The organism is Ochrobactrum soli, assembly GCF_003664555.1.
GTDB classification, from domain to species: Bacteria; Pseudomonadota; Alphaproteobacteria; order Rhizobiales; family Rhizobiaceae; genus Brucella; species Brucella teleogrylli.
In genome coordinates this window covers 55,814-103,102 of record NZ_RCHH01000013.1, presented here as the reverse complement: position 1 = coordinate 103,102, position 47,289 = coordinate 55,814, and the positions used below count along the sequence as shown (strand labels likewise).

Below are 47,289 nucleotides of genomic sequence, written 5' to 3'. Positions count from 1 at the left end.
TTGCCCATGGTGCATCTCCTTCCATGAGACAAGTGAATCACAGATCAAGCCAAACGGGAATCCCGAATCCGGTTAACAGCGACATGCTTTAGTCTCAGCAAAAACCGACGATCATGGAACCCGGTTCATACTTTTGTTGATGCTCTGGTCCGCATTCTACGGGTTGCGGCTGTGCGGGGCACAGGCGAGGCGTTTCCAGGTCCCTCTTGTGGGGAACTTTCGGTAGACGGTTCTTGATCGGCAAAGGTGCGGATGTCGAGATTACTCAGGACACGGCGCAACAAACTGAAGAGTTGCGCCGTTTCTGCTTCGTCAAAATCCGCAGTGATGGCCTTCGCATGGCTAGCCGCTGCCGGAGCGAGCTGGTGGTAGATATGTCGTCCACCTTGGGTCAGTTCGACCTGGACCACGCGGCTGTCGTGATCAGAAATGCGACGGACAACGAGTCCATCCCTCTCCATCTGATCAATCAGCCGGCTGAGGGCCGATTGTGGAATCAAGGTCAGCTGCACAAGTTCGCCCATATTGCGAGCGCCTTTGTTCATGATGACCATCAACACTCGCCAGCGCTGAACGGTTACGCCGAAGGGGCGCAGTCGCTCCAAAAACTGTTGGTTGAGACCCGCCGTTATCAGATTAAAAAGTGAGGGAAGGAACTCTTCCAGTTCCAGCGTGCGCGATACTGGCCGGGCGGAAATCTTGGAGCCTTTCTCAACCATGGTGCCTTGCCTCACTTCCTACTTTCTATGTCTGTTCGTAGCGAAGCCGTCTTTCGTCCGCAACCGATGCATTGCTTCCACCGTCAACAATGGGGCGTCTGTTCCCACAACCAGGGTCTCATGCAAAACGGTCACAATTCCCCGGTCGGGTTTGGAACGCGACAATGTCTTATCTATAACGGTAGCGCGTATTCTCATCGTGTTGCCAGAAAGCAGAGGTTTGTGCCAGCGAATCTTGTCAAGGCCCGGTGAAGGCATGACTGCATCGTCCCAAAGGTGCAGATCGAAAAATATTTTAAAGCTTAGCGATAGGGTATGAAACCCCGATGCGATAACCGATGGAAGTCCCACCGAAAGTGCTGCAGCATCCTCAAGGTGGAACGGATTGGGATCGAAACGCTGAGCGAAGTCCACAATTTCCTCGCGGCTTACGGTATGAGGGCCTGCCTCGAAAATTTGCCCGACAGTGATGTCGTCAAAGAACAATCCCGACATATTTTCCTTTCCGCCGACGAGGCGATCCGCTGGGTAGCTGCGTCAAAATAAAGCTGACTACCGGACTCGACACATAAATATGATTTGTCATATAAATATGAAAAAGACAACTGCCTTACAACTTGAAGCTTAGCGGCACCAACAGCGGCCGTGCCGTACCGAACCGGTGCGAACTGCGCGATAAAATATGAATAATCATATATCGCATTGAGGGAGAAAAGAATAATGGCGGAACGCTCATTTGCCAAAGAAGTCGAGGACCTGCGCCTTGGTGAGGGGGAAATTTTCAGGGGTGAGGGCATTCTCGCTATCACCAAGGCTTTACTCCAGTCAGGCGTTTCCTATGTCGGTGGCTATCAAGGTTCGCCGATCTCACACCTCATGGATGTGCTGGCCGATGCCAAGGACGTCTTGAACGAACTGGACGTCCATTTCGAATCGTCGGCGTCGGAAGCGGCAGCGGCGGCTATGCTGTCGGCCTCGGTGATGTATCCGCTACGCGGCGCGGTCACATGGAAATCGACAGCGGGCACCAACGTCGCCTCGGACGCGCTTACTAACCTGGCCTCCGGTGGCGTCATGGGCGGGGCGCTGATCATTCTGGGTGAAGATTTTGGCGAAGGATCATCCATCCCCCAAGAGCGCAGCCATGCCTTCGCGATGAAGTCACAGATGTGGCTTCTGGATCCACGTCCCAATCTAGAATCAATCGTCAAGTCAGTGGAAGATGGCTTCGAACTTTCGGAGGCCTCCAACACGCCGGTCATGTTGCAGGTCCGCATCCGCGCCTGCCATGTGCATGGACAGTTCGTCACGAAAGCAAACAAGCGGCCCGCGTTCACCTTGAAGCAAGCGCTTGAAAATCCGCGACGCGATGTCAGCCGTGTGGTTCTGCCACCCGTCTCTATCTACCATGACAAGGAGAAGCTCGAGCAGCGTTGGCCGAACGCAGTGGACTTCATCCGAACGCGCAAGCTCAACGAGTTCCTGGGACCTGCCGACGGTGACGTCGGCATCATCCTGCAGGGAGGCATGTACAACAGTGTCATGCGCGCGCTGCAATTCCTTGGGCTCGCAGACGTTTATGGCGGATCGCTCATTCCGCTCTACGTTATGAATGTCACCTATCCGATGATCGATGACGAAGTGGCCGAATTCTGCGTCGATAAGAAGGCAGTCATCATGATCGAAGAAGGCCATCCCGCTTTCATCGAGCAGGCGCTCATCACCGCGCTCCATCGCAAGGACATCAACACCAAGGTCCACGGTAAGGATATACTGCCACTCGGCGGCGACTACACTGCGTCAGTGATTGAAAAAGGGCTGCGCAGATTCCTCAATACCCACGCGCATAAGCTTTTGGGTAACCGTTCTGAAGCGCCGGACGCAACTCTGATACTCGAAAACGAGAAGGTAAAGGCTCTCCAAGAGATCGTTCCGCCTCGCCCGGCTGGTTTCTGCACCGGTTGCCCCGAACGCCCAATCTTTGCCGCCATGAAGCTGACTGAGCGAGAGCTCGGCCAGCATCATGTGTCAGGCGACATAGGGTGCCATATCTTCTCCGTCCTGCCTCCGTTCAATATAGGCGGCAATACGATGGGTTACGGCCTATCCGGCGCGGGTGCTTCCGCCTTCAATGTTGAGGCGGACAAGCGTTCGATCGCTGTTATGGGTGACGGCGGCTTCTGGCACAACGGTCTCTCGACCAGTATCGGCAACGCCGTCTTCAATAAGCATGATGGCGTCATCCTAATAGTCGACAACCACTATTCAGCGGCCACCGGCGGCCAGGACATCCTGTCGTCGCGCGCTCAAAATCCCGATCGCTCTACCAACAACGCCATCACCGATGCCGTGAAGGGTGTGGGCGTGAAATGGGTGCGCCAGATTGATCGCACTTACGATGTTGCCAAGATGCGCGACACGTTGAAGGAAGCTCTGACGACTGACGAAAAGGGTCCGAAAGTTATTATCGCTTCTTCCGAATGCATGCTGAACAAGCAGCGCCGCGTGAAGCCGCAGTTCAATAAGGCGGTAAAAGACGGCAAGCGCATGGTCAAGGAGCGCTTCGGCGTCGACGAAGATGTGTGCACCGGCGATCACGCCTGTATCCGCCTTTCCGGCTGTCCCTCGCTCTCCGTCAAGCACACTGACGATCCATTGAAGGACGATCCGGTGGCAGCGATCGACAACAGCTGCGTCGGCTGTGGCAATTGCGGCGAGGTTTCCGAAGCCGCTGTGCTTTGCCCCTCCTTCTACCGCGCCGATGTCATTCACAACCCGACCCGTCGCGACCGGTTTATGGCTAAGATTCGGACTGCAGTGATCGGCTTCTTTCAACGTCGCGCCGACCGCCGGCGTGTAACCTTTGCGTGAGATCATCATGATTGACGTAACCTCTCCGAAACTTACTGGAGTTCCATTCAAGCGACCGATCTCGATCGCGATCCTTGCCATGGGCGGTCAAGGCGGGGGCGTACTCGCCGACTGGATCGTCAACATGGCAGAGACCCAAGGCTGGGCGGCGCAATCCACTTCGGTGCCAGGCGTAGCACAGCGCACTGGTGCGACGATCTACTACATCGAAATGCTTCCTGATTTTGAGGGAAAGCGGCCAATCTTCTCGCTGATGCCGACCCCCGGTGACGTCGACGTAGTGCTGGCGTCCGAGTTCATGGAGGCCGGGCGTGCCATGCTCCGTGGCATTGTCACGCCGGATCGCACGACGCTGATAGCTTCGAGCCATCGCTCTTACGCGGTTGTCGAGAAGCAAACTCCTGGCGATGGAACTGGCGATCCGGTCGCCGTCGTCGAAGCAGCCGGTATCGCGGCCAAGAAAATCATTGCGTTCGATATGCAAACACTTGCCGAAAAGAGCGGCAGCGTCGTTTCCTCGGCTATGCTCGGAGCGCTCGCAGCGGCCGAGGTCCTACCGTTTCCGCGCTCGGCTTTCGAAGATACAGTCCGCGCTGGTGGCAAAGGGGTTGAGCCGAGCCTTAAGGCGTTTTCAGCCGCCTACGATCGCGCGCGCGAAGATCGTCGTGATCCGATTACCCGTTCGCCCGAAAAGAGCTTCTTGCCGCTACCGGTAACAACCGCAAACACCGAGCTAGACGCTATCGTGGCGCGCATTCGCGGTAAATTCCCCCAGCATGCGCAGGGGATACTGTTTGCGGGCGTATGTCGGCTGGTAGACTATCAGGACCCTGCCTACGCGATGCAATATCTCGATCGGATGGAACGGATTCTTGGCGAGGATATCGTCAATAGCGGCTCAATACAGAATTTCGGCTTCACCTGTGAAGTGGCAAAATATCTCGCGGTCGCGATGGCCTATGACGACGTCGTGCGCGTTGCCGATCTTAAGACACGCAGCAGCCGTTTCGAGCGTGTGCGCAAGGAGATTGGCGCCAAGGATGACCAAATCCTTTATATGACGGAATACATGCATCCGCGCATGGAGGAAGTCGCGGGCACGCTGCCAGCCTGGCTCGGCGGGATGATTGAACGCCGACCGCGGCTTTATCAGGCGCTGGACCGCATAATCAACAAAGACCGTCGCGTGCAGACCGGCACCGTCTGGTGGTTCCTGACGCTTTACGCGGTGGCCGCGACGAAGCGCTTTCGTCGCGGCAGCCTGCGATATAAGCGGGAAATGGCGCACATTGATGCCTGGTTGGGTGTCGCTCTGCCGCTTCTGTCGATCAACTATCAACTTGCCTGTGAGGCTGTGACATGCCGCCGTCTGGTGAAGGGCTATTCCGACACGCATGCGCGCGGGAATTCCAAATTCGACCGGATTATGGCCTTGGTTCCGCAGCTTGTGCAGAAGCCCGACGGTGCCATTTGGCTTAGCCGCATTAGGCAGGCTGCGATGCTCGACGAAAATGGTGAGGCGCTTGAAGGCGCGATCAAGACTTTCGAGAGCGCCTACGCACCTTGAGAAATGGCGCTGGGCTCGCTTCGGCCTATTCCCAACGAATGGACCCGCACAGCAGACAGCTGGGGCGGGTCTTCCGTTGTGTTCGCGCTTTTCGCCGCGATCCAAATATTCGAGGCATATGCGAAGGAAAAGGGGCGCTGTTTCCACGCCCCTTTCAGGTCGGTCATCCAATTGTTCCCGGAGGACCACTCGCTTACATGTTGACCCCATATCGCTTCAGCGTTTTTGCCGCCACCGCGCGCAAGATGCGATCGAAAAGAAACCCGAGGCAGCCAAGGACGATGATGCCCACGAAAACCCAGTCCGTCCGTCCATAGTTTCGTGCGTTCCAGATTAGGGCGCCGAGCCCTTCCTGGGCCGCGACGATTTCAGCAGAGACGATGGTGAGGAACGAGTTGCCCATCGCGATCCGCGCGCCGGTGATCATAAAGGGCACCGTGGAGGGAACGACGACTGTTAGGAGCGTCTGAACCCTGGTCGCGCCGAGGCTGGCAGCCGCCTTGATGCGCAGATCGGAAACCGCCATAGAGCCTGCGAGCGCATTGAGCGTAACGGTGAAGACGGTCGTGTAGAAGATCAGCGCAATTTTTGAAGCTTCGCCCGGTCCGAGCCAGATTACGCTTAGAGTGACGAATGCAATCGGTGGAATGAAGCGGAAAAATTCGATGTAGGGATCGAATATTTGCCGAACAAGGCGAAAATAACCCATTGTCATACCGAGGGGAATGCCTACCGCAACGCCTGCCGCCCAGCCGCAGAAAATCCGGAAGCTGGAGGCGGTGATAGAGGTCCACAACGTTCCATCTTCAACCAGCTCCCAGAAGGCGATTGCTGTGAGGGCCGGTGAGGGAAAGAAAAGCGGCGACATCCTGAGACTCAGGATTTGCCACACAAGCAGGCCGCCCAGAATCGAAAGAGCGACGATTACTCCATGTGAAAGGCGCGCGCGCGCCGATTGCGCTCCGGGGACCTTGGGGGCCCTATCGGCGACAGAACGGGAGACTTCGTTCAATCTCATGCCGCTGCCTCCGTCAAAAGTCCTTGCGCGATCAATGTACGGTTGACCTCCGCTGCAATGTCCTGTCTCAAGCTCTCGATAAGTTCAGCCGCGCGGGGATGCGACAGGTCGCGAGGATGCGGGAGATCGATATTCAAGATCGTTTTCACCTTAGCCGCTGGTCCCGCCGTCATTGTCACTACCCGGTCGGCCAGAAGAATGGCCTCGCCAATGTCATGCGTGACAAAGATGATTGTCGCGCCTGTCTCACGCCAGATTTTATCCACTTCCCGTTGCAGCACCTCGCGTGTTTGGGCGTCGAGGGCGCCAAATGGTTCATCCATCAGGATCACCGACGGTTCGTTTGCAAGTACGCGCGCAATCTGGGCGCGTTGTCGCATTCCCCCTGAAAGTTCACTTGGGAATTTTTGTGCAGCATGCGAGAGCCCGACCATGCGGATATAAGCTTCAGCTTTGGCGGCTCGTTGGGTCTTTGATACGCCGCGCAGGCGCGCGCCATATTCGACGTTTTCCTGGACCGTGAGCCAGGGAAAGAGCGCTTCCGAACTCTGAAAGACGACACCCCGATCAATGCCGGGGCCGTGTACAGGTTGACTATCGACGACCAGCTGACCGGTGACAGGAACAAAGCCGGCGATAGCGTTCAGCAAGGTCGACTTACCGCAGCCGGAGGGGCCAAGCAGACAGACGAATTCGCCAGGCTTGATCATGAGGTCGACACCGCTAGTAACGACATGATCACCGATTTGAATGCCAACGCCCTCGATAGTGACTGAATTTCCTCTCGACATCGCGGTCATTCCTTAAAAAATCCCTTTTGAACGTAGTTCTCGATGTCGATGCGTTGCGGTGTGCGCTTCTGCTCATAAAGGAAATCGGCGATGCCAGCGAAGCTGACGAGGTCGGCTTCGGAGAAGTCTCGCGTCTGGAAGGACAGGCGTTCAATCAGAGGCACCGTGTCAGCTGCGCGCATTCTGGTTGCTTTCTGGAAGTCGATGGCAGCGGCGTTCCGATCAGTGGTGATATCGCGATTGACTTCGGCCACGACAGCCAGGAACTTCTTGGCTTCTTCTTGATGCGTCTTTAGCCACTCGCCCTGAGCACTAAGCCACATAGTATAGACGTATCCTACGTCGCCACTTGTCAGAAGCGTCTTGCCGCCTTGCTGCCTTCCCTGCTCGTTGAAGGGCGGCCAGCCGAAGAATGCGTCCACATCCCCGCGCTGGAGCAGGGCCGGAAGATCGGGAGCGCCGGCTGGCACAAGTATTACAGCGGAGTGATCGAGTTGATACTTCTTGAGTAACATGACGGCAGCATATTCGCTCACCGTCCCCTTGATCACGCCGAGCTTCTTAATCTGGCTGGGATCGCCAATGTCAGGACGGCTGATGAGTTCCAGATGGGTCCCTGACTCGCTGACGACAGCGAGCGGCTTGATGTCGGCACGGGCCAGCCGTATCATCACAGTCTGGTCGGCTGCGATCCCAAAGGTCGCCTGACCCGCGACGACGGCGTCCATTGCGTCGCCTCCTTGCGCCATGCGTAAGAGTTTGACGTCGAGACCGGCCTTTTCAAAGAGCCCTCGCTGTTCAGCGACATAAACCGAGATGAAAGCAGGATCCGTACCAAGCGCGACGGTCAGCGTTTCCGCCTTCGCCGCTGTTGCAGTCAAGGCAAGGCCGCAAAAGGCGGCGTTGATTAGATTTCGAATGATTGACATGCTGTTCCCTCAATTTTTTTGAATAGCGCACCGTGGCGGGCGCGTTTTACGGCGGCGGCTCCAGTTTGAGATCCACAACAACGACAATCAAACAGTAACGGTGGCCCGAAACAACGGAACGAAAAGGTATTAATTCATTAGAAAAATACATGATTGTCGACCTGAGCGGGAACAACCAAATTTGGGAGAGGAATTTGTAACGTCTTAGCGCTGTGCAAATGGCGATAGACCGGGCTATCAGATGTAAGGCTGTCTTTGTAACGGAGTTGGGTGTTTGGTTCCGTCATGTGATGGTGTGGTTTGACGATAAAGGCCTCTGGCTTTAAGTTGTTTGATAAAGTTTATGGGGTCAGCCAATCACGCACAGGCCGCCCGGAACGATTAAAACTTCGCCGGGACAGGAGCTTCAAAGCGATGTTGAATTTCCAGCTATTCAAATGGACTTTGCGATACTGCGGATGGCCATTGGTTTTCTTCTCCGGGCTGATTGGCGCGAAATTCGCCTTCGACAGCGAACACCCTATGGCATTGTTCACCATAGTGTACGCTGTCGCTGTCGCTATGCTGTTTATTATGGAACGCATTATTCCGTATGAAGGTAGCTGGCTTGAGGCGGATGGTGAGACCTGGAATGATATCGCTCATACGTTGTTGACCAAGGGACTTGTTCAACTCGCCGCACTTGCTGCGGCGCTGTTCCCTATGATAGCTGCCAGCTTCCTGCAGCCGCTGGCTACGCTTCAGTTCAGCTTTTGGCCGACCACATTGCCTTTTGTGCTACAGGTGGCATTAGCCGTGATAATTGCAGAGTTCGGCCTGTATTGGTCGCATCGCATCGCGCACGAGCGGCTGTTCTTCTGGCGCTTCCACGCACTGCACCACTCCGTGACCCGGCTTTGGGTCGTCAATACCGGTAGGTTTCATGTCATCGATTCCCTGTTCAAGGTCGGGCTAAGCCAAGCTCCGCTTTATTTCCTGGGTGCGCCAATACAGATATTTTGGTGGTTAGGTGCCGTCACCGCCTTTGCAGGCATTCTCACCCACTGCAATGTCGACATGAGGACGGGGATATTTGACTATGTCTTTAGTACGCCTCGCCTCCATCGTTGGCATCACTCGAAGGACATTCGCGAAGGAAACACCAATTACGGCGAGAACATTGTCTTGTTCGACCAAATATTCAGGACCTATCACAATCCGGATCGACCGTCATCCGCAGACATCGGCATCAAAGGACAGGTCGCAAAGGGATTTCTCGCTCAATTGGCACAACCTTTCTCGAAGGATGGTGTTCGTCAAATCCTTGGTTTGCCTTCAAAAAAATGATAGCGCGGCATTATTAATGCCGTTCAGGACGGAATATATGTCAGCGTTGCTTGCGGCACGCCAAACTGGCGGCAAATATTGCTTGAATCAACCCCGCCAAGTCAGGAAGCGCTTCTCGATCTGTCCGATGATGAAGTTGACGATAAGTCCCATCACAGAAAGGATTGTGACGCCGGCAAACAGCTTTTCAAGATCATAGAGCGATCCGGCTTCAAGGATATATGAACCGACGCCGAACTGGGCACCGAGCATTTCGGCTGCGACCAGCAGAATGATGGCGATGGAGATCGATACTCGCAATCCGGACAGGATTGCCGGAAAGGCAGCGGGCAGGATGATCTTGCGTACGATAGACCACCATCCAAGTCCGAAGCTTTGCCCCATACGCACAAGCGAACGATCCACATTATCGACTGCGCCGTACGTGGCAACCACGGTTGGCGTAAAGGTGCCAAATGCGATGAGCATATATTTCGACATTTCGTCGATGCCGAACCAGATTACGAAGAGCGGCAAAAGCGCGATCTTCGGGATCGGAAAAAGAGCGGCGACGAGCGGCACCAGACCTGCGCGGACATAGCTGAATAAGCCGATCATTACGCCCAGACTGACACCGATTGCGATGCCAAGGCTCGCACCGATGACAAGCCGCCGCAGCGATGGCAGCAGATGCTGCCATAGAAGGCCGGTCTGCCAGAGCTGGAAGAAGGTTTCCAGCACAGCAGATGGGTGCGGCAGTGTCAGATTGGATATGAAGCCGCTGCGAGTTCCGATTTCTGCCAGTGCGAGCAGCGTTATGAAGAGGATCAATGCCATATGGCGCACCGGCTGGGGTGCGAAGCCGCCACCCCGGAAGGGAACCGGGCGTACACTTTGGTCGGGCTGCTTTATCTTTGCGACTTCAACCATTGATCAACTCCTGATCCGCTGCCTGCGCTTCAGCCCGCATCAACTCCCAGAGCTGTTTCTGCTTTTCTTCAAGGACGGGATCACCAAGATGGCGCTCCGAAAGGGGGATATCGATATCGACAATCTCTCTGATCCGTCCTGGCCTTCGTGAAAGTACCACGACCCGATGGCCGAGCCGCACCGCCTCGTTAAGATTGTGCGTGACATAAACGGAGGTGAAAGGCTGGCGTGTCCAAAGCGCAACCAAGTCGTCCATCAACAGTTCCCGTGTCTGGCTGTCGAGCGCGGACAAAGGTTCATCCATCAACATGACGGCGGGGCGCACCGATAAGGCGCGTGCAATTGCCACGCGCTGACGCATACCACCCGACAATTGCTTCGGCAAAGCCTGCCGGAAATCTGAAAGCCGGGTGCGTTCCAGTACATTGGTTATGATCCAGTCCATCTCTGCTCGGCCAAGTCCATGGTCCTCCAGCACGAGTTTGATGTTTCCTTCCACGGTGCGCCATGGCAGAAGCGCAAAATGCTGGAAAACATAGGTGAGGGGATTGAGTGAATCCTTCGGCGGCGAACCGATCTGCAGCACCTCACCCGAAGATGGTCGTTCAAGACCGCCCAGAAAACGCAGAAGAGTGGACTTTCCGCAACCTGACGGGCCGATCAGGCAGACGATCTGTCCCTGCGGGATGGTGAGCGAGACATCTTTTAGAACTTCGACCGCACCATAAGAATGGCCGATGTTCTTAAGCTGCAAATCCATTTCAACTCCAGTCGGAAAGTCCGCCCTCCAACAATAGCATCCCGGTTTGAGATAAGGGACTTCAGGCTTGGTGCCCGACCAACCGCCGGCCACTGAATGTTCGGTCTTGCTCGATCTCAGATCGTCTTGACGTAGGATGTGTCGAACAGCTTCTCCTGCGTGACCGCTTCCTTCACCATGCCTTCAGACCGGAACCAGTCCAACTGCTCCACGCAGCTGTTGAGCGATAGGGCCAAACCTTTGTTGATGCGCATTGCGCCATCGATCAGGTTCTGTTTTGCGGTCTCGAACGGACTGTCGCTTTCGACATATTTGTGCACGATCTTCGCAATATCGTCGCGTGCTGCATCGTCTGCCGTATTGTCTACAAAGGCGGCATTATAATCATCGATTGCCTTGGAATAGGCTTTGACGAAGGCTTCCGTCATGGCGCGCTCATCACTCGCATTCTTGGTGGATGTAAATGCCGTTGTGACCTGATAATCCGGTGCATAATCGGAGACGAGGCCGATCTGCTTTGCCGCGCCTTCGCGGATGAGCTTTTTGGCGATGTTGGGCTGGATTGCCCAGGAATCGATCTGCCCGGTCGACAGAGCACCAACAACAGCGCCGAGCTTCTGCAAGGGGCGAAGCTGGATTTCAGAAAGCGGAATATTGTTGGCCTTGGCGATCTTGTGCGCCATGAAATGGAATGACGATCCCGCCGTCGTGATCCCGAAACTGTGTCCTGCCAGTTTGGACGGTTCAGTCAGTCCGCCTTCGTAGGCCTTGTTGGAGGCCAGAATGACGTTTACGGTGATGCCTTTTTCTTCTGCAAGCGCGCCGCCGATCACCTTGATCGCGCCTTTGTCGGCGAGACTGATCAGACCGCCACTCATCGCCGTCACACCGAAATCGGCATCGCCAGATGCGATGGCGACGGCCATCGGCTGCGCGGCTTCGAAGAACTTCAATTCGATATCGAGACCGGCATCTTTAAAATAGCCTCGCTCATACGCGATATAGCTCGGCGCGTGGCTCGCCAGATGGAGCACCGCCAGATTACGTGTCGCGGCGCGGGCAGGCGACCCGAAAGCCGTGCTGACGCCCAATGCACCAAATCCCATCAATGTCTGACGGCGTGTCAGGGTGAAATCCATTCTGGCTCTCCTCCAATGCGAATGTTAGCCCGGCACAATAGATTTCCCGCTAAGCCCGACAAACAAAATTTCATTACGTCTCTACCATGAAAAATATGGAAGATTGCTTCGCATAAAGCCACGTGGGGGGATTTTCAATAAGATTAACGACTAACTTCCTTCGCGATAATCGATGCACCGGCATCGATTTTAAGCAGAAATGGAGCTAATCGTGCCAATATGGAAGCCGATGCGGTCTCGGGCAGCAAATGACCGCCCGCTAGAGCTTCGCCGTCAACATCGCTGGCCCAATCCGCCCAGATATCGAACGGTTCACGCCCGCCGCCATAGCGTCGGCCCTCTTCCCAGAAGACCAGCGCCGGCACGTGAATACGCCGACCTGCTACCCGATCAGCAAGATCGTCGGTTTCATCCACGCCAGCGCCGGCACGGTAGTCCTCGCATATCCAATGCCGGACGTCAGCGTTGTCAAAGGCTTTTCGATAATCTTCAAGTGCAAGTGGATGCAGCTTGTCGAGACCGTGCGCCATTTTCTGTAGGGTGGTATCGATCATAAAGCGCGGATTGCCACACAATAGCATTTCAGGCAGTGGCTCGGGCTGGGCCAACATGAACCAATGCCAGGCACCCATACCGAATGCTTTGCTCGCACCTTCCCACATTTCGGGTGTCGGTACGACCGTGACAGATACGAGCCCAAGCACCTTGCCCGGATGGTCCAGTGCCATACGATAGGCGACCCGACCGCCGCGATCATGCCCGACCACAACAAACCGGTCGTGACCGAGCGTCTGCATCAACTCGACCAGACTTGCGGCCATGCGTCGCTTGGATCCTGCACCAGTTGGATTGGAAGTGATGCGACTGCGCCCATAGCCCGGCAAATCCGGGACAACGACAGTGTAGGATTGCGCCAATACCGGTGCGATCCGGTGCCATGCGGCCATGGTTTCCGGATAACCGTGCAGCAGCAGGATCGGCATACCTTGTCCGCCTGTCGTGACAGCAAAACAGACCCCGTCCGTTTCAACATATTGCATTTCGAAACCGGGGAAGAGTTGCTCGATTGCTGGTTTCATTACTCACCATCTTAAGCTTGCCTGAAGCGAATTCAGCCAATCTTATAGACACCTTGTCAGGCTCCGGACAATCAGGATCAAAATGAGGTACGTAAATCAAAAAATGCTTGCTATTCGTTTTTCTTCACGTATCAATTGTTCCTGAGGATAGGGCGGTATGTCTTTTGCATGCTGTCCGATGGGGTGATCTGGGCGCAAAATGCCTTTGGGACGATCAGTCATTCAAAGAATAAACAGCTCAAAAGGGGGCTGTTTTGTTGTGCCGAACTCCGGGGGGCAATGTGTTCGGGGGCGCGGTTTGGTATCAGCCGGTCGTAAGCCGGCGTTGTTTGGAGGAGGTTTGCATGAAACGTCGTAATTTTCTGACCGGCGCGCTGGTTGCCGCAGCTTTGGGCATAAGCGCGATGACATCCACGCCGGTTTATGCTTCGCCGGAAAATCCGGTCATCGGCTTTTCCATTGATGATCTTCGCGTCGAGCGCTGGGCGCGTGACCGCGACTATTTCATTGAGGCGGCAGAAAAGCTAGGCGCCAAGGTCAATGTGCAATCTGCTGACGGTAACGAAGAAAAGCAGGTCAAGCAGGTTGAAAACCTGATTGCGCAGGGCGTTGACGCCATCGTCATCGTGCCGATGAATTCGAAGGTTTTCGATGCGGTCGTTGCCGATGCGAAGGCATCCGGTATCAAGGTTCTTTCCTATGATCGCCTGATCCTCAATGCCGATATTGATGCCTACATCTCGTTCGACAATGAGCGCGTCGGCTTTATGCAGGCGGAAGCCGTCCTGAAGGCCAAGCCCGAAGGCAATTATTATCTCCTCGGCGGCTCGCCGACGGATAACAACGCCAAGCTCCTCCGCGCCGGTCAGGAAAAGGCTCTCAAGGAAGCCATCGATTCCGGCAAGGTGAAGGTGATTGGCTCGCAGTGGGTGAAGGAATGGAGCCCGACTGAAGCACTCTCCATCATGGAAAACGCTCTGACCGCCGCGCAGAACAAAATCGATGCGGTTGTTGCTTCAAACGACGGCACCGCAGGTGGCGCCATCCAGGCGCTCGCCGCGCAGGGGCTGGCCGGGAAGACTGCTGTTTCGGGACAGGACAGCGACCTTGCCGCCGTCAAGCGCCTGATCGACGGGACGCAGACCGTAACCGTCTATAAGCCGCTGAAACTCATTGCTTCGGAAGCAGCCAAGCTGACCGTCCAGATGGTCAAGGGCGAAAAGCCTGAGTTCAATTCCAAGCTCGATAATGGCGGCAAGCAGGTCGATACGCTTTTGTTGACGCCGACTGCCGTGACCAAGGACAATATCGACATTTACGTCCAGGATGGCTTCTACACCAAGGAGCAGATATCCGGGAAATAAGTCTTTGTGCTGATCGCTGGAGCCTACTCCGGCGATCAGCACAACAGAATAGTGCGATCAGAAGTTTTGAAACAATGTTCAGCTTCCGGTCCCGCCAATGTATCGATGCTGTCTGTGACAGCGTTGTCTGGAGTAATTCCGCCGTGGGAGATGGTGTCGGCGGTCTTCGGATGGCTTATTCTGCTGCAACACTGCAAGGTCGTATGCGATGTCCGAATATCTTCTAGAGATGCGCAATATCGGTAAGGACTTTAACGGCGTGAAAGCGCTTGACGGTATTTACCTGAAGGTGCGTCCGGGCGAGTGCGTCGGCCTTTGCGGCGAGAATGGCGCGGGTAAATCCACGCTGATGAAAGTGCTTTCTGGCGTCTATCCCTATGGCGCCTGGACCGGCGAGATTTTGTGGGAAGGCCAGGAGCTGAAGGCCACAGGTATTCGCGATACAGAAGCGGCTGGCATCGTAATCATCCATCAGGAACTCATGATGGTGCCGCATCTATCGGTTGCGGAGAACATCTTTCTGGGATCGGAGCCGACGAGCGGGGGCTTCATCGATTATGACCAGATGAATGCGCGTGCGACGGAACTTCTGGCGCGCCTCAAGATACACGACATCAATGTAGCACTTCCAGTCTATCATTATTCAGGTGGCAAGCAGCAACTGATCGAGATCGCAAAGGCGATCAACAAGAATGCGAAGCTTCTCATTCTGGATGAACCGACATCGGCGCTGACGGCAGCCGAAACGCGCGTTCTTCTCGATCTCATCAAGGACTTCAAGGCGCAAGGAATGGCCTGTGTCTACATTTCCCACAAGCTGGATGAAGTGGCTGAAATTTCCGATACGGTGACAGTCATCCGCGACGGCACGCATATCGCCACCAAGCCCATGGCGGAACTCACCACGCCAGCCATCATCACCATGATGGTGGGGCGCGAGATGAAAAACCTGTTCCCGCGCGAGCCGCACGATATTGGCGAAGTCATTTTCGAGGCCCGCAACATAAATTGCTGGGAGGTGACTAATCCCGATCGCAAGGTGGTCGACAATGTTTCGTTTGCGCTTAGGCGCGGGGAAATCCTCGGTATTGCCGGACTCGTGGGCGCGGGGCGGACTGAACTGGTGTCAAGCCTCTTCGGTGTCTGGCCCGGAGCGCATGAGGGGCAGGTCTTTCTGGAAGGCAGGGAGTTGAAAATCCGCACGCCGCGCGATGCTGTTCGACAGGGCATCTGCATGGTGCCGGAAGACCGCAAGAAGGACGGCATTCTGCCCATCATGCCGGTGGGCTATAATATGACTGTCTCGGTGCTGGATCGTTTTTCCTTGCGCGGATTGCTCGACAAGGAAGCGGAACTAGCGACGATCCAGCGTGAGATTTTGCGTCTCAAGGTGAAGACTGCCGATCCAATGTTGGAAATCGCGTCCCTGTCCGGTGGTAACCAGCAAAAGGCGGTGCTGTCGAAGATGATGTTGCCCGATCCCAAGGTGCTCATTCTGGATGAGCCGACACGGGGCGTCGATGTTGGCGCGAAATATGAAATCTACAAACTGATCTTCGCGCTCGCGAAACAGGGGGTTGCGGTGCTGATGGTCTCTTCGGAAATGCCGGAGGTTCTCGGCATTAGCGATCGCGTACTGGTGATCGGCGAGGGCAGGTTGCGCGGCGACTTCGCCAATGAAAATCTCACGCAGGAGCAGGTGCTTGCAGCCGCAATAGGCAACCCCATGAGCAATGTCGCCTGACCCTCGAATAACGATTGGTTATCCCGCATTCTTCGGGCGCCAGTTGTTCAACTCCTTTCTGGAATACTCAAATTTGACCGGTGCATGATATGACATTGACGGGCAAAGGCCTCCGAAAGTTTCTCGCGGAATATAAGATCGTAGCTCTCCTGATCGTGGTCGCGCTCATCTGGGCGTTGTTTGCAGTACTCACCTATGATCCGGAGATGGGGCGTTCGCAGTTTCTGACAGCGCGCAATTTTTCTAATCTCCTGCGCCAGATGGCGATCACGGGAATGCTGGCGTCCGCGATGGTTTTCGTCATCGTCGCCGGTGAAATTGATCTTTCGGTCGGGGCGCTTCTGGGGCTTCTAGGCGGCATCGCCGCCGTACTCGATGTCGTTTACGGATGGCCGCTATGGGCGACGATCAGCACCGTTCTGGTTCTGGGTGTGGCGCTTGGCGCTTTCAACGGCTGGCTGACCGCCTATCTTGGCATACCCTCCTTCATTGTTACACTTGGCGGACAGCTCGTCTTTCGCGGTATAGTGCTGGGTATCATGGGCGGCGTCACAATCGCGCCGATCTCGCCAGAATTCAAATATATCGGGCAGGGTTACCTGCCGGGTTGGCTTGGCAATCTCAGCGCAATTGCGCTGTTCGGCGTTCTTATCCTCATGACGCTACGTACGCGGGCCAGCAAGAGCAAACATAACCTCCAGACACTTTCTCCCGCTATGGAAGTCGCGAGGCTTCTCGGTATCGGTATCCTGATATTGGGCTTCATCCTTATCCTCAACAGCTATCAGGGCGTACCGGTCCCGGTGCTGATCCTGCTGGTGATCCTTGGCGTTTTCACTGTTATCGCAAAACAGACGGTGTTCGGTCGTCACATCTATGCGGTTGGCTCCAATACCGAAGCAACCCGCTTTTCAGGCGTGAATGTCAATTTCGTCAAGATGGCAGTCTTCGCCTTGATGGGACTGATGGCGGCGGTGGCTGGCCTGACGACAACCTCGCGCCTCGCGGCAGGCACGCCATCAGCAGGTATGGGGGGAGAGCTGGACGCCATTGCCTCCTGCTTCATCGGGGGCACTTCCATGCGCGGCGGCGTCGGTTCCGTGCTGGGTGCATTGGTGGGCGCGCTCATCATGTCGAGCCTTGACAACGGTATGTCCATGCTCGGCGTCGATACATTCTGGCAGCAGATCATCAAGGGCAGCATTCTTGTTTTGGCTGTATATCTCGACATCGTATCTTCCGGCACACGGCGCGGATGAGTGTAGTTCGATATACTGGGCGACCAAACATAGCGGGCCTTGCCGCTCGCTATGGTCCGGATTCAATACGGTGGTTTTGAGCACTACAGGACTATGAATTGTTGTCTCTTTGCGAAAGGATGTGATCCAGCATCTGATTTCGTTGAGTGCGCAATGGGCTTCCATTGGACTCTGCTAATAACTTTTGCGCGCGGCAAACCGTCGGGTGCCAAGCGGCATCGTCCATACCTGACGGACTGCATCAATCTTGCCCTTCTTCGAGTAGTGAAAAGTTGTTTCAGGCAAGCGGAATTCTGAATTCCAATCTGAACACGGGGAGTGCCGTTGCCCCAAGATGTCCGTAACCTTGGATCAGAAGAAACCCCTCAAAACGCTGCCCGTGTCCAGAATCTTTAAAATATTCGTATTGACCGTCTAAATACACCAGTTCGCTTAGCTACTCACTGTGCAAGCGGTACAGAGAATGAGTTCTAGCCACCGTTTATAGCGCTGTAATCGCTAACTTGATCTGATCGAAGCTTTCGGTATCGACCGTTCTTGCGGTCGATGAGTTCGGCATGGCTGCCCTGTTCGGCAATTCGTCCGTCTTCGATCACTATGATGCGATCAGCATTGACGATGGTTGCAAGCCTGTGCGCTATCACAAGCGTCGTGCGGCCCTGCGACAGTTCGGCAAGCGATTGCTGGATGGCCCGCTCCGTCTCGGTGTCGAGCGCGGAGGTCGCTTCATCAAGGATCAGAATCGGCGGGTTCTTCAGGAAAATGCGTGCGATGGCGAGACGCTGCTTCTGTCCGCCCGATAGTTTCACGCCACGCTCGCCAATGACTGTGTCCAGACCATTCGGAAGTGAGGCGATCATCGTGTCGAGCCTTGCACGGCTAGCCGCGTCCAGGATGTCGGCTTCGGTGGCGTCGAGGCGTCCATAGGCGATGTTCTCACGGATCGTGCCGGCGAACAGGAAGACATCCTATTGCACGATGCCAATGTTAGAGCGCAGGGACCTCAAGCTCATGTCGCGAATATCTGTGCCATCAATGCTGATCGCACCGCCCGTCACCTCATAGAAGCGAGGCAAAAGCGAGCATATCGTTGTCTTGCCCGCGCCCGACGAGCCGACGAAAGCGACAGTTTCTCCGGCGCGGATGGAGAGGTTTACTCCATCGAGTGTCAGTTTCTCCGGACTGTAGCCGAAGCGAACATTTTGATAGTCAATGTCACCAGTCAGCCTCTGGATGGAGCGCGCCTGTGGCCGGTCTGCGATATCCGGTATCGTATCCAGGAACTGCGTATATCGCTGAAAGCCGGCAATGCCCTTCGGGTATGTTTCAATGATCGCATTGATCTTGTCAATCGGTCGGAAGAATACTCCAACCAGAAGCAGGAAGCCGACGAAGCTGCCCGCCGACAGTTCGCCGCGCACCACGAACCATGCGCCTGCCAGCATCACAACGACCTGCACGAAGCGCGTTGACAGGTAGGACAGTGACATGGACGCCGCCAGAGCCTTGTAGGTTTCCAGCTTGGTCATCAGATAGTTTTGGTTGTTCTCAGCAAACAGTTTCCGTTCATGATCCGCATTGGTGAAGGCCTGCACTACCCGGATACCGCCGACGTTTTCCTCAATGCGGGCATTGAACTCTGCCACACGTCCGTAAAGCGCGCGCCAGGTTTTGGTCATACGCTTGCTGTAACGAGTGGAAAAGATCGCAGTCACGGGCACAATGGTTGCGGTGATCAGCGCTAGCGGCACATGCACCGACATCATCAAAATAAACGCGCCGATCAGCGTCATGAGCGCGATGAACAGATCTTCCGGCCCGTGACGGGCGACCTCGCCAATCTCCTCGAGATCCTTGGTCAGTTTTGCGACAAGGTGGCCGGTTTTCTGGTTGTCGAAGAAGCCGAAGGAAAGCTTTTGCAGATGGTCGAAGGCTTTCCTTCGCATTCCGGTTTCGATCTTGAGACCAAGCATATGGCCCCAATAGGTGACGATGACCTGAAGACCGGCATTGACCAGATAGATCAGGAACAGGCCGAGAGACGCCAGCGCAATCATGCCCAGTTGGTTGGTGGGAAGCAGGCGGTCGATGAATAGCGTTACTACGATCGGAAAGGCCAGTTCCAGTAGTCCGGCTACGACGGCGCTGGAAAAGTCCAGCACGAACAGCCCACGGTGTGGCCTATAATAGGATGCGAAGCGTTTTAACAGGCCAGCCAAACCGGATCCCTTTCGTTTGGTGTCTTGCAGTAAATGTTGCGAACAACGGTATGGTCCGACAAATTTTTCCGGTGGAAGCTGATTAAGAAGCCGTGTTTGGTGTGGCCGGAGATCGTGATGCGCTTGTCTTCATGTTCCCTCTCGGTACGATGAGCGGAGTACCAGCGACTGGATCGGGGATGACCATGGCTGGCAATCCGAAAACGCGTTCGACCAGTTCGGCATCGACGATGTCTGCCGGGGCGCCCTCTGCTAGGACTGCGCCGTCTTTTATGGCGATCAGGTGCGTGGCGTAGCGGCAAGCATGATTGAGATCATGCAGCACCGCGATGATTGTTCGCCCCCTCTCATTGAGAACGGCCAGAAGATCAAGCAGTTCGATCTGGTAGGCGATGTCAAGGAAAGTGGTCGGCTCGTCGAGCAGAAGGATCGGCGTTTCCTGCGCCAGGACTATTGCAACCCATACGCGTTGACGTTGGCCGCCGGAGAGTTCGTCCACCGGTCGACCAGAAAGTTCGGTGACACGGGTTGCCGCCAGTGCGGCGAGTACGGCTGCCTTGTCTGCTTACCTTGGGACACCGGCACTCCTTAGGGCCGGTCAGATCAAGAACTGCCGTTACCGCTGGCGGCGACCGCAACCTTGTCATTATTCAGGCTGAAGCTCTCGCGGGTGACAACCAGAATGATGGCCAGAATGATCGCTTCCATGATCGCGAAGGTCAGGAAAGCGCTGACAAAAGACCCACCAGAAACCTTGATGACCACGCCCATGACCCAGGGCGATATGAAGGTCGCAAGAATGGCGAAAATCTCGGCATAGCCAACCGCTGCCGTCGCCAGCTCTTCAGGATATTTTTCGCTGAGGAATGCAAAGATCGCACCGCCGCCGAAAAGGGCCACGCCGCTCAAAAGCGCCATCAGGATGAGCCAGCCGAAGCCAAGCGGTATCGCCATGCCGCCGGTGAACATTACCGCGACGAGGACGGCGAGCACGGTTCCGAACTTGATCATCCCTGTTTTGTTCAGGCGGTCGGCGGCGTAACCGCCGATGACGAGAAACACCACCTGCGACAGTCCCATCAAGGTGCCGATCAGTGCCGCATCTTCCACGGGCATCTGATGCACAGCAATATATCCGGGAATGACCCAGGTGGCGGTTCCGGCAATGGCCATCGTGCAGGCCGAAATGCCCAGGCTGCCGACGATAATCCATTTCGAGCGGAAGATGCTGGCCAGTGACGCCGTCGAGGTCTGCTGCTTTTCGGGTTCCCAGCGAAAATCCTTGAAGCCGATATGAGCCGGATTGTTGCGGGTGAAGAGCAGCACGGCAGCCGCCGTCACCAGCGTTCCGATGGCAAGAATGGCGAAGAAGGTGCGCCAGCCATAGGTGATGGAAAGCGGAATGCCAATCGCGAAGTCCAGCGTGATCGCAAGACTATAGGCCGCGAGGATCAAGCCGATCATGCTGCCGCGCCGCTTCTGGGGGAACCAGCCGATGATGAGTTTCATATTACCGAGGAAGATTGCTGCATCAAAGAAACCGATGAACAGGCGGAGGGCAATCAGCTGGGCGTAGGTCTGGACATAGACTTGCGCCACCATGCCGATGGCGGTGCAGAACAGGCCGATCAGCAACAGCGACCGCGCATTCATGCGACGGCTCAATTGCGACCAGACAATCATGCCGAGACCATAGGTCAGCGCGAATATCCCCTGCGCCAGACCGGCCTGCGCGGAATCGAGCTGAAGTGTTTCCGAAATGAACGGTATCACCGCCGCAAAGGCGTACCAGTCGGCGGCGAGAAACATCTCGCATAACAGCGCCAGCGCCAGCATGCCCCATTGCCAGCGCTTTATTCTGGATTGATCGAAGTCCGATAGGCTTTCCCATTGCATGGTCTGGTTCCCCTTATTTTTACCTGCAACTTCATGATGCTCCCAGGCGGGAGCGTGCGGTGCCCAATGCTTGAAGACGGACCTCAGACCGTCGACAGGAAATCGCGCACAAGTGTCGCCGCCGCTGGCGTCTCTTCAAACAGCAGATGGCCGGTCGCGTCGAGCGTCTCCAGACGTGCGCCACTGATCCCGCGCTTCCATTCTTCGGCATATTGCGCGGGGATAACCCGGTCTTCCTCGCCCCAGAGGATCAGGGTCGGCATATTCAGCCGGTGCAGCCACTGGCCAAGTTTTTTATTGCCGCGCCCATCGGTCGCGTGGACCCGCGCCAGCGCGCCCATTTCGCGGCCGAGCGCTGCATCGAACCGGCTATCGGGCGCAGATGGAAAATAGCGGAGCGCGACTGCCGGATCATGCGTGAGATGGGCAGGGATATCGGCTGGCGCGACTTGAAACAGATCAGGAAGAGGGATTGCCGGAAGATCGAGTCCGGCAGGTGCCGCGAGAAACAGCGCGGTGAGCCTGTCCGGCTGCCTGATCGCGTATTCGGCTGCGATCCAGCCCCCCAGCGAAAAGCCGCCAAGGCCGAACTGATCCAGCCCCAACGCATCGAAGAAATCCATGTAATGGAGCACATAATCGCCGATCTGCACGATATCGGCATCATCGTCGCTTTCACCGAAATTGGGATGAAACGGAATGATGAGCCGGTTTCGCGAAGCAATGTCGGTTAGACTGTTAAAGCCGGGAAATGTCCCGGTTCCGTGCAGAAAAACGATGTCCTTGCCTTCACCCTTCACAAGATAAGTGATGGTTTTGCCTCGGATTTCGACCGTGCGCTTTTCAAAACTGCTCGAGTAATTCAACATCTTTCCACCTTATGCCGCTGGCTTGGTGTGACTGGACCAATTGCTTTCTTATCTGGTCGACGGCGCTGTCGATCCGCTCTTCGAGGGCCGGAGGCAACAGCCCGTCCGGTTCCAGTTCCGCCGAACAGGCATAAATACCGGTTGCGACGGTTCCGGCTTCGAAAAAGCCGAATAGCGGACGCAGATGATGCTCGACGACCAATGCGTGACGATGCCCGCCGCCCACCGCGCACAGCACGGTCGGGCGACCGCGCAGCGCAAATGGATGCACGAGATCGAACACATGTTTGAAAAGACCGGGATAGCTTCCCTGATAGACCGGGCAGCCGACGATCAGAGCATCGCAATGCTCGATCTCCGAAATGAGGCTTTCGGACTGCCTGTCCAGTGCCTTGCGATTGACGGTAAACAGGTTCGGCCCGGCATGGGACAGGTCCAGATGCGTGACTGACACATCGTTTTCCGCTTCCAGCTTTGCGGCAATCGCCTGGGTTAGCCGGTGAACTTTCGTCGGGCGATCACACCCGACGAAGCTGACAATATTTCGCGTCATGGCTGGTCTCAGTTTTCGCTGATGCCGAAAACGGTCCATCGCGCATCGGGGCCGGGCAGGCCGAGCAGACCCTTGCCGCATTCCTCCACGATCTGGTCAGCGAGCAGAATATGCTGGGTGCCGGAATGGATATCGCGGTAAAAGCGCTGCATGGCCGTGTTGTGCAGCGATGCACCGCGCGCTGCACGATGCGCGAACGTCGCCACATCGGAAACGATATCATGCATATAGCGCAGCGAGAGCTTCACCATCGTCATCTGGTCGAGCGACGGAACACCGCCGGATGTGGTGGTCTGTGAGACATCTTCCCATGTTTCCATCGCAAGTGCTCGCGCCGCCCGATAGCGGGCTTCCGCATTGGCAAACTGAAACCGCAGACTGGCACTATCCGCACTCTTGCCGAATGGGTCCTGCCGCTGGCGGATGACCTTGGCGAGTTCGTCGAGTATCCGGCGACCAACACCAATAGCCCAGCTCGTATGGGTAAGGGCGCTGTAGCCCGCCAGCCCGAGATGGCCCTGCGTCTGACCGCGTTTCGGCGCGGATTGCGTGAAACTATAGACCATGGAATCCGGCACGAAGAGGTCTTCGTCGGTTGCCAGCGTGTAGTCGAAGCTGCCGGTAGCGCGCAGACCCAGCACATCCCAGTTGCCGAGCAGCTGGATTGTCGTGCGCGGGTGATGTGCGACGATGATCTGCGGTGCGCCGGTTTCGTCTTTCAGCAGCGCCTTGCCGCTCGGGTCCTTGGGATCGAGCAGGAAACAGCCGGAATGAATCCATTCCGCGTGAAAGATGGAGCTTCCATAGGCCCAGTTGCCGCGGATCATGTAGCCGCCATCAACCTTGCGGGCGAAGCCACGCGGCACGCCGTTGCCTGCAATGGTGACATCGACGCCGTCCTTGAATACATTGGCAATCCCCTCGTCGTCGAGGTAGATCGCCATGGTCGTGCCTTCCATATTGTTGACCATGGTGCACCAGCCAGACGATGCATGGGCATAGGAAAGCGCGGACATGATCTTCATGGCATCGATGGGTCGCAATTCTGCGCCGCCGACTTCCTTCGGAAACAGCATCGTGTAGAAGCCGCCCTTGCGCATTGCGTCCACGACGTCATCATGCATCCGCCCGAGTTGTTCCGCTTCTTCCGCCTTTTCTTCAATCAAAGGTAGAATGGCTTGCAGGCGATCGTTGAAGCCCTGAATGACTGCGGAATAGTTGTCGGCGGTGTGAGCCCGGTGCACGCTGGTATCCAAAACGGTTCCCCTTGATTTAGTCGTTGTAAGCGGGAATGATACGAACAAGAGCGGGAACAAACATTCCCCCCGAATGGGGGGCTTGGGAATTCGGGAGATAGAATGCCCAGGGAAATACTATCGATAGACCAACGGGTCTCTGCAGCGCTGTCTGTTGCGGAGAGCCGTAATTATGACGATTTTACAATAGCTTGCGATTATTTTGCCGCGCATGTGCTGCGCGTGCGTTCGCTTGGAATTTATTTGCTGGAGAATAATCGGCCGCGCCTTTTTCACAGCATCAACACGCCCACAGGCTTTCTTCTCGAATATCAGAACGGGCTGGCAGATTCAGATCCGATGATTGCAGCCGTGGTGCAAAATGCCAGCGCGGTTGCGGGCTCGCGATTGCCCCAGAATGCAGCAGGCAATGTGCCGCTGATGCGCACGCTGCTCTATCGATGGAATTACAATGATAACTTGTGCTGCCCGATTTATGTCGGCGGCAATATTCAGGCACTGATTTATGCCGCTGGTTTCGAGATGCATGCAACGCAGCTTGAAGAGCAGGTTTCATTGTTGTGCCGCTCGTCGGCGCTTGCCTTGCGCAACATTCAGGAAGGGCATCCGGCGAAGACGCCCGGCGCCAATCTGACCAGCCTTTCTCCGCGTCTTTCGACAGTCGCCCGGTTGCTGGCGGCTGGCAATACCAACAAGCAGATTGCACGGCATCTGGAACTTTCGCCCCATACGATAAAGGATTATGTCGATGATCTGATCAAACGTTTCGGTGTCCATAACAGAACCGAAGTGGCCGTGATGATCAACCGCATGAACGGCGGGACGAAAGCCGAGCAGGCCAGCTTTGCCTTGTCAGGACATGAACAGCGTGGCCTTCCGATAGAGCATTTCTGAGAACGCTTTTGGCGCTGTCACGGACAGAGAAATTGGAGGGCGCGCTTTAACCCTCCTCAACGAACACCTCGTCGCGTTTCTTGCGTATTGATGGAAGCAGCACGACCACGAGAACCGTTGCGGCTATGGCGAGCAGAATTGCGCTGATTGGCCGGGTGAAGAAGGTTGCCGGGTCGCCGCGTGACAGGATCATGGCGCGACGCAGATGTTCTTCCAGCAACGGTCCGAGCACGAAGCCAAGCAACAGGGGAGCCGGTTCGCAACGCAGTTTAGCCAGCAGATAGCCGATGAAGCCGAAGAAGGCGACCGCATAGAGGTCGTAGACATTAGAATTGACGCTATAAACTCCGATGGCACAGAAGGTCATGATAATGGGGAACAGCACATAATAGGGCACCGTCAAAAGCTTCACCCACAGCCCGATCAGCGGCAGATTGAGGATGATAAGCATGAGATTGCCGATCCACATCGACGCGATCACGCCCCAGAACAGGGCGGGCTGCTCTGTTGCAACATTCGGGCCCGGAACGATACCCTGAATGATCATGGCGCCGATCATCAATGCCATCACCGGATTGGCCGGAATGCCGAGCGTGAGCATGGGAATGAAGGATGTCTGTGCACCGGCATTGTTGGCGGATTCCGGTCCTGCAACGCCTGCAATCGCGCCTTTGCCGAATTCCTCTGGCGTCTTGGAGATGCGCTTTTCCACGGTGTAGGAAGAAAAGGAGGCGAGAATGGCGCCGCCGCCTGGCAAGATTCCAAGTGCCGAGCCGATGACCGTTCCACGCAGGATCGGGGCGGCCATGCGTTTGAAATCGTCTCGCGTCGGCATCAGCCCCGTGACCTTCGCCATCAGCACTTCGCGCGAATGTTCGCTTTCAAGGTTGCGCTAAATTTCGGCAATGCCGAACACGCCGACCGCAACGGCTACGAAATTAAGGCCGTCGGCATATTCCGTAATACCCCGCGTGAAACGCGGCGCGCCGGTGTAGATATATCCGTACCGACAAGGCCAAGCAGAAGTCCCAGAACGACCATGGCCAAAGCTTTGATGATCGAACCATGTGCCAGCGCTACGGACGATACCAGCCCTACGACCATCAGCGAGAAATATTCCGCCGAGCCGAATTTCAGTGCGATTTCAGTCAGCGGTGGAGCGAAGACCGCCACCAGAAAGGTAGAGACTGTACCGGCGAAGAATGACCCGATTGCCGCGATTGCAAGCGCTGCACCCGCGCGCCCACGGCGCGCCATCTGGTAGCCGTCGATGGCGGTCACGGCGGATGAGGATTCGATCCGGTCGGCACACCTTATGCCGCGCCCGAAGAAGCTGGTGTTGCGATTGAAGGCAATGGTGTATGGGGCCGTATCGAAGGCGCCCATAATAGCATCGAACCGCGTTTCTCGACCTCTGGCACCGATTACGACCAGAATGTCTTCAAACTTCAGGCCGGTATTGATGGGCTGTTGACTGAAACGGAAAGCGGCAAGCTGATTGGCGGCGTCACAGTCCATTACGCCCATGGCAAAACCGACACCAATTCTGTTTATGGCGATGGTGAGATCAAGACGGACGGGTATGGCTTTGGCGGCACGCTGACCTGGTATGGCGAGAATGGCTTCTATCTGGATGGTCAGGGCCAGGTGACCTGGTACACGAGCGATCTCGACTCTATTCTTGCCCGCAGGAATCTTGCCGATGGCAATGACGGCTTCGGTTATACGCTGTCGCTGGAAAGCGGCAAGCGCATAGCCATCGATCCCGCCTGGTCGGTCACGCCGCAGGCCCAGCTGGTTTATTCCAATGTCGACTTTGATGCATTCACCGATGCATTCGGCGCACGTGTCAGCCTCGACCGGGGCGAAAGCCTGCAGGGCCGTCTCGGCCTGACGCTTGACCATGAGAACTCATGGCAGAATGACAAGGGGCTTGCTCAATCGCACCCACGTCTACGGCATCGCCAATCTCTATTATGAGTTCCTTGAGGGAACCAGGGTCGATGTCCAGGGCGTGAGTTTCGCCAGCCGTAATGATCGCGTATGGGGCGGTCTGGGGATCGGCGGAACCTATAACTGGGATGATGATAAATATTCCATTTATGGCGAGGGTTTGGTCAACACCAGCCTGAATAACTTCGGCGACAGCTATTCTGTCGCGGGACAGGTGGGCCTGCGCGTGAAGTGGTAATAGGGTCGTTTTAGCCGGTCCTGAAAACCCGAACTCTGATAAAACCGCTGTCGATCCGCGATGTGATTGGCAGCGGCAACTTGTATTCGTTCAGCATCGCCAGCGCTATCAGACCGTCCCTCCGCTCATTGGATCACGGTTAGTCCGAACGTTCGCGGGTGCCCAGCGACAACTCTTTCAAGATGATTGCGCATGAGGTCGCTCCTGAATCTCACACCCCCAACGATCTTTCGCCAAGGGGTCTCGCTTTGCCAACTTTGGCCACGAGATTGCGGAAGCGCGGCCCCTTTCGGCCGCTTCAACGAGGGCCTCAATGGCCGGGACAAGTGTGTCCAGCCGAGTCTTGTCGCCGACTTTCGCCGAACCAATGGACTGAGCGCCCTCCAGACCTGCGTGCAGCATGCGGCTGAATCAGTTTGGGTCAATCTTATCGACGCCATCAGGCTTTTCCGCGAATTCGGTGAACATCACACCGTAAAGCGGTCTCATCGAGCCGAGACGATGTGGACCACCGTGAACAACGGGATTAAACTCTTGTAATTTTAAAAATACAGTTGTAAATGTGCCGAAGATCTTAATGTGCGGAGCGAAATTCATGGCGTTTCGCACATCGATTTGCGGGCAGGTGAGGTTGCCTGGCCTGATTTTGCTTAGGGAGGAATCTAATGAAAAAATTCGCTACTTTGCTGGCGCTTGCCGCCTTTGCATTGCCGACTGTCGCAATCGCGCAGGATGCGCCGGGAACGACGAAGAAGGATAGCTATCGCTTCGTCATCGTGCCGAAGGTCGTTCATCCCTGGTTCGACAAGGTTAATGATGGCGCGCAACAGGCCGCGGCAGCGCTCAAGGCGCAGACTGGCGCGAATGTTGAAATCGTTTATTCGGCTCCGCAGAGCGCGGATGTCGTACAGCAAAACCAGATCATCGACAGTGCGCTGGCAACCCGTCCTGACGGTCTGGCGCTGGATCTGCTCGACCCGTCCGGCAATCGCGCATCCCTCGAAGAAGCGCAGGGACAGAAGATTCCGCTCGTCCTGTTCGATTCCGTGCCGCCGGAAGGCATGGCTATTACCCATATCGGTTCCGACTTCTGCGAGCAGGCAAAGATCGCCGCGCGCCGTCTGGTCGAGGTGCTTGGCGGTGAAGGCGAAGTCGCGATCATGATGGGCGTGCCGACGGCGCCTAATCACTCCATCCGCGCCGATTGCCATCGTCAGGTATTCGCCGAGCATCCGGGCATCAAGGTTGTTGCTGAAGGCATCGACAATGACAGCATCGAAACCGCTCAGCAGCAGGCAGCCGCAATCATGCAGGCCAACCCAAATCTGAAGGGCTGGGTCGCATCGGATGCCGCAGGTCCGATCGGCATCGGTCAGGCTATTGTCGAAGCTGGCAAGCAGGGCAAGGTCACGCTCGTCGGTCTCGATAACCTGCCGGAAATGCTCGACATGATCCGCAACGGCGTTGCTGACAGTTCTTCGGCATCGCAGCCGGAATTGCAGGGCTACTGGTCGGTCATGGTGCTCTGGGCCCAGGCAACCGGCGCTCCGGTGCCGGGTTATATCGATACCGGCAACGCATTCCTGACCAAGGAAAACGTGGGTAACTAATCCCACCGATCACGCTACAGGAGCGCGGGGTTTCTCCGCGCTTCCTTTGTCCAATGCTGTCCAGGATGTCCCTCTATGGCTTATCTTGAAACGCGCGGCCTCGGCAGGGATTTTCCCGGTGTGACCGCTCTGGATGGGGTCGATCTCCAGGTTGAGCTCGGACGCACCCATATTCTTGCTGGCGAGAACGGCGCGGGTAAATCCACCCTCGTGAAAATTCTGACCGGGACCGATCACGCATCGCGCGGTCAGGTTCTGATCGATGGGCGCGATCCTGCGTCCGATCCGACGCTCTATAAGAATGTGGCCTATGTCCCGCAGGAACTGACTCTGTTTCCGCAGATGAGCGTAGCCGAAAACCTGTTCATGCCATTCAGCCGGACAGGTCATGGCGGTTTTTTGGTCAATCGCACGGCGTTGATGGAAGAGGCCAAGACATATCTCGACCGGTTCGGTATCGAAGCGCATCCGCATCAGCTGGTTGCCAATATATCGGTATCCGACCAGCAGCTTTTGCAAATTGCGCGGGCCTGCACCAATTCTCAAATGAAGGTTCTCATTCTGGACGAACCGACATCGTCACTGACGCGTGTCGAGGTGGAGCGCGTTTTCAAGGTTATTCGAAGCCTGCTCGATCGTGACCATGCGATTGTCTTCATCAGTCACAAGATGGATGAAGTCTTCCAGATCGGTGATGATTACACGGTCCTTCGCAATGGCACAAAGATTGAGAGCGGCAAGATCAGCGACGTGACGGAGGCGGATCTCATCCGCGCCATGTCTGGTCGCGATCTCGCGCTGGACGAGCATTTCCGACCGACGGGCGAGATCGCCGCGCCGATCATGGAAGTTCGTGGACTTTCGGGCCCGCGATTTGAAGACGTCAGCTTCGATCTGCGTAAGGGCGAAATTCTCGGTTTTGCCGGACTGGTCGGCGCTGGGCGTTCGGAAGTCATGCAAACCATCTTCGGATTTCTCAAGGCGCGCGCCGGAAGCGTGACGGTCGAAGGCAAGGATTGGGCATTGAACGACACGTCGCGTTCCGTGGCCGGTGGCATGCTCTATCTTTCGGAAGAGCGCAAGCATCACGGGATTTTCCCGCTGCTGTCGCTGCGCGAGAATATCGGTCTGTCCGTGCTTTCACTGACCAGCGGCTCGCTCGGCATCAATGACCGCCGCGAACGTAACATTGTTCAAAAAATCATCGACGATTACGGTATTCGCACCTCCGGCATGGGCAAGCGCATATCGCAACTTTCAGGCGGTAATCAGCAAAAGGCGATTATCGGGCGCGCCATGGCAACGCGGCCGCGCGTGCTGATCTTCGATGAACCGACCAAGGGCATCGATATCCGCACCAAAACCGAAATCTATCGCATCATGAAGAATCTGGCCGAGGAAGGCGTGGGCGTCATCCTGGTTTCCTCGGAACTGAACGAACTCAAGAAATGCGCAAGCCGTATCATCACGATGCACAACGGGCGCATTACCGGCGAGTACGACGCCACCGAAACCAACAACGAAACACTCGTAGGCGCGATCTTTGGAACAGAGGTAAAAGCCGATGCAAACTAAACCGCTTTCCAACTTGATACGCACGCCGCTTGCAGGCGTCTTCTTTGCCCTGCTGGTGATTTTCGTCCTGTCGGCGGTGATTTCACCTTACTTCCTCACGCCATATAACCTTTCCGTCGTGGCACGCGGATTGGCCTTTGTGGGGCTCATTACCATTGCCCAGTCCATGCTCATGGTGTTGGGAGAACTTGATCTGTCGCTTGGCGTCATTGGCGGCCTGTGCGGCGTCGTCTCCGGTATTCTGATGGTCAAATTGGGAATCGAACCATATACCGCCATGCTTTTGGCGCTGTGTTTGGGCGCTTGCCTCGGCCTGCTCAACGGCTTGCTGGTTACCGTTCTCGGCTTGCATTCGCTGGTTCTCACTATCGGTACGGCGGGTATTTTCGGCGGCGCTAATCTGGTGCTGACGCGTGGTGTCGCGATTACCGGCATACCGCGTGAGGTACAGTTTTTGGGACGTGGCGACCTCTTCGGCGTTCCGGTGCCGTTTCTGGTGATGATTGCCGCACTTCTGGTTGCAACCTTCGTAATGCTGAAAACGCCGTTCGGTCGCTATATGTATGCCATTGGCAACAACCGCGACGGTGCACGTATGCTGGGTATCCGCGTCAACAAGGTACGCCTTCTGGTGTTCGTCGTGGCGGGCGCCATCGCGGCACTGGCCGGCGTGTTGATGGTGGCGCGTCTGGGAACGGCGCAACCGTCCATCGGCGATAGCTGGGTTCTGGCCCCGATTGCAGCCTCTGTCATTGGTGGTGTCGCCACCACGGGTGGCATCGGCAGCCCGATTGGAGCGATCCTTGGCGCGGGTATCATCGCCATCATCGAAAACATCATCGTGCTGTTTGGCGTCTCGCCGTACTGGCAGGGGATTGTGTCCGGTGCGATTGTGGTTCTCGCTATTTCCTTTGATGCAATCTCGCGCCGCTATCTGCGACGCGATGCCAACTAAATCCGCCGCTGAAGTTTGATGAGAGATACGAAAATGAATGAACAGGTCAGAACCAAAAAGCTGATTAATGCGCCGGAAAACATCATTGCGGAATTGATTGAAGGCATGGTTGGCGCTCATCCGGATATGCTGCGTGTCGAAGGCGAGACCGGACGTGCCGTAGTGGCCGTTGATGGTCCCCGCGACGGCAAGGTTGGTATCGTTGTGGGTGGGGGCTCGGGACATGAGCCTGCCTTTGCCGGGTACGTCGGTCGCGGACTGGCCGATGCCGCGGCGGTTGGAAATATTTTTGCCTCGCCATCGCCATCGCATATTGCCGAAGCGGCGCGCGCGGCGGATGGTGGTGTCGGTGTTCTCATGCTGTACGGCAATTACACCGGCGATGTGCTCAACTTCACAATGGCAGCGGAAGAGCTGGCGCAAAGCGGAATGGATGTGCGCCATGTGGCTGTTGCCGACGATGTGGCCTCCGCACCGCTTGAACGGAAGACGGAACGGCGCGGCATTGCGGGTGATTTCTTCGTATTCAAGGTTGCAGGCGCTGCCGCGGATCTCGGTGAACCTCTGGCGCGCGTTGAAGCATTTGCGCAGGCGGCGAACGAAGCGACACGCTCGATGGGTGTTGCGCTGAGCCCATGTTCCTTGCCACAGACCGGCAAGCCGAATTTCACCATCGGCGACGAGGATATGGAAATCGGCATGGGGCTGCATGGCGAGCCGGGTATCCGTCGCGAAAAACTTGCGCCTGCCGATGCTGTTACTGACGAATTGATGGCGTCCATACTGGAGGAACTGGCTCTCAAGCGTGGTGACCGTGTTGCGGTTCTGGTCAACGGACTTGGTGCGACATCGCAGATCGAGCTCTATCTGGTTTTCCGCCGCGTCAAGCAGTTGCTGGATGGCAAGGGCGTGAGCATCCACGCGTCCTGGGTGGGCGAATATGCAACATCGCTCGAAATGGCTGGCGCTTCCATTACGCTGATGAAGCTCGACGATATATTGCAGGCGCTGCTCGACCATCCGTGTCATACGCCTGCGGTGACGGTCGGTGCCGTGCAGCCCAAGGAGCGTCTGGCCAGTCGCAGCCATAAGGTGGAGCATGCCGCAGAAACTCGCGATCCTGCCCAAGACGCGCCGCGTGAGTTGATCAAGGATGGTGATGTGACGCCAGCCATTTTCAAGATCATGATGGCCAATGTCGGCGAGCAAATCATCGCCGAGAAAAACTGGCTATCGGAGCTGGACGGCGTTATCGGCGACGGCGATCATGGCATCACGATGGAAATCGGCTGGAAGGCAGTGCAGCACGCGCTGGAAGACGCGCCGGAAGACGAAACCATCGACGCCATCTGCAAGCGCATGGCCAAGGCGTTTCTCGATGCAGTGGGCGCATCCTCGGGGCCGCTCTACGCGACGGCATTCCTGCGCGCTGGTACTGCGGTCAGCAACCGGTTGAATCTTGATGGTGCGGGCATGGCCGATTGGCTGGCAGCGGCGTGTCAGGGCATTCGCGATCGTGGTCGCGCGGAACCGGGCGACAAGACCATGATCGATGCATGGGTTCCGGCTGTCGCTGCCGCTGCGGAGGCCGTAAAGCAGGGCCGCTCGACGCTGGATGTCCTCCTTGCGGCCCGCAAGGGTGCAGAGGCTGGTATGCAATCGACGGCTGCCATGGAATCGCGTCGCGGTCGTTCCGCAAAACTCGGTGAGCGTTCCGTTGGCCATATCGACCCCGGCGCAGCATCGACATTTGTGACGCTGCGCGCCATGACGGAAGCCTTGCAGAGCACCGCGAAGAAATAAGCAATTGCTTGCAGGGGTTGCTTAACGCGGCCCCTGCAACAAAGCCCGGGCGACGCCTTCATTGGTGACGAGGCGATTGACATATCCGCCGCGCAATATGGCGCGGATGATTGGAATTTTATTGAGACCACCAGAAACAAGAACCGAGACGGGTTTGAGTTTCAGCTTGTCCGGCGGCAGAGCGATAATTGAATCATTGAGAAAATGTTCGATCGGTCGTCCCCGAGCGTCGAGAAAGCAGCCCATGAATTCTCCGACTGCGCCAAGTTTCAGCACCGTATCGAGATTATCTTTGACAACCCGGATATGTGTCAGCGACGTTTCTTGCGTCAGCGGGCCGCACGAAACAAGCCCGATATCGGCAATCTCAGTTCTGGCCAGAACATCGGTCAGCTCATCATTGAGCAGCAGCGCATTGCGGCTTTCCGGGTTTGCGCAATAGATCGGCGCGGTCAGGTAGTGACATTCCACGCCCAATGCGCGGGCAAAATCCGTTGCCACTTCGAACGTGTTTGTCGCTGAACCGCTGGTGACGCCGCCTGTTAATCCGACAACCCAGCTCTCGGGCTTGGGACGCAGATGGAGCCTGCGAACCGCAAAGCTCAAGGTTCTGCCAGAGCCGATCCCGACGCCCATGTCGCGCCCTTCAATCAGTTCCGACGCCATTGTGCCTGCGGCTTCGCCGATAACCCGCTTCTGCTCGATATAATCGTTGAGATCGGGCACGACGACCGCCTCGACCAGATCGTATCGCGCCGCAACCTTCTCAGCCAGTTCAATGCAGTCGGTCAATGGCAGGTTGACGTTGACCTGCACCTGTCCCGACTCGCGCACATGCCCGATGATCTTGTTGACCTTGAGCCGGGTGATGTTCATCCGCTGTGCAATTTCTTGCTGGGTCTGCCCACCGATAAAATAGAGCCAGGCAACGCGCGCGCGCTCCAGCTCGTCATCCAGCGATCCGAAATCCTCGTTCATTTCCGTGCCTTGCACATTGCGCGCGCCTTCAGCTGCAATCTATCTCGAAACAGTATCTCCACTCATAGCAGGCATATCAATGCTGGCAACCGGCCAGTTTCGCAAAGGCAGGACGCTTGTTCAGGCATGGAATGGAACATGACTTCTTTCAAAGGCGGTATCGGGCGCAATGAGGCGGCGAATCGCTTTGCAACATGATGCGGCCCGGAATCTCCGGAAAGGAGCGGTGTCGCCGAAACATAATGATTACAAGGAGATGGCTAATTGCCAACGATCACGAAATAAAAAAATTGAACACAAAATCACATTTAAATCGTTATAATGTTATAGCCACGTTGTTAATATCTCAGGATGATGTTAGTGGGCTCAGGCCTGCTGACCTTTCTCACGAATATGCGTGCGGCAGGCAAAAAATCAGTGATTGGCAAGGAGGTTGCCGCCATGAATTTCGGCTCGCCCTTATCCGACATGCTGCAACTGGCAAACTGCATCGGAGAGAAAGTGATTGGCACGAACTGCTTCGGCGCTTCCGCGTCGATGCTCGGCGAAATTTCTTCTGGAGCAAGGTGAATAATAATGGCTGGCAATTTTGCGCCGCTGGTTCTGGCTGGCGATAATGACCGCGTCGAGGCTGATACCGTTGGACACTATCTCGATGGCTGGGCAGGGCAAGACGTTCTGCGACTGGCGACAGCCAATGCGATCAAGGCCATTCTCGCGGGGTCGAGCAGGCTCGCTGGGCGCATTGCACGCGGTTCGTTGCCGGGTGATCCGGGAAAGCTTGTTGGCGTCAACAGCGATCAGGATCAGCAGAAAAGCATCGATGTCGGTTCGCACAATCTGTTTGTTGATTTGCTGATCGAAGCGGGTGCGGCCTCCGTTTTATCGGAAGAAGCCGATCTGCCCGTGGCAGGCAAGGCTGATGGTCTGATTGCGGTTGCCATCGACCCGCTGGACGGTTCCGGCAATGTTGGTCTCGGCGCGCCGCTTGGCACGATTTTCTCGTTCTTCCCCGCTGATACGGACGAACCCTTCCTGCAGCCGGGCAACAGGCAGATTGCAGCAGGATATGTATCCTACGGCAATTCTGTCGATCTCTGCTTTTCGGTTGGCGATGGCGTGATTTTCGCCACCTTCGATCCGGCGAGCGAACTATTCCAGATTACGCGCCGCAACGTGACTCTGCCGGAACGCGCGTCGGATATTGCGTTCAATGCATCCGTTCAGCGGCATCTTTCTGCGGGCATGCAGGCCTATGTGAATGACGTCTTCCTCGGTAAGGACGGGCCGCGCGGTCGCAATTTCAACATGCGCTGGCTCGGCGCGGCCGTTGGCGACATGCATCGCATCATGCAGCGCGGTGGCCTCTTCTTCTATGTGGATGATCGCCGTGCGGGCTACGAAAAGGGCCGCCTGCGGCTCGTTTATGAAGCAAATCCGATCGCTTTCCTTTGCCGGGAAGCAGGCGGAAAAGCAACCAACGGTTCGACCGCTATTCTTGATATTCTGCCGCAATCCTACCATGAGCGAAGCGCGCTCGTGTTTGGCGTTGCTGAAGAGGTGGATGTTCTGGGTGAATATTACGCGCGTGAGCGCATCTGACCGCGACTGGTAGGGAGACTGAAAAATGGCACGCATCACACTGCGTCAATTGCTCGATCATGCAGCCGAAAAAGGCTATGGCGTTCCGGCATTCAACATCAACAATATGGAGCAGGCGCTGGCGATCATGGAAGCGGCAAATGCCGTCGATGCGCCGGTTATCTTGCAGGCATCCCGCGGTGCGCGTTCTTATGCCAATGATATCATGCTCCGCCACATGATGGATGCAGTGACGGAAATCTATCCGCATATTCCGGTTTGCGTCCATCTCGATCACGGCAATGAAGCTGCTACCTGCATGACGGCCATCCAGGCCGGGTTCACCTCGGTGATGATGGACGGCTCGCTTAAAGCTGACGGCAAGACGCCTGCCGATTGGGACTATAACGTCTCGGTCACCCGCCGCGTCAGCGAAATGTCGCATCTCGGCGGTATTTCGGTGGAAGGTGAACTGGGTGTTCTCGGTTCGCTGGAAACCGGCATGGGTGATGCGGAAGACGGCCACGGCGCGGAAGGCAAGCTCTCGCACGATCAGCTTCTGACCGATCCGGATGAAGCGGTGAAATTCGTCCGCGAAACCAAGGTCGATGCACTGGCAATTGCCATGGGCACCTCGCACGGCGCATATAAGTTCAGCCGCAAGCCGGACGGTTCCGTGCTGGCCATGAATGTGATCGAAGAAATTCATCGCAAGCTGCCGAACACGCATCTTGTCATGCATGGTTCGTCGTCTGTGCCGGAAGACCTTCAGGAAATCATCAACAAGTTCGGCGGCAAGATGAAGCCGACCTGGGGTGTGCCGGTCGAGGAAATCCAGCGCGGCATCAAGCACGGTGTGCGCAAGATCAATATCGACACGGATAACCGCATGGCAATGACCGGCCAGATCCGCCGCATCCTGCAGGAAGACCCAAGCGAGTTCGACCCGCGCAAATATCTGAAGCCAGCGATGGCCGCGATGACCAAGCTTTGCAAGGATCGTTTCGAGCAGTTCGGCACCGCCGGACATGCATCTTCGATCCGTCCGATCCCGCTAGCCGATATGGCGAAGCGCTATCTTGATGGTTCTCTCGATCCGAAATTCAGCTAAGCTTTTAGCTTGCTGTAAAAATAAAAGCGGACGGTTTCCCGTCCGCTTTTTTTGTCATGTTCTGACGAATAAATCAGCACTTGTTGTACTTGGCGTCGACATCGTTGATGGCGTTCACGTTTCCAGCCGAGCGACCGTTTTCGTCAAAGGTCTGGGCGAGGAATGCATCGGCGATGGTCTTGGCGACTTCCGATCCGATCACGCGCGCGCCCATGGTGATGATCTGGGCGTTGTTCGACAAGGCGGCGCGTTCAGCCGAATAGGTGTCATGCGTCAGCGCTGCGCGAATGCCGGGAACCTTGTTGGCCGCGATGCAGACGCCGATACCGGTGCCACAGACGAGAATGGCGCGGTCATAGGTGCCGTTCAGAACAGCCGATGCAACGCGGTCGGAAAGATTGGCGTAGAATGCGTCGGCGCCAGCCTCGGTGCGCGAGATTTCCGAAACCTCGAAACGGTCCTTGAGGTGGTCGGCGAGAACCTTGGCCAGACCTTCGCCAGCGCTGTCTCCTGCTACTGCAATTTTCATGATCTCACTCCTTAACTAGTCTGAATTCTCAATTCACTTGAATCTTGGCTGCGCATTTGGCCAGAATGTCGAGATAGCCCTCGACGTTCCAGGCGGAGCGTCCGATGAAGAGGCCATCAATATGCGGGCAGGCGATCAGTTCTTCGCAGTTGCCGGGATTGACTGAGCCGCCGTAAAGGCAGGGAACGCGGCGACCGACAATGCCTTCAGCGACGGCGATAATTTCTGCCTGTCGGGCATCGGCATAGTCGGCGGAAGCGGGAATGCCGTTTTCGCCGATGGCCCAGACGGGCTCATAAGCGAACAGGATTTCGGCCTGCTTTTGCTCGTCCGACAATTTGGACAGCGCGCCGCGCACTTCTTCCGCGAGAACCTCTGCCGCCCGACCGCTTTCACGGTCCTCCAAGGTCTCGCCGATGCAGATCAGCGGGATCAGCCCGTGGCGCACCGCAGCTTCAACCTTGAGGCCAACAGTCTCGTTGGTTTCGCCGAAATGCTCGCGCCGCTCGGAATGGCCGAGTTCCACAATGTCGAGATTGCAGTCTTTGAGCATCAGCGGAGAAATTTCACCGGTCCATGCGCCTTTATCAGCCCAATGCATGTTTTGTGCGCCGACCTTTACGGATGTGTCGGACAGGATTTCCTTCACTTTGCGCACAGCCGTGAACGGTGGAATGATGAAACGCTGAATATCAGCAGATCGTTCGCCGTCAGCGGCCTTCAGCGCGTCGGCAAAGGCCCGCGCTTCCGCCAGCGTCTTGTTCATTTTCCAGCTCGTTCCAACCCAAAATCTGGCCATGCCCAAATGCTCTTTCCTAGTCTGCTATTGTCAGTTTGATCCCAGCCTGTTCCAGCTCGGCTGTGATTTCGCGGCCAGGGGATGTATCGGTGATGATGGCATCGAAATCGGCGAGGTCGGCCATGACATGTAACGCGGGACGCCCGAAGCGCTGATGATTGACCAGAAGGCAGGTGCGTGTCGCCGAAGCGGTCATTGCGCGTTTGGTGCGCACAACATTTTCGTCCATATGGTAGACGAGCCTGCCATTGACGGCGGGTGTCGAAATGAACGCGATGTCGGCACTCAGATGCGACAGTGCCTCTTCCGTCAGCAGGCCGAAAAAAGCGTTGAACTTGGGCGAGAAAACACCGCCGAGAGCAATGAGATTGATCCCGCTTTCGCCTTTCAGCTCATCGATGATGACCGCGTTATTGGTGATGACGGTCAGCGGCCGCTTTTCGGGAAAAAGCCCGCCCAGAACCGCAGCCGTGGAACCGTCATTGATCATGACGGTCATGCCCGGCTCGATCAGTTCCAGTGCCGCTCTGGCCATCTGAAGCTTGGCTTCATTGTCCTGGCGCACGCGAAATCGAAAATCGCTTTCGAATTGCGAGCCTGCATCCATTGTCGCGCCGCCACGAACCTTGCGCAAAACACCAGATTCTTCCAGCGAATCCAGATCGCGATGGATTGTCATTTTGGACACGGCAAAGCGATCCGACAGATCGTCAAGATCGACGGACTGATTTTCAATCAGTAAATTTATGATCGCCTGTCTTCTGTCGTCGCGCTTCACGCTTGTGTCCGATCTGTCTCGCGAAACATTCAACGACGATAAATCACAAAATCACAAAAAAATCTACAATAAATGTGATTTTGTGACATTTTCACGTTCGCTATTCGACGAGGAATTTGGCTGTGCGCTCATCGGTGATCAGGCCGTAAAGACGCCCGCTTTTCAGGACTGCTCGAATGGCTTCGGCTTTCGGCAAGCCGCCCGCAAGGGCGATAATGCGGCTCATATCCGCGTTTTCAACCGACGCGGCGATGGTGCGTGCGGTGAGACCGGTTTCCAGTCGCTTGCCATTAGCATCGAAGAAATGTCCGAGCATTTCGCCGACGCCACCGAGATAGGCGATTTCTTCGACTTCGGCGAGTTCGATCATGCCGGATGTCACGAGTTGCGCCTGCGAATCCACAGTGCCGATCCCGACTATTTTCAATTCTGCCCGGCATCCCATATCGAAAACAGTGGTGACGCCGCGCTGGGCAAGCAGCACTTCGCGATCTTCAGCCGTGTTGGCGAAGAACGGCACCGGCATCACATAAGCGGGCATGCCGGTTTTTTCCGCGATGCGATGCATCACGTCATGGGGATTGGCGGCGAAATTGCGTGTAAGGCCGCCGAGAAGCGAGACAAAGCGCAAATCATTTGCCACAACGCGCGGCATATAGTTGACCGCAGCCGACAGGGTGCGGCCATGGCCGATACCGATTACCTCATGGTCGCCATGTTCGATTTCGCGGCGAAGAAAATCCGCGCCCGCGTGGCCAAGCGCGGTGAGGGGCAGGCCTTCCTCACCGATATCGGGTACGACTTCGCAATAATCGAGATCGTATCGATCTGCGAGACGGTTCTCCAGATCGATACACTCGGTAATGTCGCCGTCGATGGTGACCTTGACGGCACCATCCGCAACCGCCTTGGCGATGAGACGATGCGCCTTCACGGAAGGTAGCCCGAGGCGCTTGGCAACAGCCGACTGGGTCATGCCTGCAACAAAGTGGAGCCAGGCTGCACGAAGGGCGAGGGAATCGTCTGCATCTGCCATTTCGAGCTGTCCGGTCCCTTCGCAGGTCAGGCGCGTTTTAATCTGATCTTATCAGAGGCGCGCGCCTTAAGGTTTTTCACTTGAAGCATTATCCTGTCGAACGTCGTGGTGCTTCGGTCGGATTCTGCCGTTCTTTATATCTTCAAATCCTTGACGCCGGTGTCAATGTGCGGGGCCCAGAAAGCCACACTTTCCGCAATCTGCGGAATGACTTCGCGGTCGTTCGGTTCGCGTTCCTTGAATGAAAGTTCAAGGCAGATTTCATTGTCTTGGGCACCGCCCTCGGCGAAAGCCTTCAGCAAAGGTTCCGGCTGAATGCGACCCTTGGCGTTGAAGGCCGCGGTGAACGGACGATGGCCGCCCTTATCCATCAGGCTCTGCTTGATGTGGATGATCGGCGAAACTTTTGGCACCGCGCGTGCCCAGGCATAGGGGTCAAAGTCGTCCGGATTGGCCGATGTGACATCGCCGTGGTCGATATCCGCCATCATCCACATCGGGATCGTCATATGTGCAGCGGTCAGGCGATCCTGAAGTTTCATGCATTCGGCGATGGTTTCGCCGAATTCCCGACCGATACTCATCGGCTCCCAGAACACATAATCCAAACCGGCACCGGCTGCATGGTCGGCCACTTCCGCCCAGCAGTCGATTGCAATGTCTATAAGCTCCTCGCGACGCGCGGGATTGTCAAAGTCTTTATAGGTGAAGATCGCAAACTGTGTGCCGACCGATTTGCCGCCAAGGTCGCCGATAATATCGGCAAAGGTCTTGAACCAATCGACATAATAGCGACGCACTTCGCTGTCGGGATGGCCGAAGTGATTGAGGCGACCATAGGGCCCTGTCATGCCCGATGTTACGCGAACGCCTGTTCGCTGCAGGGCTTTGTCCATCGTGCGCGTCAGGCGACGGATCGTGGAGGCCTGCCAGCTGGGATTGATGAATTCATGGGTCAGCTGAAGATCGCGCAGGCGGAGATCGCGGGCCACTGTTTCGATTAGATCATCAGGCTCGGCAAAGCGATTGACCAGCGGGTTGGTGTTCAAAGAGAGCGTAAGGGCCATGTCGTCCTCAGGCAGCAATATGTTTGTTGTCGAACCACTCCGTGACGGCAGCGCGTTCGGCTTCAGTCAGATGCAGGTAGTGCTTGGTGCGGCGGTAGAGAATATCTTGTGCCGTCTTCGCCCATTCTTTTGCGACCAGATAGCGAATTTCGGCCTCGTAAAGATTGCCGCCAAAATGGCGGCCAAGACCTGAAAGTCCAACCGCACCGGCGACGACATCCTTGGTTCGCGCGCCATAAAGGCGACCGTAATGGTGCACAAGCTGACGTGGCATCCAGGGATAGCTGTCGCGCAAGCTATTGGCGAAGGTTTCGTAATCGGCGTTGGGTATTTCACCGCCGGGTAGCGGCGCGTCATGGGTCCAGTCGCCCCCCATATTGGGGAAAATATGCTTCAGGCGGTGCATGCCGCGCTCGGCCAATTCTCGGAATGTCGTGATTTTACCGCCGAACACATTCAGAAGGGGCGCGTCGTCGGTTTCATCCAGATCGAAGACATAGTCGCGCGTGACAGCCGAAGGGTTGCCCTTGCCGTCATCGAACAATGGGCGCACGCCTGAGAATGCGTGCAACACATCTTCCCGGCGCAGCTTTTCCTTGAAATAACGATTGACCGCAGCGAGCAGATAATCGATTTCCTTTTCCTCTGCGGCAACGTCTTCCGCGCGGCCCTCATAGGCAATGTCTGTGGTGCCGATCAGCGCCTTGTCGCCTTCATAAGGGTTGATGAAAATCACGCGCTTGTCGTGGTTCTGAACGAGATAGGCATTCGAACCGGCCCAGAATTTGGGCACGATGATATGGCTACCCTTGACCAGACGCACATTCCGGCTTGAGTTCGATCCGGCCACATTGTGGATAACATCCGTTACCCAGGGGCCTGCGCAATTGACGATGCAGCGGGCGCGGAAGCTGCGGTTTTTGCCTGTATCGCGGTTGCGCGTTTCAACGATCCAGCCGCCTTTTTCGCGGCGCGCCGACACAACCGGCGTGCGGGTGAGGATGGTCGCTCCTTTTTCAGCGGCGCCCAGCGCATTGAGCGCGACAAGCCGGGCGTCATCGACCCAACAGTCTGAATATTCGAAGCCCTTGGTATATTGGTCGAGGATCGGTGTGCCTTCCGGGTCGCGCCTGAGATCGAGCGTGCGGGTGCCGGGAAGTTTCTTGCGTCCGCCGAGATGATCGTAGAGAAACAAGCCAAGCCGCACGAGCCATGCCGGACGGTCCTGCGGGCTGTGGGGCAAAACGAAACGCATCGGCCAGATGATATGCGGTGCTGCATTGAGCAGCACCTCGCGTTCGATCAGCGCTTCCCGAACAAGACGGAATTCGTAATATTCCAGATAGCGCAGGCCGCCATGGACAAGTTTACCGGAACGTGACGAAGTGCCTTCCGCCAGATCGTCCTTTTCGGCCAGAACGACCTTGAGACCGCGCCCGGCAGCATCGCGCGCAACGCCTGCGCCATTGATGCCGCCGCCAATCACAAACAGGTCACAAGTTTCCGTCTCAGCCATTGCATGCTCCTTGGAATGCCGATGTTTCGGCACGTCTCATCATATTGCGCCAATCCGCCCGGCCTTACCTGTCGGCGGCCAGTTGGTCCCAAACCGGCGCCAGCGCCAGCCGGGATTCCCGATAGGCGAGATAAAGCTCTTCATAATGCCGTGCGCGGGAAGCGTCGGGTGCTTCCGGGGTTCCAAGCAGAGGCTCCACCCATTCGGCGATACAGTCATCCATCGTCGCATAGGCCCCAATGGCGACAGCCGCCATCATCGCCGCACCGGCGGCGCCAGCTTCCTCGCGGGAGGAAACGCGAACCGGCGCATTGACGGCAGCGCTGAGTGTGCTGCGCAAAGCGCGTGATCGCGCGGCGCCGCCCGTGACGCGCAGTTCGGCTGGCATGTCGCCCATGGCGGCATAACAATCGCGCGTTGCCATGCCCAGTCCTTCGACCACGGATCGCACCAGTTCGGGGAAACGATCACGGCTCGAAAGACCGATGAGGCTTGCGCGCGCGCTGGCATTGACGAAAGGTCCGCGTTCTCCTGCCTCTGAAATATACGGATGATAGAGGATTGCACCCGGGCGGCTTGCATTGAACCATACGTCGAGGCGCGGGATAAGGTCATTCAGCGAAACAGGCTTGTCCGGTGTGGACATGAGGTCGGCGGCCACCTGCAATATCCAGTCGATATTGATCGTCGCGCCCATATTGGTCTGAACTTGCGTCACAATGCCGGGAATTGGCAATGCGATAACATAGCCGGTGCCTTCCCGATTGAGGTGAATGTCTGCGACCCGCTTTGCGCGCATATGCACGCCTGTGGAGCCAATGGTGGAGCAGCCAGCATCGGAGGCTCCGCCACGAACGCCAGCACCGAGTGCAGTCATGGCCATGTCCACATAGCCGAGGCTGACGGGCGTTCCGGCCAGCAAGCCGGTTGCGGCTGCCGCCTCTGCACTCAACGGATGCATGGTCTGTGTGCCGTCGATGATTTCAGGCAGAAGCTTGCGGCGTTTTTGCAGGCCCAGTGCTTCAATGACGACATCGTCATATTGGCGGTTGCGAAAATTGCCGAAGGTGAAGCTTGCTTCCGATGGGTCGGTGGCCCGAATGCCGGTGAGGTTCAGATAGAGCCAGTCCTTGCAGTGAAGCGCGACCTCGGTCTGGTCGAGCAGTTCTGGCGCAACGCTATCCATATGCGCCATCTGCGAGCCTTGTTGGCATGTATTGAGTCCCGTGCCTGTCGCTTCGAAGCGCGCACGGTTCATGGGGCCAGCGGCAAGCCGCGTCACAGTTGTGGCGGCGCGTGCGTCGAGCCAGATCCAGGCGTCAGTTACGGGCTGGTTGTTCTTTCCGACCAGCCAAGTGCCGTCACCCTGACCAGTGACGGCGATCGCCGCCGCGCGCTCGCGCAGGTTTGGAACTTTTTCTGCAAGGCCGAGCAGGGCGCTGGCGCAATCTTTCCAGGTTTGTGACAGGGACTGGGTCACGGCACCGTGATCGCCGGTATCGTATTTGTTGCGTACGGCCGCAGACTCGATCTGGCGTCCGCTGAAATCAAACGCGACTGCTTTGAGAACGGACGTGCCAGCATCGATTCCGATGATGAGATCACCTTTATGACGCATGGCCGCTACACGTAATTATCGACATCTGGATTCCTCCCGCGACTGAAATGCGTCGCCGCAACCCTGTTTTTAATGAAATCGGGCATTCGCGTGTAACTGAGATAACATAGCGGCTCGGCAATGTCTGTAAAATTTTTATGTGTACGAATTATTTTTCACAAACTTGTTAGCCGAGAGGAAGCCACTTCAAGAAGTGAGGCGATTTTTGACCCTTTGGCAGCGGGAAATCGTTCGCGCTTTATGATATAATATATTGAAATAGCATGTTTTTTATTGAATCTCTCTACGAGAGAGCTAAGCCTCAATCCGGTCGTCAACAGCCGCGATGGCTTTTAAATATGTGGATTGAAACAGTCGTTTCTGGTGCCATAACGGGCGGATTTCTCGCCGAAAAACGAACTTCCCCCGTCTGTTCCAAAACATCGGATTGACAGTTATCTATGTTTATAACATCATAATTGGAATTAATAACACGTCGCTATCATAATGCATGGGGCGATGCCTGTTTCCAGTAGGCACGGAGGAGCGGAGCCCTGGGACCGCGTGGAGGATGTCATGATTTTGTCCGTTGTCCCGGTTGCCGCGCGAGTGGAGAATTTCGCTGGCCCGATCTGACGGCAGGGCTATTCGCAAACAGGTGAGTGTTCACGGCGGCCAGTACTGGGCGCGATCCGTTCCGACAATTCGGCAGGTTTGAATAATGAGTGCACAGACTAATCAAGTTTCGCGAGCTTCGCCCAAGCAAAACCGCGCCATTCTTTGGAGTGTGATTGCGGCTGTGGTCGTTATAGGCGCGATTGGCTTCGATACGAAGATCGTCAAGATCGGTTCTGATTCCGATGTGCGTCAGCAAGCATTTTCGCCTGAGGCTTATGGCGCTTCAGAGTTTCCGAAGGTGAAGTCGAGCATTATCGAACGTGCCGCCGATGCAGCCGAAGTTGGAACGGCGCTTGCAGCCGACAAGGCTGCGGCAGGCAAGAAATATGGTGTTGGCAGCGTCAATCCAGTCATTCCTGTGAAGTTCATCGGCGTCGTTGAAGAGCGCAAATCGAACTATAATGTGATCAAGGTCGATGGCTTGCCTGAAGGCATGTCGATCCGGGTCCAGACAGGTCCCGCCGTCAATGGCACGGATTTGCGCGATGCGACCGGCACAATTGAATTTGGTCAGTTCAAGAACCAGATCGAATTTCAAAATGCAGGTTCTGCGCTCAACAACGAAATGAAGAAGCAGGTTCTGCAAGGCGTGGATGCCGACAATCTCGTCGGCAAGACGGTTTCGGTGACCGGCGTGTTCAAGCTCGTCAATCCAAAGAACTGGCTCGTCACGCCGGTGGAGTTCGCAGTCAAATGAGCGCCGCCGCAACAATCGAAAATCCCAGAATTGAAGGCAAGAACGGTGATGTCGTTCTCGCCGCGCAGAATGTCGCCAAATCTTATGGTCGCATTCACGCTCTCAAGGGTGTGAATTTCGAGATACGTCGCGGCCAGGTCACCACGCTTTTCGGCGAAAACGGCGCCGGCAAGTCGACTTTGATGAAGGTGCTGTCGGGAGTTATTCAGCCGACATCCGGCACGATTGTGCTGGACGGCGAACCGGTGACATTCAATTCGTCGACGGAAGCGCGTGACCGAGGCATCTCGATCATCCATCAGGAACTGAGCCTCGCACCCAACATGAATGTGCGTGACAATATCTTCATGGGGCGTGAAATCCGCACGCCGACTGGCGTAAATTTCGCCGAAGAAGAACGCCTCACGCGCGAACTCATGAAGGAACTGGAAGAGGATATCGACCCGCTGACGCCGGTTGAAGAGTTGCGTCTCGGCCAGCAGCAGATTGTGGAAATTGCACGCGCGCTTTCGGTCAATTCCCGCATTCTCATCATGGATGAACCGACCTCCGCATTGAGTGCATCGGAAGTCGAGGTGCTGTTCAAGGTCATCCGCGATCTGACATCGCGTGGCGTTGCGATTGTCTATATCTCGCACCATCTCGAAGAAGCACTGCAGATCACCAATCATGCCGTCGTGCTGCGCGATGGAACGATGACGGCCTATGCGCCTCGCAACGAAATCGATCTGGAATGGATCGTTCGTAACATGGTGGGTGAGAACTTCGATCTTGGGTCTCCTCCAAACGGCTATGAATTGGGCGACGTTGCCCTTTCCGTAGAGAACCTGACGGTTCCAGATCCTGCTGGCGCGGATTTCGCGCTGGTCGACCGGCTGTCGCTCGATGTGCGGGCAGGCGAAATCGTTTGCATCTATGGGCTGATGGGTGCGGGCCGCACCGAGCTTCTGGAAACGGTTGCCGGTCGTTTGAAGGCCAGTGACGGTCGTGTGCTTCTCAAGGGCACCGACGTCTCGGGTCTTTCCATCGCCCAACGCATCGAAAAGGGGCTGGTTCTGGTTCCGGAAGATCGCCAGCGTGATGGTCTGGTCCAGACGATGACTGTCGGAAAGAACCTGTCACTGGCCAGCATAGCCGAGATCACCAAAGGCCTCTTCACGTCCCGAAAGAGCGAGAAGAACATCATCGATCAGTCGATCAAGAATGTTCATATCAAGACCGATGGCGGTGATGCGGCGATTGGCTCGCTGTCCGGCGGCAATCAGCAGAAGGTCGTGATCGGCAAGATGCTGGCCACCGAGCCCGAAGTAATCCTGCTGGATGAACCGAGCCGGGGCATCGACATCGGCGCGAAGGCCGAGGTGTTCAAGTTGCTGGCCGAGAAAGCCAAGCAGGGGCTGGCGGTCATTTATACGACTTCCGAAGTTGGTGAATGCCTCAGCATTGCTCATCGCATCATGGTCATGCATCGCGGGCGCATCTCAGCCGAATTTGGTTCGGATGTCTCCAAGGAGAAGATCATGGCCGCCTCGGGCGAAGCCATGGTTGGTCATTGAGAAACTGCTGCATGTCTTCGGTTTTCGAGCGGGCATGCGCAAGTCGAAAAGTTCGAGCACCTGATCTGAT

General features: G+C 56.3%; 37 protein-coding genes and 5 pseudogenes. 17 read left to right on the top strand and 25 right to left on the bottom strand.

Annotation, left to right across the window (positions count from 1 at the left end; all coding sequences use genetic code 11):
- Nucleotides 1–125: 125 nt before the first annotated feature.
- Nucleotides 126–719 carry a MarR family winged helix-turn-helix transcriptional regulator gene (locus D8666_RS18715; RefSeq protein ID WP_121538986.1) on the bottom strand — a complete coding sequence of 198 codons (594 nt, stop codon included), beginning with the start codon at nucleotides 717–719 and terminating at the stop codon, nucleotides 126–128.
- A gap of 18 nt (nucleotides 720–737) precedes the next feature.
- Entirely contained in the window at nucleotides 738–1,214 is a 477-nt protein-coding gene (locus D8666_RS18710; protein ID WP_121538985.1) for a MaoC/PaaZ C-terminal domain-containing protein, read from the bottom strand.
- Between the two features lie 225 nt (nucleotides 1,215–1,439).
- On the opposite strand from D8666_RS18710, the gene D8666_RS18705 reads away from it, so the two are divergent.
- Both D8666_RS18705 and D8666_RS18700 read left to right on the top strand, forming a co-directional pair.
- Nucleotides 1,440–3,590 (top strand): ferredoxin family protein, encoded by a 2,151-nt coding sequence (locus D8666_RS18705; RefSeq protein ID WP_121538984.1) that lies wholly within the window; start codon nucleotides 1,440–1,442, stop codon nucleotides 3,588–3,590.
- A gap of 7 nt (nucleotides 3,591–3,597) precedes the next feature.
- Nucleotides 3,598–5,157 (top strand): indolepyruvate oxidoreductase subunit beta family protein, encoded by a 1,560-nt coding sequence (locus D8666_RS18700; protein ID WP_121538983.1) that lies wholly within the window; start codon nucleotides 3,598–3,600, stop codon nucleotides 5,155–5,157.
- Between the two features lie 193 nt (nucleotides 5,158–5,350).
- Here the strand turns inward: D8666_RS18700 and D8666_RS18690 are convergent, their stop codons facing one another.
- The 3 genes from D8666_RS18690 to D8666_RS18680 are packed head-to-tail and all read right to left on the bottom strand — an operon-like array spanning nucleotide 5,351 to nucleotide 7,895.
- The gene (locus D8666_RS18690) at nucleotides 5,351–6,175 is read right to left on the bottom strand and encodes an ABC transporter permease (RefSeq protein ID WP_121538981.1); all 825 of its coding nucleotides are present in this window, start codon (nucleotides 6,173–6,175) and stop codon (nucleotides 5,351–5,353) included.
- The gene (locus tag D8666_RS18685) at nucleotides 6,172–6,975 is read right to left on the bottom strand and encodes an ABC transporter ATP-binding protein (protein ID WP_121538980.1); all 804 of its coding nucleotides are present in this window, start codon (nucleotides 6,973–6,975) and stop codon (nucleotides 6,172–6,174) included. Before D8666_RS18685 ends, D8666_RS18690 begins: the two co-directional genes overlap by 4 nt.
- Nucleotides 6,972–7,895, bottom strand: a complete 924-nt coding sequence (locus D8666_RS18680; protein WP_121538979.1) for an ABC transporter substrate-binding protein — start codon at nucleotides 7,893–7,895, stop codon at nucleotides 6,972–6,974. The genes D8666_RS18685 and D8666_RS18680 overlap by 4 nt, the downstream gene beginning before the upstream one ends.
- A gap of 414 nt (nucleotides 7,896–8,309) precedes the next feature.
- Between D8666_RS18680 and olsE the strand changes: the two genes are divergently transcribed.
- Nucleotides 8,310–9,221: an ornithine lipid hydroxylase OlsE gene (gene olsE, locus D8666_RS18675; RefSeq protein WP_121538978.1), complete on the top strand. Its 912-nt coding sequence runs from the start codon at nucleotides 8,310–8,312 to the stop codon at nucleotides 9,219–9,221.
- Between the two features lie 87 nt (nucleotides 9,222–9,308).
- On the opposite strand, the gene D8666_RS18670 is transcribed toward olsE, so the two are convergent.
- The 4 genes from D8666_RS18670 to D8666_RS18655 all read right to left on the bottom strand — a co-directional run bounded on the left by D8666_RS18670 (nucleotide 9,309) and on the right by D8666_RS18655 (nucleotide 13,108).
- Nucleotides 9,309–10,130: an ABC transporter permease gene (locus D8666_RS18670; RefSeq protein WP_121538977.1), complete on the bottom strand. Its 822-nt coding sequence runs from the start codon at nucleotides 10,128–10,130 to the stop codon at nucleotides 9,309–9,311.
- On the bottom strand, nucleotides 10,123–10,890 hold the full coding sequence (locus tag D8666_RS18665) for an ABC transporter ATP-binding protein (protein WP_121538976.1): 768 nt from the start codon (nucleotides 10,888–10,890) through the stop codon (nucleotides 10,123–10,125). The genes D8666_RS18670 and D8666_RS18665 overlap by 8 nt, the downstream gene beginning before the upstream one ends.
- Nucleotides 10,891–11,006: 116 nt before the next feature.
- Nucleotides 11,007–12,029 carry an ABC transporter substrate-binding protein gene (locus tag D8666_RS18660; RefSeq protein WP_121538975.1) on the bottom strand — a complete coding sequence of 341 codons (1,023 nt, stop codon included), beginning with the start codon at nucleotides 12,027–12,029 and terminating at the stop codon, nucleotides 11,007–11,009.
- Nucleotides 12,030–12,172: 143 nt separating this feature from the next.
- Complete coding sequence (locus D8666_RS18655; RefSeq protein ID WP_121538974.1) at nucleotides 12,173–13,108, bottom strand: alpha/beta fold hydrolase; 936 nt, start codon at nucleotides 13,106–13,108, stop codon at nucleotides 12,173–12,175.
- 344 nt (nucleotides 13,109–13,452) lie between these two features.
- On the opposite strand from D8666_RS18655, the gene xylF reads away from it, so the two are divergent.
- The 3 genes from xylF to D8666_RS18640 all read left to right on the top strand — a co-directional run bounded on the left by xylF (nucleotide 13,453) and on the right by D8666_RS18640 (nucleotide 17,475).
- Entirely contained in the window at nucleotides 13,453–14,472 is a 1,020-nt protein-coding gene (gene xylF, locus D8666_RS18650; RefSeq protein WP_121538973.1) for a D-xylose ABC transporter substrate-binding protein, read from the top strand.
- A 208-nt stretch (nucleotides 14,473–14,680) separates the two neighbouring features.
- On the top strand, nucleotides 14,681–16,216 hold the full coding sequence (locus D8666_RS18645) for a xylose ABC transporter ATP-binding protein (RefSeq protein WP_121538972.1): 1,536 nt from the start codon (nucleotides 14,681–14,683) through the stop codon (nucleotides 16,214–16,216).
- Between the two features lie 89 nt (nucleotides 16,217–16,305).
- The gene (locus tag D8666_RS18640; RefSeq protein ID WP_109365820.1) at nucleotides 16,306–17,475 is read left to right on the top strand and encodes a sugar ABC transporter permease; all 1,170 of its coding nucleotides are present in this window, start codon (nucleotides 16,306–16,308) and stop codon (nucleotides 17,473–17,475) included.
- A gap of 470 nt (nucleotides 17,476–17,945) precedes the next feature.
- Here D8666_RS18640 and D8666_RS18635 read toward each other — a convergent pair.
- The 6 genes and pseudogenes from D8666_RS18635 to D8666_RS18610 form a co-directional block, all read right to left on the bottom strand.
- Nucleotides 17,946–19,694 (bottom strand): annotated as a pseudogene (locus D8666_RS18635) (ABC transporter ATP-binding protein).
- Between the two features lie 82 nt (nucleotides 19,695–19,776).
- Nucleotides 19,777–20,256 (bottom strand): annotated as a pseudogene (locus tag D8666_RS18630) (ABC transporter ATP-binding protein); the annotation flags it as partial.
- Nucleotides 20,257–20,297: 41 nt separating this feature from the next.
- Entirely contained in the window at nucleotides 20,298–21,590 is a 1,293-nt protein-coding gene (locus D8666_RS18625) for an MFS transporter (protein ID WP_121538970.1), read from the bottom strand.
- An 83-nt stretch (nucleotides 21,591–21,673) separates the two neighbouring features.
- Entirely contained in the window at nucleotides 21,674–22,459 is a 786-nt protein-coding gene (locus D8666_RS18620; protein ID WP_121538969.1) for an alpha/beta fold hydrolase, read from the bottom strand.
- Complete coding sequence (locus tag D8666_RS18615; RefSeq protein WP_121538994.1) at nucleotides 22,434–23,012, bottom strand: NAD(P)H-dependent oxidoreductase; 579 nt, start codon at nucleotides 23,010–23,012, stop codon at nucleotides 22,434–22,436. Before D8666_RS18615 ends, D8666_RS18620 begins: the two co-directional genes overlap by 26 nt.
- A gap of 8 nt (nucleotides 23,013–23,020) precedes the next feature.
- On the bottom strand, nucleotides 23,021–24,256 hold the full coding sequence (locus tag D8666_RS18610) for an acyl-CoA dehydrogenase family protein (protein ID WP_235859010.1): 1,236 nt from the start codon (nucleotides 24,254–24,256) through the stop codon (nucleotides 23,021–23,023).
- A 114-nt stretch (nucleotides 24,257–24,370) separates the two neighbouring features.
- Between D8666_RS18610 and D8666_RS18605 the strand changes: the two genes are divergently transcribed.
- A complete protein-coding gene (locus D8666_RS18605; RefSeq protein ID WP_210261492.1) occupies nucleotides 24,371–25,162 on the top strand; it encodes a LuxR family transcriptional regulator in 792 nt (263 codons plus the stop codon).
- 46 nt (nucleotides 25,163–25,208) lie between these two features.
- Here the strand turns inward: D8666_RS18605 and D8666_RS18600 are convergent.
- Nucleotides 25,209–26,458: pseudogene (locus D8666_RS18600) on the bottom strand (tripartite tricarboxylate transporter permease); the annotation flags it as partial.
- On the opposite strand from D8666_RS18600, the pseudogene D8666_RS18595 reads away from it, so the two are divergent.
- Nucleotides 26,453–27,353: pseudogene (locus D8666_RS18595) on the top strand (autotransporter family protein); the annotation flags it as partial. The pseudogenes D8666_RS18600 and D8666_RS18595 overlap by 6 nt on opposite strands.
- A 139-nt stretch (nucleotides 27,354–27,492) precedes the next feature.
- On the opposite strand, the pseudogene D8666_RS18590 reads toward D8666_RS18595, so the two are convergent.
- Nucleotides 27,493–27,848, bottom strand: a pseudogene (locus D8666_RS18590) (dihydroxyacetone kinase subunit L); the annotation flags it as partial.
- A 170-nt stretch (nucleotides 27,849–28,018) separates the two neighbouring features.
- Between D8666_RS18590 and D8666_RS18585 the strand changes: the two are divergent.
- The 4 genes from D8666_RS18585 to dhaL all read left to right on the top strand — a co-directional run bounded on the left by D8666_RS18585 (nucleotide 28,019) and on the right by dhaL (nucleotide 33,296).
- Nucleotides 28,019–28,963, top strand: coding sequence for a substrate-binding domain-containing protein (locus D8666_RS18585; RefSeq protein ID WP_109365855.1), 945 nt, complete (start codon nucleotides 28,019–28,021; stop codon nucleotides 28,961–28,963).
- Between the two features lie 75 nt (nucleotides 28,964–29,038).
- Nucleotides 29,039–30,538, top strand: coding sequence for a sugar ABC transporter ATP-binding protein (locus D8666_RS18580; protein ID WP_121538967.1), 1,500 nt, complete (start codon nucleotides 29,039–29,041; stop codon nucleotides 30,536–30,538).
- Entirely contained in the window at nucleotides 30,528–31,493 is a 966-nt protein-coding gene (locus D8666_RS18575) for an ABC transporter permease (RefSeq protein ID WP_121538966.1), read from the top strand. Before D8666_RS18580 ends, D8666_RS18575 begins: the two co-directional genes overlap by 11 nt.
- Nucleotides 31,494–31,526: 33 nt before the next feature.
- Entirely contained in the window at nucleotides 31,527–33,296 is a 1,770-nt protein-coding gene (gene dhaL / locus D8666_RS18570) for a dihydroxyacetone kinase subunit DhaL (protein WP_121538965.1), read from the top strand.
- 21 nt (nucleotides 33,297–33,317) lie between these two features.
- On the opposite strand, the gene D8666_RS18565 is transcribed toward dhaL, so the two are convergent.
- Nucleotides 33,318–34,274, bottom strand: coding sequence for a sugar-binding transcriptional regulator (locus tag D8666_RS18565; RefSeq protein WP_109366406.1), 957 nt, complete (start codon nucleotides 34,272–34,274; stop codon nucleotides 33,318–33,320).
- A gap of 393 nt (nucleotides 34,275–34,667) precedes the next feature.
- Here D8666_RS18565 and D8666_RS24370 point away from each other — a divergent pair, with 393 nt between their 5' ends.
- Genes D8666_RS24370 through fba form a run of 3 tightly spaced genes read left to right on the top strand, consistent with a single transcriptional unit; the run spans nucleotide 34,668 to nucleotide 36,966 of the window.
- Complete coding sequence (locus D8666_RS24370; RefSeq protein ID WP_209445995.1) at nucleotides 34,668–34,844, top strand: hypothetical protein; 177 nt, start codon at nucleotides 34,668–34,670, stop codon at nucleotides 34,842–34,844.
- Complete coding sequence (locus D8666_RS18555; protein ID WP_121538963.1) at nucleotides 34,845–35,876, top strand: class 1 fructose-bisphosphatase; 1,032 nt, start codon at nucleotides 34,845–34,847, stop codon at nucleotides 35,874–35,876.
- A gap of 25 nt (nucleotides 35,877–35,901) precedes the next feature.
- Nucleotides 35,902–36,966 carry a class II fructose-bisphosphate aldolase gene (gene fba / locus D8666_RS18550; RefSeq protein WP_109365861.1) on the top strand — a complete coding sequence of 355 codons (1,065 nt, stop codon included), beginning with the start codon at nucleotides 35,902–35,904 and terminating at the stop codon, nucleotides 36,964–36,966.
- Nucleotides 36,967–37,039: 73 nt separating this feature from the next.
- Here fba and derI read toward each other — a convergent pair whose 3' ends face one another.
- The 7 genes from derI to D8666_RS18515 form a co-directional block, all read right to left on the bottom strand.
- A complete protein-coding gene (derI, locus tag D8666_RS18545) occupies nucleotides 37,040–37,495 on the bottom strand; it encodes a D-erythrulose-4-phosphate isomerase (protein ID WP_121538962.1) in 456 nt (151 codons plus the stop codon).
- A gap of 28 nt (nucleotides 37,496–37,523) precedes the next feature.
- A complete protein-coding gene (locus D8666_RS18540; RefSeq protein ID WP_121538961.1) occupies nucleotides 37,524–38,294 on the bottom strand; it encodes a triose-phosphate isomerase in 771 nt (256 codons plus the stop codon).
- A 16-nt stretch (nucleotides 38,295–38,310) separates the two neighbouring features.
- Complete coding sequence (locus D8666_RS18535) at nucleotides 38,311–39,072, bottom strand: DeoR/GlpR family DNA-binding transcription regulator (protein ID WP_109365864.1); 762 nt, start codon at nucleotides 39,070–39,072, stop codon at nucleotides 38,311–38,313.
- A gap of 100 nt (nucleotides 39,073–39,172) precedes the next feature.
- Nucleotides 39,173–40,108, bottom strand: a complete 936-nt coding sequence (locus tag D8666_RS18530) for a sugar-binding transcriptional regulator (protein ID WP_109365865.1) — start codon at nucleotides 40,106–40,108, stop codon at nucleotides 39,173–39,175.
- 134 nt (nucleotides 40,109–40,242) lie between these two features.
- A complete protein-coding gene (locus tag D8666_RS18525; protein WP_121538960.1) occupies nucleotides 40,243–41,175 on the bottom strand; it encodes a TIM barrel protein in 933 nt (310 codons plus the stop codon).
- 7 nt (nucleotides 41,176–41,182) lie between these two features.
- A complete protein-coding gene (locus D8666_RS18520) occupies nucleotides 41,183–42,691 on the bottom strand; it encodes a glycerol-3-phosphate dehydrogenase (RefSeq protein WP_121538959.1) in 1,509 nt (502 codons plus the stop codon).
- Between the two features lie 64 nt (nucleotides 42,692–42,755).
- Nucleotides 42,756–44,309, bottom strand: coding sequence for an FGGY-family carbohydrate kinase (locus tag D8666_RS18515; RefSeq protein ID WP_121538958.1), 1,554 nt, complete (start codon nucleotides 44,307–44,309; stop codon nucleotides 42,756–42,758).
- A 700-nt stretch (nucleotides 44,310–45,009) separates the two neighbouring features.
- On the opposite strand from D8666_RS18515, the gene D8666_RS18510 reads away from it, so the two are divergent.
- Together D8666_RS18510 and D8666_RS18505 are read left to right on the top strand one after the other, a co-directional pair.
- Nucleotides 45,010–45,663, top strand: a complete 654-nt coding sequence (locus D8666_RS18510) for a DUF2291 family protein (RefSeq protein WP_121538957.1) — start codon at nucleotides 45,010–45,012, stop codon at nucleotides 45,661–45,663.
- Nucleotides 45,660–47,219, top strand: a complete 1,560-nt coding sequence (locus D8666_RS18505) for a sugar ABC transporter ATP-binding protein (protein WP_121538956.1) — start codon at nucleotides 45,660–45,662, stop codon at nucleotides 47,217–47,219. The genes D8666_RS18510 and D8666_RS18505 overlap by 4 nt, the downstream gene beginning before the upstream one ends.
- Nucleotides 47,220–47,289 lie beyond the last annotated feature (70 nt).

Excerpts from the sequence above, each read along its gene's own strand:
- D8666_RS24370 (WP_209445995.1), top strand. The coding sequence starts at position 34,668 with ATGCGTGCGGCAGGCAAAAAATCAGTGATTGGCAAGGAGGTTGCCGCC.
- D8666_RS18525 (WP_121538960.1), bottom strand. The coding sequence starts at position 41,175 with ATGGCCCTTACGCTCTCTTTGAACACCAACCCGCTGGTCAATCGCTTT.
- D8666_RS18625 (WP_121538970.1), bottom strand. The coding sequence starts at position 21,590 with ATGCAATGGGAAAGCCTATCGGACTTCGATCAATCCAGAATAAAGCGC.
- D8666_RS18585 (WP_109365855.1), top strand. The coding sequence starts at position 28,019 with ATGAAAAAATTCGCTACTTTGCTGGCGCTTGCCGCCTTTGCATTGCCG.
- fba (WP_109365861.1), top strand. The coding sequence starts at position 35,902 with ATGGCACGCATCACACTGCGTCAATTGCTCGATCATGCAGCCGAAAAA.
- derI (WP_121538962.1), bottom strand. The coding sequence starts at position 37,495 with ATGAAAATTGCAGTAGCAGGAGACAGCGCTGGCGAAGGTCTGGCCAAG.
- D8666_RS18685 (WP_121538980.1), bottom strand. The coding sequence starts at position 6,975 with ATGACCGCGATGTCGAGAGGAAATTCAGTCACTATCGAGGGCGTTGGC.
- D8666_RS18705 (WP_121538984.1), top strand. The coding sequence starts at position 1,440 with ATGGCGGAACGCTCATTTGCCAAAGAAGTCGAGGACCTGCGCCTTGGT.
- D8666_RS18540 (WP_121538961.1), bottom strand. The coding sequence starts at position 38,294 with ATGGCCAGATTTTGGGTTGGAACGAGCTGGAAAATGAACAAGACGCTG.
- D8666_RS18620 (WP_121538969.1), bottom strand. The coding sequence starts at position 22,459 with ATGTTGAATTACTCGAGCAGTTTTGAAAAGCGCACGGTCGAAATCCGA.
- D8666_RS18515 (WP_121538958.1), bottom strand. The coding sequence starts at position 44,309 with ATGCGTCATAAAGGTGATCTCATCATCGGAATCGATGCTGGCACGTCC.
- D8666_RS18710 (WP_121538985.1), bottom strand. The coding sequence starts at position 1,214 with ATGTCGGGATTGTTCTTTGACGACATCACTGTCGGGCAAATTTTCGAG.
- D8666_RS18660 (WP_121538975.1), bottom strand. The coding sequence starts at position 12,029 with ATGGATTTCACCCTGACACGCCGTCAGACATTGATGGGATTTGGTGCA.
- olsE (WP_121538978.1), top strand. The coding sequence starts at position 8,310 with ATGTTGAATTTCCAGCTATTCAAATGGACTTTGCGATACTGCGGATGG.
- D8666_RS18690 (WP_121538981.1), bottom strand. The coding sequence starts at position 6,175 with ATGAGATTGAACGAAGTCTCCCGTTCTGTCGCCGATAGGGCCCCCAAG.
- D8666_RS18510 (WP_121538957.1), top strand. The coding sequence starts at position 45,010 with ATGAGTGCACAGACTAATCAAGTTTCGCGAGCTTCGCCCAAGCAAAAC.
- D8666_RS18565 (WP_109366406.1), bottom strand. The coding sequence starts at position 34,274 with ATGAACGAGGATTTCGGATCGCTGGATGACGAGCTGGAGCGCGCGCGC.
- D8666_RS18520 (WP_121538959.1), bottom strand. The coding sequence starts at position 42,691 with ATGGCTGAGACGGAAACTTGTGACCTGTTTGTGATTGGCGGCGGCATC.
- D8666_RS18700 (WP_121538983.1), top strand. The coding sequence starts at position 3,598 with ATGATTGACGTAACCTCTCCGAAACTTACTGGAGTTCCATTCAAGCGA.
- D8666_RS18580 (WP_121538967.1), top strand. The coding sequence starts at position 29,039 with ATGGCTTATCTTGAAACGCGCGGCCTCGGCAGGGATTTTCCCGGTGTG.
- D8666_RS18655 (WP_121538974.1), bottom strand. The coding sequence starts at position 13,108 with ATGAAACCAGCAATCGAGCAACTCTTCCCCGGTTTCGAAATGCAATAT.
- D8666_RS18530 (WP_109365865.1), bottom strand. The coding sequence starts at position 40,108 with ATGGCAGATGCAGACGATTCCCTCGCCCTTCGTGCAGCCTGGCTCCAC.
- D8666_RS18605 (WP_210261492.1), top strand. The coding sequence starts at position 24,371 with ATGCCCAGGGAAATACTATCGATAGACCAACGGGTCTCTGCAGCGCTG.
- D8666_RS18615 (WP_121538994.1), bottom strand. The coding sequence starts at position 23,012 with ATGACGCGAAATATTGTCAGCTTCGTCGGGTGTGATCGCCCGACGAAA.
- D8666_RS18645 (WP_121538972.1), top strand. The coding sequence starts at position 14,681 with ATGTCCGAATATCTTCTAGAGATGCGCAATATCGGTAAGGACTTTAAC.
- dhaL (WP_121538965.1), top strand. The coding sequence starts at position 31,527 with ATGAATGAACAGGTCAGAACCAAAAAGCTGATTAATGCGCCGGAAAAC.
- D8666_RS18670 (WP_121538977.1), bottom strand. The coding sequence starts at position 10,130 with ATGGTTGAAGTCGCAAAGATAAAGCAGCCCGACCAAAGTGTACGCCCG.
- D8666_RS18575 (WP_121538966.1), top strand. The coding sequence starts at position 30,528 with ATGCAAACTAAACCGCTTTCCAACTTGATACGCACGCCGCTTGCAGGC.
- D8666_RS18505 (WP_121538956.1), top strand. The coding sequence starts at position 45,660 with ATGAGCGCCGCCGCAACAATCGAAAATCCCAGAATTGAAGGCAAGAAC.
- D8666_RS18640 (WP_109365820.1), top strand. The coding sequence starts at position 16,306 with ATGACATTGACGGGCAAAGGCCTCCGAAAGTTTCTCGCGGAATATAAG.
- D8666_RS18715 (WP_121538986.1), bottom strand. The coding sequence starts at position 719 with ATGGTTGAGAAAGGCTCCAAGATTTCCGCCCGGCCAGTATCGCGCACG.
- D8666_RS18680 (WP_121538979.1), bottom strand. The coding sequence starts at position 7,895 with ATGTCAATCATTCGAAATCTAATCAACGCCGCCTTTTGCGGCCTTGCC.
- D8666_RS18665 (WP_121538976.1), bottom strand. The coding sequence starts at position 10,890 with ATGGATTTGCAGCTTAAGAACATCGGCCATTCTTATGGTGCGGTCGAA.
- xylF (WP_121538973.1), top strand. The coding sequence starts at position 13,453 with ATGAAACGTCGTAATTTTCTGACCGGCGCGCTGGTTGCCGCAGCTTTG.